The organism is Chitinimonas arctica (assembly GCF_007431345.1).
GTDB classification, from domain to species: Bacteria; Pseudomonadota; Gammaproteobacteria; order Burkholderiales; family Chitinimonadaceae; genus Chitinimonas; species Chitinimonas arctica.
Map to the genome: position 1 here is coordinate 57672 of NZ_CP041730.1, position 54260 is coordinate 111931.

Consider the following 54260-nt stretch of genomic DNA (forward strand, 5'->3'; position numbering starts at 1 on the left):
TTGGCGAGATTTGTCAAGATAACTGAAAAACTTCATCCCGCTGCCACCAACATAGGAGATAACAAGGCCACGATTGGCTACGGTTACACTCTTAATCGGAACAACAATGTCGAAATCTGGACGCGTGCGGGTTTGCAGCTGTCAGATGCACAATGGAAGTCTCTGAGAGATATTGATAGTGCCAAAATCGGGGCCAAGACAGCACTGGGTTTGAAATTTCCAGGAACTTTGAATGCCGCACAATCAAGCGCATTACTTGGTGCATCATTTTCAGAGTATGAAGCACTATCAAATAGATTAGGGATGCCGTTTTCCACAGAGAAAGCTGCCTTTGTTTCGCTTACGTATAATCGAGGCGTTACTAATGCAAATACCATGGTGGACTTTTTCACGGCAGTTGCTGACGGTAATCGTGCTGAAGCATGGTTTCAAATACGATACAACACGATGAGATTTACCCCTGGTGACTTTAAAAATGGCGTTGCCAAAAGGCGTTACGTAGAAGCTGAGGTGTTTAGTTTGTATGACGCTCCCTTAGCTAACCTGGCGACCATTGACGAAGCAAAAAAAGCGTACGCCATGCTGACTAAGCATAGAAATGAAATTCTCACGCATGAAAAAAAATATGGTGTCCCTGCGGACGGATCAAAATCCAAACGCAACATGATTGGAGAGGCGGCAAGTGATAGCTTATTGAGGACAATTTCCATACCACGGTCAATAGTAGATTCGCTTTTGCCGGCATATACAGAAATTGTTACATGGGCAAATAGCATTAAAGGTGCGAATGCGCCAGTCATTGACAAAGCTGTCATAACAAATACTGCTGCCATTTATTTTCATGGGGTTGGTAATAAGCCATCAAGCCTAGATGGAAAAATGGTTGATGCGCAAAGCGGCAAAGGATTGAACAACAATCTTATGATAGGAGGCGACGGTCCCGACAACATCGAGGGTGGCACCGGCCACGACTACCTCATAGGCGGCGCCGGTACGGACATCCTACAAGGCGGCAACGACAACGATACGTTGATTGGCGGCCTCGGCAATGATCAGCTTGAGGGCGGCAATGGTGTTGATACCTATGTGATCGAGGCCGACGGCGGTAGCGACACAATTACGGATACAGACGGCCAAGGTACGATCAAATTTGCCGGCACAACATTGTCCGGCGGTACACGTAACGGTATTTTTGGCACCTATCTAAGTACCGACGGCAAGTTCCGCTATGTCGCCAACAAGGGTGCCAGTCCAGGCACCGGTGTGCTCGTGGTGACTTGTATTGCCACTGGGCAAAAAATGGGCATCCGCAACTTCAGCAGCGGTCAATTCGGTATCAACTTGTCGGAGGGCACTGCGTCCAAACCGCCCGGCACCGTCGGTTTAGCCAGCAATGACTTGCTCGGTTACTTCGGCACTTCTCTCCCCACAGCAGCGGCTTTGCGCCACGGCGTCGCAGCCGATATGGCCGCGCCCCAGATGATCGGCATCTACGGCAAGGGCGGCAACGACTTTATCCTGGCACCTGACGGTAGCGGCACCCTGGAGGGTGACGAAGGCAATGACTACATCTATGCCGGTAATGGTCTCAAGTTGATTACTGGCGGGTCCGGCGACGACCATATCCAGGGCAATTGGCGGCTGCTGCCGCGCGTCAGCAGCAATCCCCGTGATATTTGGAACAACAGATACCAGGACTGGACCCTACGCTATACCGCATCTCGCAATCTCAAGCCCTTCTATGTGATTCCCGATGAGGGTATGGATATCCATCTGGATCTACCCTACCACTGGGAGCTGGATGGCACGCCGCAAAGCGGTAGCCAGCCACGCCTCGATATGAACAAAACCGAGCAAAAGGCCGCCAACACCAGCGGCTTCTTTGCCGACGGGGGCGAGGGCAAGGACTTTGTCGAAGGCGGCAATGGCGCTGATAGCCTGATGGGCAATATTGGTCAAGATACCGTAGTGGGCAACGGCGGCGATGACCAACTCTATGGCGATGCTGGCGAAGACTGCCTGGTGGGCGATGACGGTAACGATACGCTCGATGGCGGTGATGACAGCGATACCTTGGTTGGGGTGGTTGGCGATGACCTGCTATCCGGAGGCGGAGGCAACGACTATCTCTATGGGGGCAGCTTCGACGAGCGATTCAGTGGCAGTGACGATGACCGGCTATACGGCGGCGAGGGTAATGACACCCTCGACGGCAATGGTGGCTCGGACCAGCTATTCGGCGATGAAGGTAATGATTTGGTGGTCGAGAGCGGAGCGGGTGCGCTAGCCGATCGAAACCTGCTCGATGGCGGCGACGGCAACGACACCGTGTGGGCGGGCACTGGTAACAATAACTTGTTCGGTGGCAACGGCAATGATGTGTTGCTGGTCGGTTCCGCCACCTTGGCGCTTGAGTTGATCGGCGACAATTACCTCGATGGCGGTGACGGTGAGGACAAACTGCAGGGCGCCAAGGGCAACGATACGTTGGCCGGCGGCGAGGGCCTGGATAGCGTGCGCGGTGGCGCGGGTGAAGATCAGCTATTTGGCGAAGGCGGCAACGATCTGCTGACGGGCGAAGAGGGCAAGGACACCCTTACTGGCGGAGAAGGTAGCGACTCGCTGAATGGCGGCGACGGTGACGATACCCTGGACGGTGGCGAAGGCGATGACCGACTCGACGGTGGCGATGGCAATGACCTGCTGCAAGGTGGCGAAGGCACGGATGGTCTGTATGGCGACGCGGGCAATGACACTTTGAGCGGGGATGGCGAGGACTATCTCGACGGCGGCGAAGGGGATGACAGCATCAGTGGCAGTGACAGCGACATCCTGCAAGGCGGCAGCGGCAGCGATACCCTGCAGGCTCTGGGCAGCGGCCTCTCGCTGCAAGGTGGCGAGGGCGATGATCGCTATCTGATGGCCGACGCAATCGACGGAGAGGCACAGTCGGAGATTATCGATGCGGCCGGCAGCAATCGCATTGTGCTCGACGCGAGCTTGGACGAGATCGCGGTGGCGAATCGCAGCATCGACCTGACATTTAATGTCGGCGGCAGCAACTTCACCGTACGTGGCGGGCTGCGCAGCGGCAATTTCCGCTTTACCGCGTTGGCGGAGAGTTCGGGCACGCCGACCACTGCGCGCATTGCGGGTACACCGGTTGCAGCATTGGCAGCAGCGGGGGTGCTAGCCGATACGGAACCCACCGAACTGGATCTGTCGTTCAAAACCTTGATGAACAGTGCCTGCCGCACGGCGATCCTCCTCACATTCGAAGATCGGCAACAAGCCAGCGGCTTCTTCGGCGGCCAGGCAGATGACAACGTGACAGGCTCCCTGCTGGCCGATAATCTCGACGGCAACAGCGGTAACGACACGCTCAGCGGCCGAGCCGGTAACGATACTTTGATGGGCGACCTGGGCGACGACAGCCTCTATGGCGACGCGGGCAACGACCAATTGGATGGCGGGCTAGGCAATGACAGCTACGGCTATCTGCGCGGCGAGGGTCACGACCAGATAACCGATGCAGGTGGCGACGATACGCTAAATCTGTTCGATGTCGCGCTGTCTCAGGTCACCATTAGCGCCGATGGACGCGATCTCAACCTGCGCCTAAGTGAGCAAGATGATGTGCTGATCAAGGGCGGTATGGATGGCGCGATCAACCACTTTGCGTTCAACGGCGGCATGGTTTCCCTTGGCTATCTGCTCTCGCGCCTGCGCACCGGCCCACTGAACCTGACCGGTACCGCTGCTGCCGAAAGCCTGGATGGCAGCCTAGGCAATGACACGCTGAATGGCATGGCCGGCAACGACAGCCTGGCGGGTTACGATGGCACCGACACCTATCGCTTCGCCCTGGGCGATGGTCGCGACACCATCAACGACCAGGGCGCCATCGGCGAAAGCAATACCCTGCTATTCGCCGCGAATATCGTGCGGGCCGATATGCGCTTGAAGCAGGCCGGCAATGATTTGCTGGTGAGCTTCGCTAACAATGGTGACGCAATCAGCATCCAGAACTATTTCATCCCGGTCGGCACCGTCAGCGAATTCCGCTTTGCCGACGGCCAAGTCTGGAACCGTGCAGCGATTCAGCAAAAGCTATTGGCCGATTCCGCCACGGCGGGTAATGACACCCTGCTGGGTGGCGAAGGCGCCGACGTGCTAAACGGCCTGGCAGGCGACGACGTACTCAATGGAGGCGGCGGCAACGACAGCTTGAATGGCGGAAGCGGCAATGACACGCTCGATGGTGGCCTAGGCAGCAACCTCTACACCTTCGATGCCGGCTTTGGGCTGGATGTCGTCAACAATTCGATGTATCTGTCCCAAGGTGACCAAGATCGACTCCAGTTCGGCGCCGGCCTGCTATCCAGCCAACTGACCCTGACCCGCCCCAAGACAGCATCGATTTGATCCTTGGCTTCCAGGGCAAGAGCGACCAAGTCACCGTGGTGGGCTTCTTCGGCAGTGTGGTCAACTACAGCCAAATCGGCACGGTCAGCTTCGCGGACGGCACGACCCTGTCCAGCCAAGACCTGCACCGCCGCTACTTCGCCCAGCTGGCGACTGCCCAGCAGGACTTCATCAGCGGCACGGCGCTGAATGACACCCTGATCGGTTTGGACGGCAACGATTATTTGTCCGGGAAGGAAGGTAACGATCAGTTGCAGGGCGATGCCGGTGACGACAACCTATCCGGCGACGAGGGCAACGACACGCTGGTGGATGGAGCGGGCAATGATTGGTTAAGCGGCGGTGGCGGCCATGACTTGTTCAAGCTGGAGGGGGGCGGCATCGACAAGCTGAGCGACTTCACGGGCAGCGATACCGTGCAGCTCTGGCAAGGCACGACCCTGACAGGCCTCACCTTTCAGCGCAATTACTTCATGGACCAGCTCGATATCGGCCGCAAGGGCAGCAGCGACGTAGTCCAGTTGTCAGGCTATTGGCGTTACCCAGATTTCAATCAGATCCAGGGCGGCACCATTCTGCTGGGCGATGGCAGCACGATTACGCCCGAGATCTTCTATGCCCATGCCTTACGCAATAGTGCCGGCAATGACCAGATCACCAACTTCGCCTCCGACGACCGGCTGTTGCAAGGCCTGGCAGGCAATGACCGTATCGAAGGCGGACGCGGCAACGACACGCTGGAAGGTGGCGCTGGTGACGACACCGTGATCGGCTATGGCGGCGAGGATACCTTTGTGTTTGGTCGTGGCGACGGCCAGGACCAGTTGGTCAATTACGATAACAATGAAACACGCAGTCCCGATGGCTCGCCACTGCCCTTGCGCGGCACCCTCAAGCTCCGCGATCTGCGAGCCGCCGATATCAGCATCCGCAGCGGCGACCAGGGCAGTCTCATGCTGGAAGTACTGGGCAGCAACGATAAACTGACCATCGCTGGTTACTTCCGCTATATCGACAGCAGCAACGCCCATAACGTCGCGGTAGCCCGTATCCAGTTCGCCGATGGCGTGATCTGGGGCAAGGATGAGATCCAGGCCGCCAGGCTGAACTACCAGCTAGGCTACGAGCAGCTATTTGAAGGCGATGCCGGCAACAACCAACTGCAAGGCCAAGCTAGCCGCGACCTGCTACGCGGCTTCGCCGGCAACGACGCCCTATACGGCTTTCAAGGCGATGACCGGCTGGAAGGGGGCGATGGTGACGACCAGCTCGATGGTTCAGAGGGCAATGACAAACTCTTTGCCGGTACCGGTAACGACAAGTATGTGTTCCGCTCCAACTGGGGTCAGGATGTAATCGACAATACCGGTGGCGGCACCGACTGGTTGATCTTTACCGATGTGGAGCGAAACCAGTTCAGCTTCCGCCGCGAAGGCATGGACCTGATGATTGGTGTGGTCGGTGATGCCAGCCGCAGCGTGCGCGTGCTGAACCATTTCAACGGCGGCGAAGCAGCCATCGCCTATGTGCAGCCGAAGAGCGGCAACGGCATCTCGGCCGCCGAGATCGCGCGCTTGATTCCGCCCAATACGCCCACGGCCGGCAACGACAACTTGAACGGCACCTCTACTGCCGAGAGCCTGGCTGGTGGCATCGGCAACGACACCATCTATGGCCTGGGCGGCAACGACACCCTGGCCGGCGATGATGGCGACGACCGCCTCAACGGTGGCGAGGGCGACGACACTTTGCGCGGTGGCGCGGGGAATGACCAACTGTTCGGCGAAGCGGGCAACGATCTGCTTGATGGCGGTGGCAGCGGCAATGACACCCTTAACGGTGGACTGGGCCATGACTTTTATATCGTTACCAATGGCCGTGAGACGATCGTCGAAAATGCCGGCGAAGGGAGCGATACCGTCATGACCGGGACGACCTACACGCTCGGCGCCTATCTGGAAAACCTGACCCTGGTCGGTACCAGCGCCATCAACGGCACCGGCAACGCCCTGAACAATGTACTGACCGGTAACAATGGCGCCAACCGCTTGGATGGTGGCTTGGGCAGCGATACCTATGCGCTGGCCAAGGGCGGCGGCGCCGATGTGATCCGCGATTTCGACACGACCGCGAACAACGTCGATGCCATCCAGTTCAAGGATGTCAAATCGACCGAGATCAGCGCGGTGCAGAAAGTGGGCGTCAACTTGGTCCTGAAGTACGGCGCCACCGACCAAGTGACCGTCGAAAACTACTTCGACGCCACCAATGCGCTGGCCTATCGCATCGAACAGTTCAAGTTCAGCGATAGCGTGGTCTGGAACAACACCCAGATACAGGCCAAGGTGGTCACGGCCAAGCTGCAGGCGGATTTGGCGCAGGGGTCGGCGGATATTGTCTTGTCACGCCCACCTATGGTCGAGGCAGCTAGCCAGATTACTTCGGTCGAGCAGCAACTGGCCAGCCTGGTGAGCGCCATGTCAGCCTTTGCGCCAATGGACGCAGCCTTGTTACAACAGACGATACCGTCGCATGAACATTACATGCCGATGATAACGGCCAATCGCTTGATGTAACTTCACGACGCATCACAGCCGGGTCTAGATGGCCCGGCTTTTTCTTGGCCTATTCAACCAGTGATGCTACATTGCGAAACGGTGAACGTTCGTTCTCTTTGTGCTAGTGGTGCATGGTTTGATGTCCCGCCGGACCAGGTGATGCGCGAGGCGCTAGCCTGTTGGCGAGATGACGCAAGGGGCTACGTCCTCACGGAAAATCGCAACGACGGGTATTCCGATATCCTTGCTGGCCGAAGTTTTGTCGAGCAGGATCGGCTCGTGCCCAGTTGAATGACTGTAAGGCTCCGAGGAAATTAAGCCATGATAAAAATCAGTACGCTTGAAAGAGAAGTCATTTTCTCTATTCTAGCCCAGGCTGCTGGCAGCCCTGCCCAGGCACAAGCCATTGTGGATCAGCTTGTAATAGCAGATAGGACCATCAGTTCCGCCGCGGACGACCCGGACAGATGCTGCGGGTTTTACTTAAACTTCACTGAGAATAGCGCACTGACTGAGCTGGATCTTCTTCCCCACAATTTTAGCCTACAGGGGACTCATCCGGACCTGATTGCGGGAGGGGATTTCATCTTGTTCTTCGATTCAAAAAAGGGAATCAGCTTTCTTGAGGCCACCTTTTATGGTGAGACGTTGCCAACCGCTCGCCTGCTTTCTGAACAGCATGGTTTCACGTTCTAATATTGGCGAGCCGGTGTGACGACAATGCTACTTCTACTTGAGATCGGCACTGGCGCTTGATTGGCCCAGCAGCCAGCGCTGTAAATCCGCTAGCTGCCTGGCGTTGTCTTGGCAGGCTTGGTAATTGGTGGTGACGGTTTGGAGTGCGTCATCGCTTGTAAATTCGCCGGCGGCCGCATCAGCGCTGTCGGCGGGCTCGGGAACGATGGACAGGGCTGCGGCGTTGTGGAGGCGCAACCACTCATAATCCAAATGGCACACAGCATGCTGGGGGCTCGCCACATAGCGGATCACCTCCTTTTCGATGTTTCGATAGATGACCCGGTCACGGATTCGGCCGGCTTCGTGTTGCTCGGCAACGATCTGGCTGATCGCCGCTTGCTTGCGCTCGATGCGAATCACGCGAACCAGGGCGGCCCGTTCTGCATCGTGGCCTTGGACTTGTTCAGCCTGCTGGCCATGAATGCGTCCCAGCACGTAAAGACTGGCGGCCAGGGCTAACACCGCGCCCCAACGCCAGTACCAGGGCAGCAGACTAAGCAGCATGCCGACCCCTGCCTTCACACAGCGCCCGTTCCGCCGCCCGACGATTCGCCAAACCTTGCACGTAGACCTTCTTACCGGTCTTGGCGTCGGTCACATACGACCAGGCCGGCTGGCCGGCATCGTTGATCTGGATCGCGCGGCACGCCTTTCCCCAGTCACCCTGTCGAGCATAGCGAGCAGCAGCAGATTGGCAGGCCCCTGTAGAACCGACGTTGTATGCGAAAGCAGTCAGCGCGGCAGCCTGGTTGGGCGTCATCGGTACCGGCATGCAGCGGCTGACAGCGGCGTAGGTCTCGGTCAGCTCTTCGCGCAACCAAGCCTCGCAGGTGGCGTCGTTGTAAGTCGCACCGATTTTGACGCGCGTGCCGGTCTGGCCCATACAGGCGGTTGGAATGCCGGCCACATCGAGATAGGTCCGATTACGCTTGCCTTCCCACTGGATGACGAAGGGTGTCGCCAGGGCCAGTACGGCGGCGGTACTGGCGGTGAGGATACGCAGCCGGGTACTCATGGCTTATCCCCCGAGCCCAGCTGATGGATAAAGGCCAGTACGGCGGTCACCAGCATCACGATGGGCGTCACCCACTTGGCGATGGTGCCCAGCACTTCCAGCACCCGCATGCCGCCGCGCACGGTATCCAGTATCTCTCGCACCTCGCTGGTGATGGCGGTGTTTTGCTGCATTTGGGTCGATAGCTTGCCCAGCTTGTAATCCACCTGCTCGCGCCAGCGGTCGGGTGGAATGGGATTTTGCATAGGTACCTCCAAGGGCATCGGCAATAAAAAACCCCGCGCATGGCGGGGCACACTGTCTGGGGTTACGGGTTAAGGCAGCGGCGCGGGGATAGGTAGATCCGCTTGGCTGGTGCGGCCGACCTGGGCCTTGCCGGCATTGCCGGCGTTCAGCTGCACGGTGGTGATCCAGCCGCTATGCGAGAAGGCGTGTTCTACACTTTCGGCCAGAAAAACCCCATCCACCTGCGGTTTGAAGCCTTTCAAACGCACTTTACGCTCCGCGCATAAGCGGGCATCGCCGCGTGCCAGGACCAAGTGGCCGTTGGCAGTGGCACGATTGAGGGCACCCAGCCGGCTATCGGCCGCGTCGCGGGCAGCCTGCGGATTGGCGTAGGTATGGCGGTCGATATGGACCGCTGTCGCACCAGGGGGCGCGGATGGGTTAGGCAGGATCAGCGGGACCGGCTGGCCAACTTTCGGGTCGTGCCACTGGGTCCGAACCTTGGCGTGGGCTGGCCGATCCGGAAACACCATCGAATAGCTGTGACATTGCGCCGGTGAAATGGCCAGCTCGGCCATGCTCCCGCCGCTGGCTTGCTGCCCACTATCACGTGGCAGGACCAACAGCTTGCCGGCTTTAACCGTGGCTGTAGCGTTGTGCAGCCGTGCCAGCCTGGTGAGGAAATGCAGATCGCTTTCGCCCACCTGATCGGCGCGCACGATCTCCGCCTGCACCGCACACACTGGCTGCCAGCCATGCCGGCCAGCGATGTCGCCCACGATAGTGGAGAGAGTGGTGTCTTCCCAACTACCGCGCCGGTGAGTCTTGCTGTCCTCGCTGACATCGGCCGCTTTGCAACGGATCAAGATGGCGGCCGGTGGGCCTTTCACTTCGATCTCATCGACGCGGTAGCGACCCAGTCGATTCATGCCTTCGCCTACCCAACCCAGCGACACGGCCAGCACCGCGCCTTTGCGCGGAAAACGCAGCTTGCCGTCGCGGTCATCCAGTTCAATCTCGCAGCTATCGGAATCCAGGCCGGGCTTGTCGGTGATGCGGATCTCGATCAGGCGGTCGCGGATCAGGGCGGTGATGTCGTGCTCGTCGGCCAGCACTTGGAAGTCGGGCTTCATGCCTAAGCCCACAGCTGGATCGCGTCCTGCCGGCGGGCAGGCAGATCCGGGAAGGTGATCAGCAGGCCGGACGGATAAGGCTGCACCTGGGCGGCCAGGCCGGGGTTAGCGGCCAAGACGGTTTCCACCGTCCCCTCCAGATAGCCATAGATCAGTTGGCACAAGGTATCGAGGATATCGCCCTCAGCCGTTCGTATAGTCCTCGCCATAGCGCTGGAACTCCAAGGTAAAGGATTGTTTGCGGGGTGCGCCATTGCTGAGTAAGCCGGCTTGCTCTTCATCGATCTTGACCAGATACCAGCGTCCCAGTACTTCACCGAAACCGGTGGTGAGGGTGACCGGCTCCAGGGCGTAGCCGATCTTGCGCAGGCGAGTGAGCTGGCCGATACCCGGTGCGCCGGTACCGAAGTCGGCGGCGGTAAAGATGGCGCCGGACAAGGTGATGGTTTCCCCGCCTTGGCTGACCGCTTGCAACGCAGGACGGCGCGTCAGCCGGTCCTGGCTGGCGACGTTGTAGGCCGTCTGCCGCTTGAAGCTGTCGTGCGCGGCGGTGCTGAGGTTGAAATAGAAGGTACCGCTCGGCGCAGTGAGGATCAGCAGGTGCGAAGCGGGGCCGGTGGCGCCGGTGAAAGGCGACGTGGTTGCCGCGCGCTGGGTGGTCGGCGACGGTGTAGCGGTCGGTACCGGGCCGGCGGCCAAGGGATGCTGCTGTTGGGCGCGGGTATTGGCCTGCTTCAGGGCTTGGCCCGCTTCCGCCAGTTGCTTGGCGATCTGCTGGGTTGCGCTACCGGCCTGGGCGACCGCAGCAACAATACGGCCGGCTTTGTCCTGAATCGCCGCGACGGCGTTATCCAGGGCGCCATACGCGCGTCCCATTGCTGACCGATCGGTATCGGCTAGCCCTTGCCCGGTACCGCGTAGCTGAGACAAACCCGAGGCGGCTGCCTGGATATCGGCTACTGCATGCCCCCCGACCGACTGCAGGATGGCCGCACCCTGTCGCGGATCTTGCGCCAGCTTGGCCGCGACCAGGCTGACCCGGCCGGCGGCCGCTGCCGCGCGTGTTGCGGCTTGGCCGATTGCTTGAACGAGTGCCATGTGGTTTCCTTAAACGTGGGCGGCATCATGCAGTGCGCCGCGTGCGACCTGGGCGCGGTAGTCCTCTAACATCCGCTTCAGGTGCGGCATCAGCTCGGCAGCCAAAGCGCGAGGGTCTTTGACGTCGCCTTGGACGGTGATGGCGAGGTTGGGGGCGAAGGTGAGTTGCTGATTGGTGGTCGGTACCGACTTGGGCGCCGGTGCGGACTGCGCCGTGGACAGGCTGGTAACCGCTGGCTTGCCCTGCTTGGAGCGCAGTGCGTTGACCTCGGCTAGCGAAATGGGTGCGTTGAGTTGCCGCAGCTCCTCGCCATGCAACTGTTGAAACAGCCCGCCACCCGCCCAACCATCCCCGCCGCCGGTCACCTTGCCCACGCCCTTATTGATCAGGGTGCCGACGCCATAGCCCGCTGCGCCGGCACCCGCGACCATGCCGCCAGACGTGGCAATCAAACCCGCCGAGCCACTGCCGGCGATGGAACCCAGCGTGGGCGCCATGCTGGCAACACTGCCCAGCGAAGCCAGGGCCAGACCGGGGCGGCCGGCTTTGCCCAGCAGATTCAAACCCCCGCCGACGATGCGCTCGCCCGCACCGCGTACCGCTTGCCAGGCACGGCCCATTCGGCCAGCGGGCGGGGTGCCACCTGGCGTGCGACTGTTCGGTAGATCGATGCCGCCGCCAAAGCCGGTAGCCGGCCAGTTGGTGACATATACCGCCTGGGCGCTAGCCGCACCCACCGCATTACCCGCCCGTTCGGGCAGTTGCCCCAGCCGGCCAGGTAGGCGACCCCGACCAGCCAGCAGCCCGCCGCGCGCCAGATCGAAGGCACCGCGGCCGATCTGCGCGCCGGCCTTCATGCCCTTCCAGGCAATCAGCGAGGCGCCCAATACGGCCAAGGCGGCGGTCGCCTGTGGCACGGCACTGGCAAAGGTACCGATGCCCTGGCCGATTCCACGCAAGGCCTTGCCGACGGTATCGGATAGCGGTTGCAGCGCATCGCCCACTCGGCGCACGGCATCCTCCCAGGCTTGACCAACCTCGCTCCACAGCTGCTTGGCACTGGCACGACGGTCCGCGAGATCCTTCTCGATATCCTGGCTGGCCGCCTTCGATTCGCGCTTGAGATTGGCGTAGAGCGCACTGTTTTGCATATACGCCGTCAAGGCAGCCTTCACCTGCATATCGGCGAACAGGTCGCCGGTTTTCATGGTCTCGGCGAAGGCTTGCAGCATGGCCTGCTGCTTGGTCGGATCTTGCTGCGCGATCTGCTTGGCTGCCTCTGCCAGTTGCTTGGCTTTGCTTGGATCGATCCGCTCGACATAAGCGCGGGCCAACACGAAGGAGGCTTCGACGGTGTTCCAGCCCTTACCGATGGCCTCGCGCATCTTGGCTTCGTAGTCGATGCCGGCGTCTTTGTACTGCTTCTTGGTTTCCTCAGAACCGATCTTCGAAAACCAGTTCTTCAGATTGTTGGCGGCCTGGTCGGCGCTGCCGGCGGTCTTCATCTGGACTTGCAGCATGGCGCCCAGGCTGCTGACCGACTCTTGGCCCACGATACCGACCTTTTGCATCTCCGCCAGCAGCTCGGGGAACCAGCGGGCCATGTCGGCGGATTCGAACGAGCCCGCCTTGCCCAGGTAGGCGATGCTGTTCAATGCTTTGCGCATACCCTCCGGGTCGCCGATCTTGGCATTCTGCGCCAGTGCCTGGATCAACTTGGCGGTGTCGGTCCCCTCCGACGCCTGACCAACGGAAAACTTGGCCGCATCCGGAGCGAAGTCCAACGCTTGCTGCCGCGTCATCCCGCCACCTACCATCACATTGACCGCCTGGGCGACGTCGTTGCGAGCCATGCCGCTATCGGCCGAGGCACTGACAATGCCACGCGACAGCTCATCTTCCTCAGCGGTCCGGGCAATCCCGCCCTTGATCGCGATGTCGCGGACGATGGCGCGATAGTCTGCACTGACCATGACCGGGGCGGCCAGCCCCAGCGCGAACTTGCCGGCATCGGCCATGGCGGATTTACCCGCTTCCATGCCGGCGCCGATCCGCTGTCGGCCGGCGGTCTGAAGTTCCAAGCCACGCGCCGTGCGACCCAGCCGGCGATAGTGTTGCTCCAACCGGCCCACCTCGATGCCGGCCTGGCGCAGGGTGGCGATATTGCCATCCAGCTTGCGCCGTACTCCTTCGGCTGCCGCACTGCCGGTGCGATGCAGGGTATTGAATTCCTGCTGTAGCTGCCGCGTCTCGCCAATGACCTTGTGCCACAGCTTGGCATCCTGGGTGCGCCGTTGCAGATCCGCGACCTTGCCCTTGGTATCCGCGAATGCCTTACCCAACGAGGCGCCGACCGCGCCGCCGATGACCAGGCCGAGCGCGATTTCTCTCGCCATTTACCCTCCTTGTTCTACGTCTCACCCGCAAGCCACCACATCACCTCGTCGAGCGTGAGGCGATCAATCTCGGACGGCTGGAAATGCAACTCTTTAGCCAGCCGTTGCATGAGCTGGCGTATTTGGGGCATCGGCAGCATCGTCATCGGCTGCCAGGCGAAAATAGGCCTCCTGCAGGCGACGGTAATCGCGCCAGGTCATGCCCTCCAGATCGGCGACTGACACTTCGGCCAGGGAGGCGAACAATTGCATTTCGCGTTCGGTTTCGTCGCTCGCCAGACGCTGGGCCATGCGGATATCTCGGACCAGCGGTGCGCGTAGGGTCAGGCTGTCGCGCAGCACGCCGTTGAAGGTGGCGGCTTGGCGTAGGGGGACCGTGATGTGATCTTTTTGCTGATGAGCTGGATTCATTATGTAATTCCTAAAAGTGAAAATAGCTGAGGTTTTTAGTGGGTTTCTCTGCTACAAATAAAGGAGCAGGAAGTTTTTTTGACGGCATCAGCGCAGAAACAGCATGGATAATCGGGATGAATTGACGAAATCGCTTTTCAATAGCGACGTAAAGGTCGTGTATAGCGGTAGTGATGTATTTGAAGGGCTCTATTTCGACGCGCCCATTGTTGCACAAGTGACGGGGGCGATGGATGGCTCGGTGATTGATGTGCGCGTTACCGCCACTTCCACTGCATTTTCTATTTGCCACCCCTTCCTAGCCAGAAAAGCCCAGTGCCTTATCCGCTCTGAAAAAGGCCGAATTTGGATGGAAAATCGCGATCTCTGCCTGAATGTTGAAAATCAGAAGCACGGCCTGGGTGCTCGCATTTTTGCGCGACAGGTTTTAGGAGCAAAGGCATTGAACATAAAAAGAATTGTTATGCCTGCAGCAGGCAGCATTCAGACTCCCAGTCATATGGAAAGTGAATTAGCTTGGTTAAAATTCGGCTTTATTGCGAATTTACCATTTGATATACGTGCTGACCTGGGTGTAAAAGGTCACCCATTTAGCCATGTCAAAACCCTACAAGATTTGATCGCCGTTCCAGGGGGCACACAATGGTGGATAGAAAATGGCCATCCTTTTCGCATGGAATTCGATACCTCGGATAACTCCTTCAGCTGGTCGGTGCTCATGGCTTACTTGAACCGAAAAAATATCGCCCTTTGAACGGAACAAGCGGCCCGGCGGAGGATTTACATACCCAAAGCCTCTCGCACCTTTTCCAACTGGTCCACCCCATCGATCACACGTTTACACGCCAGGGGCTCGATCTCATACATGACCTTGCCATCCAGCTCCAGCTTGTAATAGCTGAGTGCAATGCCGAACTTATTCTCCGATTTTTCGCCAGGCTTCCAGTCGCCCATATCCAGCTCTTCCAGCATGCCGCGCATGCTGATAATGGCGGCGACCACGGCGCCTTTCTGATCCTTGAAGGCACCTCGGAAGCTGCCATTGAAGGCGGTCTGATCGGCCAGGCCAAAGAACTTCAGCGCGCCGGCATCCAGGCCAGATAGGGTAAAGCTACCCTCCGGCGTTTCCATGCCCATATCCATCTTGATGGCGGCATCCGAGCCACCGGGGCGGTGGTCGTCGGTCTTGAGTTTAAGCTTGGGCGGCGTCACCGACATCGCCAGGCCGGCGTAGCCCTTGCCGTCGATAAAGGCATTCATGTTGTACAAGGTTTGCGGAATCATCGCGACCTCCTTTATTTATTGGTATTGAGGACTTCGGTGATCCACTGATTGGTCACCTCGACCCGGAAGATCGGGTTTTCTGCCGGTGGGACGTCGGTAAAGCGGATATTCCAATAGACTCGGCCCTGCTCCAGTTGGCTGGCGGTATTCAGTTCCAGATCCGGATAGACCTCGAAATTGATAATCGCGCCCTGGGCCTTCAGGTCACGCATAAAGGCCTGCAGCCCTTCCGTGACGTCCTTGACGTAGGTTTTGGTGATGCTTCGGTCTACCGCCCATTTGTGGCCGTAGAGAATGGCGTCCATGACGATATCGAGCGTGCGGACCCTGGTCACAAAGGACCACTTGGGATCAGCCGACAAGGTACGGTTACCCCAAAGGCGGAAGCCACCGTCGCGGATGATGGTGGTGATATGGGCGGCATTGAGTAAATTCGCCCTACAGGTTTCGTCCCCGTCCAAGAACTCGACCGGGCGGCCGGTACCGGTGACCTCGACGAACTCCTTATTCGACGGACTGGCCCAAAAGCCGTATTCCTTGTCGGTACGAGCAAACAGACCTGCGGCATAGGGCGAAGCCGGCACGACTACCTCGGCGTTGATCGAGGTGTCCCAGATCTTCAGGCCGGGATCGACCGCGTAAATGCGCTTGCTCCCGAAGTTGGTGAAGTAGGCGATGGCGGCTTCGTCATCCGTATTCGGCCCGTCAACAATGGCGACCGCTTTCAACTTGGCTGCTAGGCTATCCATGGCAGACGCGACCGCCTGCTTGGCCGAATGGCCAGGACAAACGATCAGTCTCGGTTGGGCATTGTGGCGGCTTTTGCCATCCAATAGCGCTTGCATGCCGGTACGTTGGCCGGCCTGGGTGACCCCGCCAATGATGGCGCTGGTCAGCGCGGCGCCATCGGCCACGCTAGGTACGCCGACCGCCACAATGACGGCAGCGGCCTGGGCATAGATCCCGCGTGCGGCCTTCGCCAGATTACTGTTGGTACCGAACTTAAGCACCGCCTCCCGGTAACTGGTCAACAGGATGGGTTGATTCGGCGCGGCCAAGCCTTCGGCCGGGGTAAAAGTATCGACTAGGCCAATAATGGACGAGGAGGGAATGGCGATGGGGCGCGGCCCGGTATCGACCAGGGTCACGGTCACGCCGTGGAAGAAGCTCAAACTAGGCATGAAACTCCGATGCAAAAAGCCCGCACGCGGCGGGCTGGGGGGACAAAGGTCAGGAGAATTTTTTAAGGGTGCTCACCCAGGTGAGGGATGCGCGTACCAAGTCGGTTGTTTACAGTTTTGCTTAGATGATCGTCAGAGCCGCCACCATGAAAACCTTCGCTCCACCGGACAATATCGAGGACGCCATTGATGCCGTTCTCACCTACGGCGTCGCCGCCATCGAAGGCGATAAGACCCGCGTTCTTGCGTATGCCAGGCGGCTGCTTCAGTGCCTGGCGCCGTATCGTGACGTCGCGCCGATCATTTCCGCGCAAAACGTCTCGAACAAGGGCCACCTTTTTTATGTCGTTGATAACAATCGCTACGTCACCGGCAATGAAGAATTGAAGCAAGCTGTACTGAATCTCGACACGGTTTGTTTGAACGGCTTACCTACTTGATCCCCGCGCCAGGAGGGCGACTACCATGCTTCTCCTAGGCTTGATTGTGAAGTTGCCTCGTCGGGAAGCGACAGAGGCGCAGCTGTGAAAATCTTTGATCAATTGGACAATGTCAACGACGCGGCCGAGACCTTGATTAAAGACGGGATCGTCGCGATAGCAGCGCCTCGCTCCACTGCCGTGCCCTACCTTCAACGCATTCAAGCCTGCGTAGCACCTTACATCAAGGTCAATACGATTCTGGGTTTTCAGTCTGTACCGAACCACGGCTATCTGTATTACCTCCGCGACACAAGTCGCTACGCATTAGAGGATGAACGCTTAGCACAGCGGTTGTTGGATCTCGATGCGCATGACCGCCGTTATTGCGGATACACCCGAGTCGGCTAAGTCCGAAAGACACTGACCGTGATACCGGCAAAGCGCATATTCGCTGCTTCCGGTAATCCAGCATTGATGGCCGCTTCATTGACCATCCAAGTACCGTCATCACCCGGCACGGTAAACGGCGCTGACACCTTGACGATCCCATCCACCATGGTTGCCAGCAGCAGGCCATCGCGGCCACCCTGCTGGCGGATCGGCAATCGAAAGCTATCGCTCAGCGGTAGCACCGCACCGTCCTCGCTGCGTAGTTCCGCGGTAAAGCTCAGCGTGGCGCCCTGCGGGCAGATCACCTCATGGCGATCCAGGGCTACCGTGGTTTGAATGGGCTGGTCGCTCGTGACCTGGGTAATAACCAATAGCGGGCGGACAGCTGGCTTGGCTAGGCCATAGAGGGGCAGATCGAGGCTGCCGCTGTAGTCGGCGATGATATGGCCCGGCATGGCGGCCAAGTCGGCGTTGGCGAAGAATCGGATCTGGTCTGGATACACAATGAGTCCGGACGAGTCGTCGCTTCGTATAGGGAAATGCACACGTTTCATCATGGTTTTAGATCCCCGCCAAAGTAGCGACTTGGTTCAACCACGAGTCGAGTGCCAGCCGCGTATACACACCGCCCGTCAATCGCCGACCGCCTGCTGGACTAAACACCGTGTACTTGCCGCCTCCGATGTGGCGAAGCAAGGCTGTGGCGCCGTTGCTGGCCATGCTGACCGGGAAGCCGATCTGATTCGCCATGACGGCGGCTTGCCGACCGTTCCTTGCCAGGGGCAACACGATGGGATCAGTGTTGGTGGACCCCGACTGCACGCTCATGCTGGCGGACACCACCAGCGATTCGTCGGCACTGACATAGGCAAATCCGTTACCGGTGTTGTTCAAGGGCACGCCATTCGCCGAGGTCACAACGGTCGGACCGGTCACGATGGCCCCGGTAGTGGGATGGAACGTGGTGCGGTACACATTGCCGTTGACGCTGGACACACTGTAGAGCGATAAATTACCGGCACCCTCGACGGGCCGGGTCAACAAGTGGTTGTTATGGGCAAAGGCATTGTTGGTCTGCGCCGAAAAGCTACCGACGACGGTCAATGCACCACTCGCCAGCACAATCTTGTTAAGGTACATCGTGGCCGGTGTCGTGCCCGTGAAATAGGTCAGGCACCACAGCGCTTGATCGACCGCATCGAAATAGATCGATTCGCGCACCAGGGCCGTAATGGTGGGGAAATCGGTGAGCGCCTTGGTCCAGATCGGCATGCCTGCAGGATTGAGCAGGGCAAAGCCAGGTAGGGAAAACACCTGTAGTGCGCTGCCATCGGTCAGCCAGGACACGGGCAGATAGCCGGCCGACGCGCCGGTGTTATCGCCCTGGGCGGCGGGGCGAGGAATCGCGGCGGGCCACGGAAAGACCGAGCGGGCCGCCACATTGCCCGAGGTCGAAGAAAGGATACGGCGGCCCATCAGGTTGGGAATCCAAAGGCACGCGCATCGACCACGCCTACTGCACTGGCACGGACATAGACGGTTTCGCCGGGCGAGATGGCAATGCCGCTGCGCTCCAGCACATTGCTGATCATGCCTTCCGGATCGAGTGGGGTTTTCCATTCCAGCCGGTCGCCATTGACCACGCCACCGACGCCAATGGCTAGGCCCACATTCACGGTGTTCGCACTGCAATTGACCATATTGACGTTGATTGTCGGCTGCTCACCGGCCTGGGCGGTATAGAGCGGCTCCCAGGTGTCGGCGCGGGGAATACAGAGTCTGCCAAAGGTCGGCATCGGGGCTCCAAGGGGTAAATAGATAGGATGAAAGCGGCACCGCAGCGCCCGCTAAATCTGGCCGTGAAAGAACCGTTCCGAGCGGCTGAACAAGCTGCGCACATCGCGCCATTCGGCGTCGCCAGCGGCGGCGGTTTTCTTGACGAGGATTTGATTGGGCAAGCCGCCTAGCGGCAGCTGGGTCTGCTGGCCCATCACTTGCAGTACCCACTGGCGCGAAGCCAAGGTCTTGCTGGGATCAATGCTGAGATTGACCACGCTGGCATTGCCCAGGGCGACCACCATCTCCATGACCGTATCGACGCCCATACCCTGACTAAGGACAGGCTTGTAGCGGTCGGCGCAGTTGGCAACGGCGATGAGGGTGCCGGCCGAGTCGAACAGGCCAATTTCGCGGATGGTGAACCCGCCGACATCGATGGGAATCACAATATTGGCGGTGATCCAGCCGGCGTTTTGCGCATCGATGGCGACCAGGCTGATGGGGCCGCGCCAGGTTTCACGCACGAGGCGGGTTTGTTTTGCATCGGGGATGACCGGCACCCCGCCGCCATCGCCCACCGCCATCTGGGTCAATTCAATGGTCTGTTGCTTCGCCAGGGCTTGCGCGATCCTGGCCAGCCCGGCCTCGGTCGGCAAGGTGAACCAGTTTTGTACATCGGCCATAGGGTTCCTATCGGGATAAGGGAGCGCCGCGCGGCCGGATGCGCAGCACCTCTACGAGCGTGGTGGTGGCAGCCAGGTAGAGCAGCAGGGGTGGAGCCGATAGCCGGCGGAGTTGGTAAGGCATGACGCGGGACGTCTCCCCCAGGCAGGTGGCTGCCGCGACCTTCAAGGTGCCGGACACCTGCTGGATGGCCGCCAGGCGGCGCAAGTGCGAGCGCTCGGGCTTCCACAGCGCGATCACGTTCAGTGCATTGCCCACGGCGGCTTGATCCTCGGCGTTGCGCAGCATCAGCTGCACGTCGAACTCCGCCCAATGCGCACCGGGCGGATGCTCGATGAGGCGGGCTTCGGCGAAACCCAGAATCCCCAGCGCTCGCTGGATTGCCCAGGGCGTGCCCTTCTTCCTATGCAAGGCAAGCGATTCACGGATCAATTGCCGGCGCGGGGCATCGGTCAGGGCATAGGCCCAGCCATCGACCGACATGGCCCAAGCCAGGTAGGGCAACAGTGGCGCCGGACAATGGTCGGCCGACCACAGCGTGCGCAGTACGGACGGATCGAGCGGGGAAGCCGTGCTATCAGCGACGGCGCGCTCCAGGGCAGTTGCGTTACTAGGGAGTAACTTAGCGCTCATCGCTGTTCACCACCTGGATCGCCAGCTCGGTGCACAGCGCCACTTCGTTACCGGCCATCACCAGATCGAGGGCCGGCTCCGACAGATCCACTCGCACGATGCCGGGCACATGCAGCGCGGCGTACAAACCCGAGCGCGGGACATCGCGACCGATCTTGCGGCAGTCGGCCAGGTAAGCCGCCAAGGCAGCGCGGGCGGCCGCTTCAGCGGGATCGCCATCCGGACCAGGGCGACGGTACAGCGTGGCGCGGAGGGCAAAGGGTCGTAGTGAGGCGGCCCGTACCTGCACGGTATCGCTAAGCGGCCGGCGCTCTTCGGCAGACAGGTAGGCCGCCACGGTCCCAAGCAAGCCCGCACTGGGCGATCCATCGCCATCGACCGAAAGAACCGTCACCCGCACCGTGCCTGGTACCGGGCTGTCCACCGCCACGTCGGCCACATGGGCGTCAGCCGACAACGCATGAAAAACATAGCTATCGCGCGAACCGGCTACTGTCTCCCCCTCCAGCGCCATCTGGGCACGCAGCCGCAGTCGTTCGTCGTCTTCATAGGTGGCCGGTACCGGCGGCTGCGCGGTCGGATTGCCGGCATCAAGCAATAGCCGCGACACCCCCAGCAGCGCGGCCAGCTGCTCCAGATCGCTGCCTCGGGCAAAGGGCAGCAATACCGCCTGGGCGGCATCATTGATCCGCGCCCGAAGCGTCAGCTCGTCATAGGTCGCCAACTCCAGCAGCTTGATCACGGGGTCGGTTTCCAGCACGGCGCTGAACTGCGGATATAGGGTGCGGAACCGACCCAGCTTGCCCTGGAAAATCGTCTCGAAATCCAGCTCCTCGATCACCGCCGGTGGCGGTAGCCTGGCCAGGTCGATCAAGTTGTTCATAGCGCCACCTCGATCAACGCAGCCTCGCCATTGATCTCGGCATCAATCACGAAGTCGAAGCGACCATCGACGATAGATCGCAAGGTCACCCGCTTCACGCGCACCAGCGGTTCGGTCAGCAGCGGGCTCCAGTTATGCGGGGCGTTCAAGGCCTCGGCGATCTCCGCCTGCATGGCTGACTTGAGGCCACCGTTAAACGGCAGATCGACCATCTCGGGCAGGCGCGAGCCATAGCGGGGTCGCATGCGGCGGCTGCCGATGCGGGTGGTGAGAATGTCGTGGATGCCTTGCACGATGGCGTCCCGGCCCGAGATCGGCTGGCCGGTGTAGCGGTGCATGCCGATAAAGGGCTGGGCAATCGTCATTCGGCAGCCACGCTCTCGAAGTCGTCGTGTTGGTCCAAGTAGGCCACCAGCTCGGGGACGTCGGTGACGATGCGGGACTTTTCGACCATAAAGGCCCGGCCGTCTTCGAGGACCAGGGTGCGGGAATTAAAAGACTTGTCGCGGTAGGTACGCGGGGCGACGGGAATCGCATCGCTTGTCAGGGGTTTGGCCATAGGGCTCCAGAATGCAAAAGCCCCGCTCGAAGGCGGGGCGAAGGGAAGAAGTAAGGAAGAGACGGAAGAAAAGGCGCAGCTCAGTCAGGCAGCGTGAACCAGGGGCGGCCGCTGGAGCCATGCCCGCAGGAAGCAGCATGGCCGGCCCGACAGACCGGCTCGCCGTCGAGGGTCAGCCAGGAAGAACCCTGCACCATGCTGGGCGACGGGCTATGTGGCGGTAGACCATGGCCGGCGACGGCATCGCCAATCAGCACAGCCGGCTGACCGTCCACGCTGAACCAGCCTTGCCCGCCACCCAGCTGGCTGCCGCCAGCCGCATCCAGGCCAACCACGGCAATGCCATAGCTCATGCCTGCACCCCCTCGAACTTGGGCGTGCGCAGCGTCACGCCGTCGCTACGCAACTCCAGCTCGGTGGCGCCCACTCGCAGCACGATGCGGCCATTCGGGGGGGCTTCGACCAGATACTGATGCGCCTGCCAGTCGTATTCGACCTTGGCGCCATCTGGCATCTGCTCCACAGTGGCATGCGGGCGCTGATCGGGCTGGGCGTGCTGGTTGGTGTTGAAGCCAGGCAGGATAAAACCGCCCTCGGGCAAACCGCTGGGGTTCAGCATCAAGACTTGCTCGCCCTTGCTGGGCGGCCGCCATCTGCGCACCTGGCCGGCGGCGAACGACGTCCAGGGCAACCAGGCCGACACCCAGCCACCAATCCGGACCCTGGCGCGGGCCGGTGGGCTATGGCGGACTTCCTCTATCGTGCCGGCCGCCAGCAGCACAGCCAGGCGGCGGTCGATTTCGTTGATGGCGTAGTTATCGGACATGCGGGCTTTCTCCCCAGTCATCGGGGGGTGATTCACCAGCCGGCCAATAGCGATCTGCGCGGCCAGTACCGGTTTCGGGGTAGATGCCGAGCAGCAGGGACAGACCGGTTTCGTCGGGATAGGGCCAGGTAACTTGGCCGAGATGAATCTCGTGGGTCCATTCGACCAACCAGACCAGATAACTATCGAGTTCGGGCTTCATGGCGTCCTCGCCCGCTTGCAGCAAGGTTGCCAAGCCTATCGGCAGACCCCAGTTCTCGCTTTGAATGGCGACGGCGATACGGGCCGCCAGTTCGCGCACCAGCAGATAGGCTTGGCGCTGGTTGGGATCAACGATGGCACGTGCCTGCAGATGCACGACCAAGGCGGTTTCGCCGGTGCCGGGGTCGGTACCGGCCTCGAATTCGGACAGCTCCAGGAACACCGCCGGGATATCGATACGCCGGCCGATATCGGGATAGGCTTCCACGGTCTTGGCTGCCGGTCCCAACTTGGCGCGCAGGCCGGCTACGATAGCCTCATGCAACTGGCCTAGATTATCGAGTGCCATGGCGTCCTATCCGGCCGAGGGCCTTGTGCAGTTCGTAGTTCACTTCCTGGCGCAGCACGACCAGCAAGCGGGCTTCCACCTGGGCGGCGACTTTCCGGAAAGCCGCCTCGCCAGGGTCATCCCAGTCGAGCTTGACCTCGGTAATCGGGTAACGCGCTTTGCCGGTGCGCTGGAACACCGGCCCGGTCGGCGCGCGCTGCGCCATGGTCCAGGCACCGGCAAAGCGATGCCTGCCGACTGAGACACCGCGCCGGGTTTGGCGAGACTTGCCGAGGCGATGGGCTTGCAAGGGATTGAGCCCCAGCCAGACCTTGCCGCTGTCGCGGGAGTGCAGGAAGAAGTAGAGCCGCTGGCGTAGTACTTTCTGCGGCACCCGGGTGTCCTGGGCGACCGTCTTGGCAACTTGGGCTTTGACCCAGGTCGAGGTCTTGCGCAGGGTGCGGCGCCAGGCGGCTTGCATGGCGGACGGTGGCAGTGCGTGCAGCAGATCGAAGAACTGGTGCGTGTCAAGTTCGACCTTTAACAAGCCGCTCATCAGACAGGCCGCAGGATCAAGGGCGTCCAGCCGGTGCCATCCGGTTCGATGCCGACGACTTCGTAAGCCAGCCCATCGACCACCACCGCCGCGCCCTTGGCGACTCCTACCGCATCGGCATCGCGTATCGATAACTGCGGCTCGACAATAGCGGTCTTCAGCCGACCGAACTGCGGTTGCAACCAGGAGGCGGCGAACATGCCGCGCACCGACCGACCATCGACCAGCGCTTTATCCCCCAGCACATCAAGCAGCACGCCATCCATGGCGCCACTCAGCTCGCGGAAATCGTCCATAGGCTTACTTGGTCAGCTTGATGACGGCACGGGGCCGGGTGCACAGGTGCAGCGGATTGGACTGCGCTTCCATGGCGATACCCTTGCCGAAGTCCATGGCTTCCTGCTTGGCGTAGTACGGCAGACCGGTCGTGTTCACCGTCTCCATATAGTCGGCCGGGGCGAAGCGGGTGATAAACAAGTCAGATACGCCAATGGGAACGGCATAAGCCTCGTCATCGCCGACAAAGCCGATGCCACCCAGGCGGCCTCGGTAGCGCTCGAAGGTCACCCCGCCGAACTCGAAGGCTTCGCGCGGATCGCCGCGCAGACTGGCCGCCATCTCGGTAGCGAGAAAGGTCTCGCGGTAGGACTTGTGCGTGATCAGCACATTCCAGAAATTCTTGCCACACTGCACGCGCACGCCGGAGAAGGTCAGGTTGCCCAGCGTGTCCTCGATCAGATCCTGCACCAGGCCGCACTTGAGGCGCAGATCGGTATCGGCCTTGCCCAGCTCGAAGGGCAGCACTTGTTGCTCGATGCCAAAGCGGTCGTACAGATCCAGTAGCACCGAGCTGCCATCGGCATCGAGCACCTGGCCCTTGACCGCGCCAATGCGGTGGAACTCATGGGTGGCATCCAGTTGGCGGCGCATCTTCTTCAAGCGCTTCTCCACCACGGCGCCGATGGCGGCCAGCTCGGTCATGCTGCCGAAAGCGCGCACGCCCTGGACTTCATCCGCCGTGATGCTGGCGGTTTGCGGCAGGTGGATCACGTTGAACGGAATCAGCGTGCGCTTGCTGCCATGCACGACCAGGCCAGGCTGGCCGCGTTGACCGGCCGGGACCAGGGACAGCGTTTCGCCGTCCTTCTCGATCTGCACCGTGGTGGTATTGATGCCTTCTTCGTCGAACAGGCCCAGATCGCCCAGCTTGCTGGGGATGGGTACTTGGTCGTTGATGGTGGCGGTCAGGGACGACACCGAGAAGGCGTCGTCTTGGAAAATAGTGAGTTCGGCCATGTGGCTCCAGAAAAAGAAAAACCCAGCGCGGGGCTGGGTCGAGTTCAACTTGTCCTAATCGGACATGTGGAGTTAACTACGATTTATCAGTAAAATTTCACACGAAGGCTCAAGACACATGAAAAATCAAAAATTGGATGAATCGGAGAAGAAAGTTTTAGAGCACCTCGTTCAGCTGGGATATGCCGAAGCAGACATAATCCATGAGCCCGATGGTAATACCACACCAGATTTTCTTATAAATGGCGAAATCGCCATCGAAGTTCGTCGCCTGAGTCAGATAGATTTAAAGTTAAAAAAAGGTCTAGAAGAATTAACCATTCCCAGAGTGCAGTCGATTGAAAAAATTCTCGCCAAGTTGGGATGCCCAGTGAAGGGGGAAAGTTGGTTCGTGCACCTGAACTTCACAGGCCGAATTAAATCAATGAAAACACTAAGGCCGAAAATAAAATCAGTCCTTGAAATATTCTCAAAAAATCCGATCAGAAAGAATGAATGCATTTACCTCAAGGAGGGGCTTGAACTTGAGGTACTCCGTTCAAGTGAAGTGCACGAAACAATGTTCATAGTTGGAGGATATGACTGCATACGATCTGGCGGTTGGTTGCTGGCAGATATGGAAGCATATATCCGCTATTGTGTTGATGAAAAATCAAAAAAAACCGCTCATGTTCGTAACAAGTACCCTCATTGGTGGCTTGCACTGGTTGATCACGTTGGCTACACGCTTGACGACGCAAGCCGTACCACACTCAAAAAGCAAACAATTCCGAGGGAAGGTTTTGAGAAAATCATTCTTATCAACCCCTTGGACTCCACAAAAGGATTTGAAATATAAAACCAATAACCTGAAGTGACAATGGCTTATGAAGCGTACCCGCTGCCATATAAATGGACATAAATTCCTCGGCTTTGCAGGCGATGTTCTCGATAAAAATAAACAGCTTTCGGCCTGGCGTCGTTAAAATAATCGCCTTCATTTTCATTAGCCAGCATGTAATCATAAAGAAAGGAAACACTCTTTCTCGCGATTCTTAGTTTCGGTATTTCCATAGTCTCTTCCAAATCCAAGTGAGCGACGAATTTGTCTCGATATGACTGCATGCCCTTAATATAATCTTCGAATTCATTACTTGTCAGCCCAATAGCACATAGTAGCGCATCATGGAATGCGACAGGGTCTGTGATAATTCCATGCCTCCCCCAGTATTGTTTCCCTCTTTTGTCACCAAAGAGCTTGCACCATTCGAGCACGCAGGTGTCGAGAAAGTTGTTATTAGCAGCGACCCAAAATGGATCTTTGAGCCGATCCTTGAATATTGGCCTTCCATTTCGATAGCCCGATTTATAAAAAGCCAAATTCAGAAGAAAGTGACAGCATAGAATTGCAACTCGACGGAGGCGTTTTTCACGTGTCATTGTAGAAACTCTCAATTCTTTCAGAAAATAGGGGCCACCGGAACGAGATTTGACGCAGTCATTTGCTGCTTCGAGAAGCAATCAACGCATTTCGAAACCTACAGTAAGGCAAGCTGATATAGCAAAAGTTCTACCGGACTATCAAATGGCGCACCTTCAAATCGGCCCGACCCGCCGCATCCAATCCAATGAGCCGCTCCGCAGACACCTCACACAGCCGGATATGCGCCACGGCGCGACGGGCTACCGTCGATTCAGGCAGTGGCGCATACAGAATGCCTACCGCCACTTCGCTGCCATCATTGGCCGCATTGTTGTAGGGCACATACTCCCCGCCGACGGTCTTGATGCCCAGCATCTGGCCAGCAGGCAGGAACGGACCAGCCGCCACCACAATCGCCTCCCTGGAAATCTGCCCTTCGCCTTCCGACAGCAGGTATTCACCGGTATGGTTACCTTCGACTTTGATGTTTCTCATTTCGCTTTTCCTTTGCTGGCGTCAGCCTGGAGCTTGCCCTTGCGAGCAGCATAGATTTCAGTGGAATTGGGCGAGCGGGCCTGGGGTGCATCGCTGGGCGGGGGCTCGCGGTTGTCGATCTCGCCGACGTCGGCGGCGACCAGCTTGTCGAACAGCCGCGCCCGTACCGCCTCGGCGCCCAGGCCGGCTGCCAGATAGTCGCCGGCCAGTTCCGGAAGCTTGGCGGTCAGGCACAGGGCCGCGACGGCTTCGATGCGGCCGACTTCAGCGGCGACAGTGGCCTCGTCCTTGAGGGCAGTGGACACGATCACTTTCTCGGCAAGCTGGGGGAACCCAGCCTTGATGCAGGCTTGGGTCAGGCGGGCCGCCAGGGCGGCAATGTATGGGACAGATTCCTGCGGAGACTTGGGTGCTGGTTCGTTTACCGGAGCGGCTGGCTGATCTTTCTCTACCAGTGCCTTCGGACGATTGCGATACTTGGCCAGCGTGGGCGATAGCGCCCGTGCCTTGACCGGTACGGTGCCGCTGATTTCATCGGCCAGGCCCAGGGCCACCGCCTCGATGGGGGACAGCCAGGTTTCCGCGTCCAGCATGGTTTTCAGAGTGGCCGCGTCCATCTTGGGCGCCTTGGCCCGGTAGGTTGCCATCAAGCCACCGGTCACCTTGTCGAGGACATCGGCGGTCTTGCGCAACTCCTCTGCGTCACCCGATGCCCAGGTCCACGGATTGTGGATCATCATCATAGTGTTCTCGGCCATCACCACCCGATGCGCACCACAGGCGATCACGCTGGCGGCACTGGCGGCCAAGCCGTCGATCCGCACGGTGCAGCGATCACCCAGGCGAGCCAGGGCATTGGAAATGGCGAAGCCATCGAACACGTCGCCGCCGTCACTATCGATGGCCACGGTAATCGCCGACTTGCCGTCGTCCAGCGCCTTCAGGTCGCGGATAAAATCCGCCGCACGCAGACCCCAGCCACCGATATCGTCGTAGATCATCACTTCGATAGGCTGGCCGGTCGTGTCGGACTTGGCCATGTTGTACCAGGGCTGGCTACTTTCACCGGTGCCGGCCTTGGCATAGATGCGCGTGGCACGCGCCAGAATTGGACTCATGCAGTTTCTTTCGTCGTTTTAGGTTGAATCACCGGGTCGGTGCTGTAGACCAGGCCCAGGCCTTGCGCCCGCTTGAGCGCTGCGGCGTTCTCGGCATCAATGGTTTCGGCGTCGTAGCCCAGGCTCAAGGCCACCTCGTCGCGTGATTTGAAACCGGCCTTGACCTCTTCCTGGCGGGTCTGCACGTCCTGTAGCGGATGCAGGTACTTCCAGGCTTGCGGTACCCAGCGGGTACGCAGATAGGCACGGCGTTGTGCCGGGTAATTGGGTAGCGGTGCGGCACCGGCCAGCACCGCCGCATCGAGCCAGGCGGCCCGCACCGGGCGGCACAGCTGGTGGACGTAGAGACCGAACTGGATCTGCTCAATGCGGCGCTGAAACTCGTTGAGCACCACACGAATCACCCGGTCGCTGACCCCACGCAGATCGCCGGTCAGCAACTCATAGGGCAAGCCCCGACCAGCGGCTACCGCCTGTAATTGCTGGCGGATGTAGTCGCCATAGTTGTTGCCGGCATCGGGTGGGGTGCTGAATTCCACTTCCTCGCCCGGCAGCAGCTCCTGCATGGTGCCCGGCTCCAGCCCCACCATCGGGGCGAAGTCGCCCGGCTGATCGAGCGGCAGGCCATCGGCACCCAGCGGCGGATCGTCGGGCGCCGGTTTGCGAATAAAGCCGGCAAACAGGTTGGCGACTTCCTGGCGGAACAGCACGGCATCCTCGAATTCATCCAGATGCTTGAGCCGCACTAGCACCGAGGCCAGCCCCGGCACGCCGCGCAACTGGCCGGCCCGCTGTACATCGCGGATATGCAGGACTTGATCGGCGGGAATACGGACCAAATCGTTGTAAGCGCTGGTGGGCGTAGCGCCTTCGCCAGGGTGGGCGCGGTACATCCAGTAGGCTGCCCGCTGGCCGATGGCATTGAACTCGATGCCGGCGCGGATCACATTGCCGTTTGCAGTTAGCTCGTGCTTGGTATGTGGCACGAACTCGGGTTCCAGCACCTGCAACTGCAGCGGTACCGCCAGCCCATCGCTGAGCTTGCGCGGTCGTAGCCGTACAAAGCACTCGCCAGCCACCTCGACCGTGCGACAGACCAGCGCCTGCTGGCCGTAGAAGTCGGTGGCACCATCGGCGTCGGACTCCTCGACCCAGTCATCCCACAATTCTTGCAGTAGTGCGCGTATGGTCGGGTCGGCATGCTTGGGCTTGGGGGCAATGCCGGTGCCGATGGTGTTGCTGACAATGCGGTCCACGCTGGAGCAGGCGTAGGGATCGTTGCGGTAGGCAGCACGTGAGCGGCTCCGAAGGCTAGCCAGGTTGCCCAACACCGAACTGGTCGGGCCGGCTTCACCGGGCTGCCAGTTGCGTGCCCGACGTCCTTCGCCGCCGGCTTCATAGCTGGCCAGGGCTTGCAGGCGGCCCGGTAGCAGAAAGCCCTGGCGGGCCAATTGCGGGTAGCGCTTCATTCGATCCCTTTGCCGGCGTGATAGAACAACACCTGCTTGGCACGACCAGGATGTGCCTGCTTGGTTAGCTCGGCCTTGATGGCATCGCGGGCGGCCTGCAGTTCCTTGAAGCTGCCGTATTCGACCTTGCGGTCAGCGAACTGCACCACGCGCACGCCCTTGGCAATGGCCCGCTCCAGCGTGTCGATATCGGCTTGGGTAAAGGCCATGGATTTCCTTTCAACGTTTCAAATAGCCGGACCGCACCGTGCGTCGGACCGGCAAACGATTCGCCCCACTCGGTGGTGGGGCGCGAGGTGCTTGGGCGGTGATTTCGGCTGGTCGGGCGGGTGGCGGTGAGGGTTGCGCGGCGGGTTCCGGTGCTTCATAGGCTGGCACAATGGTTCGCTTTGCCAACACCAGGCGCCGTTCGATCTTCAAGCCCTGGAGCGCGGCATAGGCGTAGGCCCGGCAGTCCAGTGCTTCATTGCGTGCGCCGGCCGGCTTCTCCCAAATACGAATCTCTTGACCGCGCTTGTCGGTCTTGGTGAGGCGCTTTTCGACGGTGGCCTGGGTAAACCAGTCTTCGTCGTAAGCCAGGGAGAAGTGGCAATAGCCTGCCTTGCCCTGCTCGGCGATCTTGAAGCGGGCATAGATAGCATCCTTGGCGGTATCCACCCCGATCATGTGCAGGGTATGGCCGCGATACTTCTTCGACTTGCTGTGCCGCTTGGGCCACACCGGTCGGGCACCGCCCTGGCCCTTGATTGCCCAGATATTGCGGGCACTGCGCGGGGTACAGAATTCGTACACTTGCTGCACCGAATGGCCACCCGAGTCGATACAGGTTGCCATGACCCGCAGCGTGCGACCGTCTTCGGTTTGGCAACGCACGGTCGCCAGCAATTCATCCAGGCGTTGCCAGACATCCGGCTCGACGGTGGGGCCATGCAACACGATGGGCTCAATGCCCCAGGACTCTTCACCGATGCCCCAGCCGACCAGTTCGACTTCCAAGCGGTCGGGGTGGGTATCGACACCAGCCGTCACCACCAGCACGTCGGCTGGCAGGGTCTGGGCATCATAGCTTTCACGCCGCTTCGCCAGACCATCGGCATCGGCTTGCTCGCCCGCTTCCTCGTAGGGTTCGCCCATCGAGGTGTTCCACCACGTCTTCAGCTCCTCGGGATTGCCCTGGGCACTGAGGTATTCGGTGACGACTTCGGCGAACAAGCGCCAAGGCGAATACAGTTCGTTCAGGTGAAAGCCGGCAATACGGCTGGTCGGGTTGCCGGCGATCCACTGACCGCTTGCCAGCATGGCCGGCTTGTCAGCATCGGTGATGACGCAGCCGTTTTGCGGGCAGACCATGCACGCTAGCTCTGGCTGGGCCGGGTCGAACAGCACATTGGCCCAGCGAAGCGTGTGCATATGGCTGCATTGCGGGCAAGGCACGTGATAGCGGCGCTGGTCCGAGCGCAGCCAGGCCCGCTCGATACGGCTCCTGCCCTTGATGCCGGGCGTACTGAACATCCCGATCTTTTTGCGGGAGCGGAAAGTAATCGTGCGCTTGCGGCCCAGGTTGACCGGGTCGCCTTCGGTACCGGCCGAGTCCGGGTAGCGGTCCACTTCGTCGAACAGCACGATGCGGATGGGGCGGCTTGCCAGGCCGGCCGGCGCATTGGCGCCGATCAGCGTGATATGGCCGCCGGGGAAGTTCTTCTTGAGGATGGTATTGCCGCTGTCGCGGCTCTTCGCTTCCAGCACCTTGCCGCGCAGGGCCGGCGTGTCCCGGATCATTGGGGCCAAACGGTCCTTGGAAAATACCTCGGCCATTTCGACAGTCGGTTGCACGACCAGAATCGGCGACGGGTCTTCCGCGATAAAGCAGCCAATGACGGCTTTGAAAATCAGCGTCTTGCCGACTTGGGAGGAAGCCATTACGGCGACTTCTTCGATGCCCTCCGCATGAAAGGCATCCATGATGCCGCGCTGATAAGGAGCGCGGTCCGTGCGAAACTTGCCGGCCTCGGCGCTATCCTCGGGCGAGAGATACAGCGCTTCGTCAGCCCACTGGCTGACCGTGATCCGCCTCGGCGGCGCCCACACCTTCGAGGCTAGGCGCAAGGCTTGTTGCAGGTTCGGGATCATCGGCGGGCTTCCAGTCGGCTAGCTCGGCGAGGGCTTCGTCTACCGCTTCGGTGAGGATTCGCTCGGCTTCCTTGGCGGTTCGGGCTTTGAGTAAGGATGGTGCCAGCCGGCCTGGCAGATTGAGTAGCTGGGACTTGGCGGCGGAGATCATTTCCGTCCAGGCTTGCACTGCATCGGCAGCCCGAATCAGTACGCCATCAGCCAAGGCGTTCTCGCGCTCGACCTTGATGGCCTGGGCACGGGTTAAGCGGGTCTTCTCGCTATTGAGGTCGCCCACATCACCATTGAGCTGGCCGTTCACATGGCGGATGTAGCCGGTCACACAGGCGACGAGTTCGTATTGCCCACGCGCGGCGGGCTTGGGGAGGATGTGCTCTTTGACCAACTGCTGGACCCGACGCGGGGTCATATCCAGCAGCTTGGCGAGGGTATCGACGGAAACTGTGGGAATGGGACTCCAAACGCTTCAAAACGAAACGGTTTGATGGGTAAATTCGTTTGGGCTGAACGCCACTGGAGCGGCTAGCGCAACTGGGGAATCTGCTGAAAGCCTTATGCCACAAGGCTTTGTGCGGAGCCGTGGGAGAGGGTCTGCACAACTAGGCCGATAGGAAACGAAACCGACGAAAAACTTGGTAACTAGCTGGATCGCGCGGGTATGCCGACCCGCACTGGGGAGAGATTGCGAGGGACCCCGACGCATCTGCAATAAAGCGCATGTTCTTCGTGCTTATGCGGACTAGACATCTCTGTTGGGCTTCCGTCACCTGCTGTTGGGATGATCGCAATCTCTCCTCCGCAATCATCCTTAGCGTCTATGTAGAGTGACAGTTCGTCAACCAAAGCAGTTACATCCGACAGATCGGAAATCTTCTCCGCACTGTAAAATAGCCAATTATGAGCTATAAAACCAGGATAGCTCAAAACCCATTAGAGTACTTTAGGTTTAAAATTCAGCATCGACCACGCGGAATACTTGCTTTACACAAGCCTTAATTCGGCACAGCTACAGTATTATCAAGCAGGAGGCATTTTGAAAAACCACATAATAACCAATTTAAAAACCATAATCTCGTCTGTGGTCATGCTACTGCTTGGAATATTGCTTCTCGTAATTAGCGAAGTTATAATATTCCCCGCTGACTACACTTGGATTAAGCCCGTCGTATCAAATCTCGGAGGGCTTCTTGTGGCTACCTTATCTATAGCGCTAATGTGGGAGCTTTTCTCCAAAAGATCATTTCTCAACGAAATACTAGAAAAAACTGGGCTGGCAGATGAGATAAAACTTTCTGGCCTCATTGGAATTTCGACCAATCCGGTAAAAGGTCCAGATTTCTCTAAACTAATTAAAAGTGCGGAGCGACTGGATATCTTTGTTTGCTACGCCAACACATGGCGAGCAACACACGAAGAGGATCTGAAATTTCTGGCTAAGAAGAAAGGCTGTCGCATACGTCTAATTATTCCCAACCCAGACAATGCCGAAATAATGAAAGATCTTACCCGCAGGTTCGATGCGCCTAGTGAACAGCAAATGTCGGAAAGAATAAAAAGTGCAATAAGTGAATACAAATCACTCTTCGCCGCAGTAAATAACTCAACATTAGATTTTAGCATATGGATACATGATGAAAACCCTGTCACAAGTTTTTATAGATTTGATCGAATTGCAGTGCTAACCCTTTATAAACATGCAAGAGGACGCGGGAATGTACCAACCTTGATTTCGGACAGAGATGGCTCTCTGTATAATTATGTTGAGTCGGAGATTGATGCAATGATAAAGGGGGGAATGACAAACCGGCATTGGCAAAAAAAATATATCCATAGTTTTTCATCCAGCTGGCCAATCTTAGGCTATACATTTCGCTTTACTCTCGCCTTCGTGGACTCAGTCTATCAGATATTTGCAACATCCCTCCTTGGAAAACCTGCTCCCTAGGCCATCGTTGTTAAGCTCGGATCACCGGATAGGTCCAGCCCAACGTCGATGGATGGTTCACTATCCACAATATGACATGCGAACTAGGGAACCGACGCCAAAAGTTCTTGTGCCATACGGAAGATATCTCTGTCCTGCTCTATCCCGATAAAACTGCATCCTGCCTCCTGCGCAGCGACACCGGTTGAGCCCGAGCCCATAAACGCATCCAGTACCACATGGCCCGGCCGGGTCGAAGTGGTCATGATATGCCGCATCAAATCGAGCGGCTTCTCGCATGGGTGCTTGCCCTTACGCGGTTTCGCAGGCGGAAATTGCCACACATCGGTGTTCGGCACGTCTGGTGTGATGCGAAAGCTACGGCGCAGCGTCTCGTACTCCTGCTTAAGGGTTTCATACTCCTTCCGCAGAAATTGATAGTCGGCTTTCAGGTAGGCGTATTCCTTGGTCAAACTGGAGTAGGTACGGTCCAGCACACCTGTATGTTGTCGGTTGAATAGTTCCCGCAGCCACAGATAGGCCGCTTGGGTCGGTAGCGCCCATTGGGAACGACCGAACCAATGTGAACTCATGCCGCCCTTTGCTGTATTCCCTCGCTATTGCCGCCATTCGGCATCAATAGCGGCGGGCGACCAGCTAGCCTTTTGGCGTTCACCGTCCAGATAGGCACGTAGCGGCTCGAAAATGGTGCTGCGCAGCTGATTGCATTTTGCCGAGTAGCCATCGGGGCTGCGTGTGATCTGCTCAGCAGCATAATTTTCGGCAAAGATAATATGCTCGGTCTGCGGCATAAATGCGCGTTGTGTTGCGCGACATTGACGCAAAAAGATGCCGGTCGGTTTGGCCCAGACAATATGGTTGAGTACTCGAAGGCGCTGGGCGATCAGCAACTCCACGCGTGCAGCCATTTGCGGTGAGGCAAACAGGTAGAGCGAGCCATTCGGCTTAAGCAGGCGGGCGAACTGGTCTAATACTTGGCCCATCCACACGGCAAAGTCGTCGGCGGTTTTCCATTGTCGGTCCCAGCTGTCGGACTTGACCTTGTAGTAGGGTGGATCGGTGATGATGGCATCGACGCTGTTGTCGGGCATGGCGGCCATCACGGCCAAGCAGTCACCCTGATAGAGAGATAGCCTTGCGGATTCGCCTTGATCCGCCAGCCATTGGGCTATATCGCCAGTATTCGCATTGCCTTGCTGGTTAGTATGCAGTCCTTCCATGGGCTTGCGTCTCTTCGACGCTCGTCTGGCGTTCCTGCACGGTGCTCGGGGCACTCAAGTGATTGAGGGTATTGCAGCGGGGGCACTTGATGTTCAAGCGGATATAGCTGCCTTCGGCCAGCTTACGGTTGCACTGACCACATCGGTTTTCTTGCATTGCGCGTCCTATTTTTGTCGTGCTAGGCTCGCCACCCTTCGCGAGGGGGAGAGGCCTTGGCTAAGACCGCAGTAGGGTTGCGCTTTGAAGTGGTCGGCATCGTGTTACAGCACGGCGCCGCTCGCCTCTTCTCATACCCTGAGGACGGAAACGAAAAAGCCCGCGCAGCGTGAACTGAGCGGGCCTAGGCGCACCTTCCTTCGGAAAGTAGCAAAACTATACGCGTTTTGTACGGAATTGGAAAGTACCATTTAACATCACCACCCCCATCGTAAACGATCATAAAGAGCTGCAAGCTTTCTGAAGTTACTAGCATAAGGTGATGTTGCGTGATCCAGCTTCTCTTCGTTGTCCAAAAGAAATTTTTTAAGCTCATCTAAATCTATATCTACTTTTGAGAGAAAAGGAATAAAGCAAGCGGCTTGGGCTGCAGTACAGCTAGATATGATTTCAGCCATAGCCTGGTTACCTCTTTTCAAAAATGCACGCTTACACGATTTTATTTTAAAGTCGTCCAGTTCGCGATTTACCCATTTATCAAGTCCAAGCTGTTTTTGTTGATATTGACTTGCATCGCAAATGCCAATTTCACGCAAATACTTAAAGACGGGAATATTTTTCGTGTGTTTCCCTGCGCTTTTAATTACATTGGCAATTATCATTTCTGCATCATATTTTTTGTTTTCATGCAGCAAGTCGTCTATCAAATCTTTCGTTTCAATTACTTCGTAACCAACTTTTCCAATATCCGGCATGGTATACGAAGTTACGCCAACCCCCACCAGAAACTCAACATCTTCTTTTTGCTCTATTTCATCCAGATCCACGACGCTTAATTTTTTCTCAGGCTCAAGTGACTTTACAAGTTCATAGAGTTGCTCTTTACAATAACGAAGTATTCTGGCGGGAATTTTACGTTTTACGGCATTTAATGCCCTGTATACTTCCGAGAAATCATTGGTCGCCACCAAAATCAATGGAATCTGGACGCCATCAATTGTAATATAGGTGTCAGAAATTCCGCTTTCCGCACCTTCTTTAACTCTCTGGACAAATATTAAATTCTTCCGCAATTTCTCCAGATTATCCTTCCCAACGCAAAGGGAGATTGCTCGTAATAAATCCGATACATTCTCATCGGAAATTGAGTATCCAATAAAGACCACCGGATGCTCCACGAACACCGTAATTAGTTTAGCAGCTAGATATGGGTTTTTCTTGTTAAACTCCAGGTAGTCATCCGACGTTAGAACTAATGACTCAGGCTTGGTGGCGCACCCATGTATTTTATAAATCTCCCCAATTTCCTGTGGGGTTGAAAATAAAAGCTCATTTTGACCAACATACACCCTGTAATCTGGGAAAAGTTGCTCCAGAAATACATCCCAATTCGTGGTTATTACACCATCCACATTCAAACCGGAAAGCAACTCTATCTCTTCAATCCAACTGGATTTATTTACATCAAGATCACTAAGTGGCATTAAATAATTACATATTTCAATACGTAAGGCTGAAGTCGAGTGCGATATTCCCCCTTTGTACTGCTCGACACTTTTTTTGTATTCATTTGCACTCCACCAATAGTCATTGAATTCTTTGGTAAGTATTTTTGCTGCTTTCGGCAGGCTTCCATCAGCACTAGCCAAATAGTATTCGATTGGTTTTCCTGTCACGCAGAATCTTGAAAGAAGGTCTTTCCAATCTTCCAGACCAAGATAGCGCCTGGAAAAACCCGACCCTACAAATAAGAACGGGCCTGCTGCCCGCGTTTTTAAAATCTCTGTAAGCCTTGCCTCAACCATTGGTCATCCCTCAGTGTCCATAAAATTAATTAGTAGGTCTCTTACCTGGGCGCGACATAAGCATAGCAGCCGATTAGAAACAATCAAGTACGCACATCCCTTTGAATTTTTATTCACTTTTCAGCTGCATACAAAATCCACCTTACTCTGGAAAGGATAGGAGATGCCCTGCGCCCTGATCTCCCATCCTGCCATCTCCACAACAGCGTTTATGCCCTTTTTCGACAGCACGGCAGGGTATTTTTCCCCGCCTGTACTGTTAGGCTGAGCACTCGATTGTGTCTTCAACTATTTCCGGCGTAAATCGTTCGAGCAACTGCTCCATCGCTTTGTTCTCCAATTCCACTACTCGCCCACGTACCCGCTTGTAGATATCCGCAAAGGTTGTATGCGCCATCCCCAGCTTGGCGGCCACCTCGCGATAGCTGCCTTCCACTACCCGACGATCCGACACTCGCGCGACGATCAGGTCTATCGTGTCGCGGTTGTAGCGGCCGAACACCGGTGCCAGGTACTCCGATAGCGCCCGGATTGCCTCGTAGCGAACCGGCGAGAATAGGAAGCGGCGTTTGCCGTTTTCCTCGACGCGTTCGGCGGGCTCATAGCGGGCCACGATGGCGCAACGCTCTGCCCAGGGCAGATGATCGTCGACCATCTGGCGAATCATGGCGCATTGGGCGCGGACTTCAATGCGGTCCAGGCCACTGAAGTCCACCGAGGTATTCGTCGCACCGGGTTCTTCCCAGATACCCAGATCCATCATGATGCGTCGCAGTGCCTTGGTCATGGCGCTTTCGGCCCCGATCTCGTAGGCCTGGATGGTGTAGGCGAAATGGAGTGCTTGCGGCACGCTCTTAAAAATTGCCATTAGCGGCCCCCCTTACGTTGTCCATACAGTTCAGTAGCGATATTGCTCAGGTGCAGGCGATCCCAGTCGTCGCGGACGTCATCCAATCGCACCACCAGCACGCCTTGCTTGTGCCAGGCAGCAGCGCGCAGTTGCTTCAGCTCGGCATCGCCGGCCGGACCAGTCGCGGCATGGTTAGCCAGGCTGCTACGGACAGCCTTGTGTGGAGTCATCATGCTGCCTCCACTTCCAGCGCCTGGATGGAGACGGCCACACCGGGCAGTTCGCCATAGCGCTTCTGTTTGCACACGTCGACCACTTGCATGTCATCGCGCCAGGCCACACCGTTCAAGCCGTCAAAGATCGCCTTCTCGACATTGTCGATATCGGGCTTGGTGGTCGGCAGCACGCGACCAGCGAGGGCATGCTCGCGGCGGCGCTTGGACCAGGAACGCGGTACCGAGACGGTGATGCGCATAGTCACGGCGACGGCACCCTCAAGAGGCGCAGCACCTTCCATTGCTTGTGCGGCGCTATGCGCGACCAAGCCCTCGTAAGCGACGGTCTTCTCCGGCGTCTTGATGCCGGCCTTTTTGCCCCAGCGCACGATACGACCGCGGCCCTTGCCTTGCGGCTCGCCGGGCACGGTAAAACTCAGTGTCTTTAGTTCCATATTGCTTTCTGTAGTTATCGGGTTCATGCCCATTGCGGTCCCATTTTCGGGAGGCTGACCGCATAGCCAGTTTCAGTGAAGGCGCCGCACCGGGCTGCCCAGGCAGTCGGGTTGGGCGGGCCAGTGAGGGTGCCAGGCCTGTATGGCGTGCCATCCGCTTTGCGCACCCGGCCACGCAGGATGGCGCCGCAGTTGGCGAAGACCGATAGCTCGGCGCAGCGTCGGCAGTCCGGGCTCATCCGGCCACCTTGACCAGACCGAGCGCCACCCAACGGCGAAGGGTGCGGCTTTGCGCACGGCGCAGATACCAGTCCTTCTCGCCAGGTGCGAAGGCATGCCGTACCCGGCCGTCGATTGCGTCATGGCATTCCCAGCACCCGAACGCGGCGCTGATGTCGTCCGCCTTCAGCCCCATGCCATGGCTTTCATCCGGCAGATGGCACAACACCACGGTGTCGGTCCGCCCCTGGCAGACACCTGCAATCTGGAAGGTGCAGTCTTCGCCTTGGGCACTGCCGCGCAGCTTCTTGCTGTGGATGCTCATCGCTCGGATTCCTCCATCCAGGCCGGCGCGGACCAACGCACATTGCGTTCCGACCCGAAGGCGTACATCAACTCGAACATATCGCTGAACCAGCGCTTCGACTGCCTCCGCGTGGAGACGCCCAGGACGACAAAGCCGCCGCCCTCCAGGGCCGGCACGACGCGTTGTTTTTCCAGGGCCGCCGAAAAGACGTGCTTCCACTCCTCGGCAGTCAGCCACTGGCCGTACCACTCAACTTGGCGAGCAATATCGGCCAACATCGCCCACATCTTTTCGTTTTGCTCGCTGCTGCGGGCGTCACCGGCCTCTACCCGCAGGCGGGCCACCACGCCAGCATCGACCAGTCCCTTCACCTGTTGCCACACCCGCAGCATGATCGGGCGCAGGGCAGCTTCTGTCGGTACGCGGTATGCCATGCGATCGCTCATGCGAAGCCCCCCTTACGTGCGGCTGGCTTGGGTTGCGCCGGTGCGCTCCAGCCCGGCGCCAGATTGCGGAAGCGGCTGTAATGACCTTCGAACACCGCCCGCACCCACTTGCCCGACTCGCCCATGCGCTGCTTCGCGATACCGATTTCCGCCACTCCCTTGTAGGGCGAGTCCGGCTGGTAGTACTCATCGCGATAGGCGAACAGGATTGTGTCGGCGTCCTGCTCGATGGAACCGGACTCGCGCAGATCGGCCATCTGCGGATGCTTGTCCATGCGCTCTTCCACCTTGCGCGACAGCTGGGATAGCGCGATCACCGGGCATTGCATCTCCTTGGCCAGGGCCTTGAGGCCACCGCTGATCTTGGTGATTTCGTTGACGCGGTTTTCCGCGTTGGGGTGCTGCATCAATTGCAGGTAGTCCACCACGATCAGCCCTAGGCCGCCGTTCTTGCGACGCAACTTGCGGCACTTGGCGCGCACCTGGGCGACCGTCAACGCCGGCCGGAAATCGACCTCCAGCTTCAGCGTGTCGATCTTGCCCAGGGCGGCGACCATGCAGTGCTGCTCATCCTCGGTCAGGTCGGCACGCATCAAACCTCCCAGGTTCACGCTGCCGAGGCTGGCGATCTGACGCATGCCTAGTTGTTCGCGGCCCATCTCCATGCTGAAGACCACAACCGGGGCACGTTCGGCCAGGCGCTCCGCAATATTCATCGCCAGTACGGTCTTACCCATGCCCGGCCGACCCGCCAGGATCACCAGATCGCCAGCACGGAAGCCACCACCGAGCACGTCGTCCAGTTCGTTCAAACCGGTCTGCACGCCACGGGGTTTGTCGCCGGCCTCCAGAATTGCCTGGATTTCCATTACGGCACTGTGGGCGATCTGAGGGGCGGTCAGGGTGTCGGCATCGCTAGCGTCGGTATCCGCCAGCGATTCGATCTGTGCCGCCACGCTTTGCAGCACTTCGGTCGGCGAATGCTCCCAGTCGCCCGCTTCCAGCCGCTCAACCAGCGAGGACGCGGCCGAGATGCCACCGCGCATCATGGCCTTCTCGACGATGATCTCGGCGTAGCGCTTCACGTTGGCCGAGCCCACCGAGTTGCGCACCAGCGAGGAAAACCAGGCCAGGCCGCCCAGCTCATCCAGCTCGCCGCGCCGCTCCAACACTTCCGCTACGGTCACCACATCGATGGGGCGGTTGTCGTGGAACAGGCCCAGCATGACCGAGTAGACCAAGGCACATTCCGGCAGGAAGAAATGGCGTGGCAACAGCTGGTCGGCAATGCGGTCCAGGGCGTAGCTGTCGATCAGCAGACCAGCAATCAAGGCCTGTTCGCTGTGCTCGCTGTACAGCACCGGCAGTGGGGGAAAGGTCATGTCGCTCATTCGCCCACCCCATGCACCGCAGCCGCTTGCTTGCCGGCGGTTGTCAGGTACTTCTCGCCTAGCTGGTTTTCCGCCCACAGTCGGTACCAGTCGGAACGCACACACAGCCGGAAGGCGGCTCGCCAGTCCTTGTAGGTCTTCACGCCATCCATGTGGCGGTCACGGAACTCGCACCAGCACAGTCGCAGGTAGTCCACCGGGATCTGCGCTTTGCTGGCGTAGTCGAACACCGGGTCGCCCTCAGGGATCGGCATCTCACCGGCAGCCTTGGTCGCTTCCAGCCAGGCACGCATCGTCTGCTCGGTCCGCTTTTGCCGTGGCGCTTTTTTGGCCTGGGGGACTACAGGGGGTTCTTCTTGTCTTTTGGAGTTGTCTATTGTGGGGGGGAATTCACCACGAATAGACGTGGGAATTTCACACGAACGTGGGGATTTCTGGATAGAACGTGGCGATTCCCCACGAACGAGATTCCAGCCCGATATATCAAGGTTTGGCGCGATTTCGGTACCAATCGCACGACGTTGGCCGCGCACGATCAAACCCATGGATTCCAGGGTCATCAGAGCACGCCGAACGTCGCCTTCGTCCATGGCGACCATCTCGGCCAACTGGGTGGTGGCGATGAAATCCGAAGCCTTGTTGTAGCCCACGGTCTTGCGCAGGATGGCGCGGAATACCCGCTCCTGCTGCTTGCTCAAAGGCGAGCGCAACAGGGCATCCTCGACCGCAGTCGGGATGGCGACAAAGCTATGCTGAATGCGAGTCTCCTGCACCGGCACAACGGCCTGGGAAGCGCGGTAATCGACCAGACGAACGACGCTGCTCATCGTGCGATCCTTTCGGCCCAAAACGCAGCCATGCGCTGACGCTGTTCAGGCGAGCGCGCCCGGATTTCGCCCAGGAAGCAGCTTTGTACGCGGCGAGCGGCCACGATATCGCCAGCGGTGTAGGCGGCTGCCATCAAAGCCTGGAAGCGCTGGATACGACGTTCACGCAGCCAGTCGGCAATGCGCTGGTGCAATTTCTTCAGTTGTTTCATAATTCCCTTCGTTCTTTGCCTGAACACCAAGCCCCGCACCCGGCGCGCCAACGCCTGCGGGGCTTTTCACTTTGCCCCTGCTCATTCAGCGGGGATCGACTCTTGCTGTACTTTCCACCACGCTCTTAGGACATCTGGGCGGAGGCGAGCGATTCGGCCGATGGCTGCGTCCGGAAGGGCTTCCGGCCAGCTGTTCACAGTTGATTTCACCGTATCAAGAGCCCGTGCTACGGCGGTTTGCGTCCCAAATTGTGAAATGACAAATGATCGTTTCATGACTATCACCTTTGTGTTGTGAACATATAGTACATATTTGTGTACATATTCACAACACCAATCTTCGTACCACTTTGTACGAAAGATGCGTAATAATACGAATATGCGTACTCTCTCCGAACGATTGCTCTACGCCATTGAACAAGCTGGCGTTACTCAGGCCGACCTCGCACGCCATCTCGGCGTGCCTCGGTCGACGGTAAACCAATGGTTCAGTGGCCGATCCAAAAACCTGTCTGCAATGTATGGCGCTCGCGCAGCGGCGTACTTGGGGGTAGATCCGCTGTGGCTGGCATCTGGAGAAGAGCGCATATCACCTCCGGGCCCAGGGAACATCGTCACTGAGCTACGTCCCACCCGTGTGTACGACGAAGGTGACCCATTAGATGATGATGAAGTAGAAGTAGGGAGATTGACCTTGACGTTACACGCCGGTACGAGCCGGCTCCAATGGGAAATAGATACAAGCGAAACACTCCGATATAGTCGTAGTTGGTGCAGTCGGAAGGGTTTCGAGCCGAGCAAACTAGCCACTATCCTTGCGGACGGCGACAGCATGTCCCCCGAGGTAAAAGACGGGGCCACGGTCACCGTCAATACTGATGATGTCAAACCACGAAGCGGCTATGTCTACGCCGTCGATTACCAAGGCGCGTTCTACTTCAAACGGCTATTCGTCGAGCCGGATGGGGCGATTCGAGCCAGTTCCGACAATCCAGATAAAGTCCGACATCCGGATTGGGTGATAAAGCGAGAGAATGCAGACGCGCTATCGGTCATAGGTAGAGCCGTACAGGTACAAAACGACATGTAATTGAGCTTGACGGGCAGTGTCCAACATCCGGGACACGACAGGCTCTTTGACGAATTCTCCGGGGGCCATCTGTAAATGGCCTCGCATATTTACCCCGTCGTAGCAGTCTTCTCCCAGTCCTCCCGCATCCCTCCCGCATCCCTCCCGCATCCCTCCCGCAGTCCTCGCCGCAGTCCTCGCCGCAGTCCTCGCCGCAGCCTTCCCGCGACATCTCCCCCCTCCCAGAAGTTCACAATTTCTAACTCTCTGGCGTACATTTTTATTGACTGCGTAGTTCTCATTAACGTACAGTCTTGTTCACACCACGGCACATAAACCGTACAGCTCTTTACACAACTCAGCAGGAAACAACGCCACGGTCCTAAACCGATGCGATGCACAGCCGGAAGCGCCCGAGCGGGCCGGCTAGCAGATGGGTATCACGCCCTTAGCGCAGAAGAGGTAGCAGAGATGTGGAAAGCGCCAGCCGGTGGCGCGAGATCACCGGACGCGTTGCCCAGCCACCGAAAGGCTGAGGGTGCCGCGCTTCACACGATAAGCGCACAAGCGAGTCAATCAGCCCCTTGTGGACTGGTTGGCTGTCTTGTTTGATGGAAGTCCCTCCACCATGGCACATGGGGCGCCTCACCAGGCGGGAGTAACGCGATGCAGCCGCGAATGTGCTTAAGCTGCTGACCACCCGGAAAGTCGGGTGCCTTCAAGCCCAGGAACTGGGCTGCCAGGTCCGGTCGGAAGCCTTGTGTGGCAGTAAATGCTGGCCAGTTCCCGGCCTTGAGTGCAGGCGCAGGTGATTGTTGACCGCCGTGCCGACAGTACTTGACCGGAGCGATGGAGGCCGCCGACCGGTCGGAAGCGGACACCGTCCAGCTCGGCTTGACCGGCAGCCTTTGACCTAAAGCAGTCGGTCAGCACTGTTCACCGTGGTACCTGGTCTTCGGCCTCTGCTGACGTTACCCATAACCGCTTAGGCCGAGCACCAGTCACTCAGTGCAGCCGGGTTAAAGTGTCTGCTCTTGGCCGAATTCGGCTGTTCGCAGCACAGACCAAGTTCTAGAGTGTCGATGCTGATCGCAGCAACGCAAGAATCTTGGCTTCGTGCTCCGCATTGATCACTGACACTTGTTTGCGTGGCAAATCCTGTTCGGCACGAGCCCATTCGTAAGTCTCACGGATCGTCTCTGACAGCGGACGGAAGCGAAGGCCTGCACCGACCGCCCGTGCGTTGCTTGCACGCTGGAACCCACCGAAGTCAGGGTCAGCTCCCGGTAGCCAGAGCGGCAGGCCGATCCAAGGCTGCACGCCCGCATCTAGTAGGATGCGGTCATCGCACCAGTGGAAGTGAGCGGTCGAGCCTGTGACGCGGCGGCATTCCTTGAGCAACTGCTCCATTGATACAGTTGGGGCCACTGCATTGAATATCCCGCAGTGCCGTAGCTCGCACAAGCTCAATACCCACGCGGCGAGGTCACGCACATCGATGTACTGCATCCGACTCGACGGTTCGCCTGGTGCGAGAACCTCGCCGCCACGTGCGACCCGAAGCGGCCAGTAGGTGAAGCGCCCGGTGGGGTCGTGAGGCCCAACGATCAGCGCAGGTCGCACCACCGTTTGTTGAGTCAGAGGCCACGATGACATCAGCGCGTCTTCGGCGCGCGCCTTGTTGGCACCATAGCCAACCTCGCCCTGCTGGCTTGGCGCGGATTCGTCATAGTCTCGTCCAGAGGGAAACGATGCATACGCCGAAATGCTTGAGATGTAGACCCAGTGTGCCCCCGAAGAAGCTCTCCTTAGTACCGCAGCCGTGCGCTTCATCTGTGCTGCGTTGTAGCCGCTGGTATCCACCACGCCATCAAATACGTGTTCCGCGAGCGCAGATATGTCCGTATTGCGGTCGCCGCGCAGCCGCTCGATCTCAGGATGTGAGGCGAAAAGAGTGGGCTCGCACGCGCCACGGTCGAGTATCGTGGTGCAGTAGCCGCGAGCGAGTGCCTCTTGAATCACGTGTCGGCCGAGAAAGCCTGTGCCGCCCAATACCAATATGCGCATACTCATTACGTCTGTTCGCTCCAAAGATCACACAGCCTTTGATGCGGCAATGCTGTATGGATCAGCTGGTTTACTGAGGGCAGAATATCAACTTGAAGTGGTGACTACCAGCCCAGCTTGACCGAAGCGGTCCGCGCACACAGGCGCGGGTGTCAGTTACACCGGAATACCCACTTGAGGGCCAACCCTCACCCCTTCCACCTCGGACGCCTGGTAACGCAGGCGCTCTTCGCCGCTCGCTGCGTTTGCAGTGCGCGGCGATTTTTTTGGAGTCCCTCCTTGCTGTCATTTACCCGATTCGTCCTGTACCGGGGCGTTGAACTGGAAGTTACCTACGACTACACACCACCCGAAGCACGCAGTGCCTCTTATCCCGGCTGCGCCGAGGAATACATAGCCACGCGAGCCATGGCTGGCGACGTCAATGTCCTGCCGCTGCTGAATGAGGAACAGATCCTCGAAATTGAACAGGTGCTAGGCCAGCGCGAGGACGATTACTGCTGGCGGATGGCTGCATAAGCGCCAGGCCTGAACCAAGCTGGTACAGCCGTTGCACGGCTTGCAACAATATAGGCGATGCCCTGGGGCGCGGATATCTGGACTGCACCCATTGCGACAGCGCCTACATCACTGCGGGCTACCTGGCTCGCCAGAAAGCCCCTCAATGATCCCACCCTCTACCAGCCGCCCAGGGCTGGAACCTTCCCCTGCCGAGCCCCCACCGCAAGCCTGGCAAATCGCTGCCTGGGCCTGCCTATGGTTGGTCGGCTGGGTCGGCTTATCCGCCCTGGTCAGCTGGCTCGAACCGTGACTTTCTAAAAGGAGATGCATGACCGCTTTATACATACTAGCCAAGGAATACCGCACTGCGGCGGAGAAGCTCGCCGACCTAGATCTACCGCCCGAAATAGTCGCCGATACTCTCGAAGGGCTAGCCGGCGCCCTGGAGATCAAAGCGACCAATGTCGCGATGTTCATCCGCAACCTCGAAGCCAACGCTGAGGCCATCAAGGGCGCCGAGAAGCAAATGGCGGAGCGCCGCCGCGCGATGGAAAGCCGGGCCGAAAACCTGCGCGACTATCTCAAGGGCGCAATGCAGGCTACGCAGATCAAGGTCATCGACAGCCCATACTTCAAGATGGCCATTCGAGACAACCCACAAAGCGTGGTGATCGACACCGCCAGCCAGATCCCGGCGAAGTTTATGCGCCAACCCGATCCCCCACCGGCCCAGCCTGACAAGAAACTGATCGCCGCCGCCCTGAACGCCGGTGAAGAAGTCTCCGGCGCCCGCCTGGTGCGTGGCTCCCGTCTCGACATTCGATAAGGAAAGCCCATTGAGTATTGCCACCATCGTCCTGGGCGAATCCGGGACGGGTAAGACCTATAGCCTGCGCAACCTCGATCCCGCACAAACCCTGCTGATCCAGGCCGTGCGCAAGCCCTTGCCGTTCCGAGCGACGGGCTGGGCGCGCATGGACAGAGAGAAGAAACAACCCGGCAATATCTTCGTCAGCGACTTCAGCGCTCGCATCATCAACCTAATGCAGAAGACCAGCCGCAAGATCATCGTGCTGGATGACTTCCAATACGTGCTGGCGAACGAGTTCATGCGGCGATCCAACGAGAGGGGGTTCGACAAGTACACCGAGATCGGCCGGCACGCCTGGGACATTCTCACCGTCGCCAACAACCTGCCCGACGACGTCCGGGTCTACATCCTTGCTCATACGCAAAACGACGACTGCGGCCGGGTGAAGATGAAGACCATCGGCAAGCTGCTGGACGACAAAATCACCCTGGAAGGCTTGTTCACCATTGTGCTGCGCACTGTGGTGACGGATCGCCGCTTCCAATTCAGCACGATCAACAACGGTAGCGACACGGTCAAGGCGCCGCCCGACATGTTCCCCGACCAACTGATCGACAACGACCTGGCTGCCGTGGATGCCTGCCTATGCGACTACTACGGCATTTCGACCACGCAAGCACCCGCTGCCTAATACCCCAACAAGGAATCTGCATGACCCGTTCTTATAATCTCGACACCAAGGCCGCCGAAAAGGCCGATGCGAAATCCAGCCGCATCCAAACCACGGGCGAGTATATCGGCGCTTTCAAATACGCCATTGCGGTCAAATCCAGCCGCACCGGTACCGAAGGTATCGAACTGCATTTCGAGGATACCGATAAGCAAGAGGCACGCATTACGCTGTGGACGGCCAAGGCCAGCGGCGAAATGCTCACAGGCAACAACGTGCTGCACGCCATCATGACCTGCCTATCGCTGCGCAGCATCCAGGCCACGCGACAGACAATCGAGCTGTACGATCACAAGGCCGGCGCCAAGGTGCCGAAGGATGTGGACGCCTATGCCGACCTGGCCAGTAAGCGCATCGGCCTGCTGCTGCAACTGGCGCCCGAGGAGTACCTCGATAGCCAGCAAGCGATCAAGATCGCCAACAGGCTGGAGCTGTATAGCGTCTTCAATGCCGATACCCGCATGGTCGCCACCGAGATCCTGAGCCGCTCGGCTAGAGCCGATAAGCTGGAAAAACTGAAGGCATCGCTCAAGGACAAGGCGCTGAAAAAGCTGTCGGTGGGCAAAAGCAACGCTCCCCAGGCCGGTCCGGCTAGCGGCGGTGGCTTCGAGGATTTTGAAGACGACATCCCATTCTGACGCCCTATCAAAGACCGAAATCCGTCCGTAAATCGCCGCTCTGCCTGAAAAGGCCCTCGGCGTAGGCAGATCGGTCATCTCCCTTCACCAAGCCCCACAGCCCAAAAAGCTGGGGGCTTTTTCCTGCCCGGACGAGATGGCCGGTGTCGGAACCCTTTAGAAAGCTATCCCATGTTTTTAGACGCCAGCACCTTGTCCGGACAGATGTCGGAAGACGACGCATTGACCGAATTGCAGTACCACAACGCCAACCTGGCGGTACGCGCCGACATGGCCGAGATCCGATTGAAGGCGCTTCAGCGCGATACCTCTATTGCCATTGCAGCACTGCGTCGCATTGCCAAGGCAGATATGGCACCGGTGGCGGTCGTTGCCGCCGATGCGCTTAGCCAAATGGTGACGATTTGAGGGTGCAAGTGATGAGCGCGGAGAGCAACGCATTGAGCAGAACAAATACCAGGGCGCTTTTGATTATCGCACTTCAAGTCGCTAGCGGCGTGACCGCCAACGATTTGGCCCATGGGCTGCGCCTCGAAGCAACAGTCGTTCACGAAGCGCTGCAAGCTATGGCTGCAGAGGGAGCAGTTGTCGCTGAGGTATTACCTGGGCAGCAGGCGCGCTACAGCTTGCGTAAGGGTGTGGAGGATGCAGGTGCAGACGTACACGCTTGAGCAGGCAGCAGCACTGGCGCAATGCCACCCCGAGACCCTACGCAACAAGATCAAAGCGTCAGAAGCACCCGGTCGCAAGATCGGCCGCGCCTACGTCATTCTAGAGAACGACCTTGCAGCCTACCTCCGTGGCGAGTATGTTCGCCCCGGGCAGGCGGCGGCACCACAGGAAATTTCAGCATGCCCATCTACACACGCGAAACTGGCGGCCTTTGGTACGTCGATATTATCGGTCCAAGCGGGAAGAGAATTAGACGCTCTACTGGGACCAAAAACGAAAAGGCCGCGCAGGAGTACCATGATCGCCTCAAAGGCGACCTCTGGCGAGTAATAAAGCTTGAGGAACGAGTAGTACGAACCTTTGACGAAGCAGCCCTGCGCTGGTTAAAGGAACAGGACCACAAACGCAGCATCAAGGGCGACACGCTGAAAATTCGCCGGCTGCGACCGCTCTTTGAAAAAGTGAAGTTGCACCTCATTACCGCAGATCATTGTAAATCTGCGGTAGATCAGGCTGCACCAGATGCAGTAAACGCCACCAAGAACCGTTATCTGGCTCTGCTTCGCGCGATATTGCGCAAAGCGGAAAAAGAGTGGCTGTGGATTGAGAAAGCGCCACACTTGACGCTCTACCGCGAAGAAAAGCGCCGAATCCGGTGGATCAAGCCGGAAGAAGCGCAAACGCTGATACAGCATTTGCCGGAGCATCTAGTACCCATTGTGCGCCTTGCGCTAGCGACTGGCCTTCGCAAGTCGAATGTCTATGGAATGCGCTGGGACCAAATCGACATGAGAAGAAACGTCGCATGGATTCATCCCGACGAGGCCAAAGCCGGCCGGGCCATTGGGGTGCCTCTCAACCAGACGGCAATGGATGCGATCCGATCACAAGTAGGTAAACACAACGAAGTGGTGTTTACCTACAGGGGCAAGCCGATTGCCGGCGCCCACAACGATGGGTTCTACAAGGCTTGCGAGCAGGCGGGCATCAGTGACTTCCGATTCCATGATCTGCGTCACACCTGGGCAAGTTGGTTGATCCAGGCTGGTGTGGGATTGGCTGAATTGCAGGAGCTGGGAGGGTGGGAGTCGATAGAGATGGTCAGGCGATATGCTCACTTAGCGCCAGACCATTTGCATAAGCACAGCGTGCATATCGACAAGCTCATGACACACTTTTGACACACCCCGTGAAACGCAAAGCTTTGGAGAACAAAAAACGGAGTAGCGTGTCAGCGCTACTCCGTTGATCTTACAGCTTTTTATGTCTGGTGCCCGGGGTCGGACTCGAACCGACACGCCTTGCGGCGGGGGATTTTGAGTCCCCTACGTCTACCAATTTCATCACCCGGGCTGAGTGAGGACGCGGATTATGCCGACACTGCTCCTGCTGGTCAATACCCTATTTACCTCAGGCCCGCGCAATTTCTGCACGTGTTTTACGGCACTGGCGATACAAGAAAAAATCGCCAGTCAAATCAAATGCATAGCCGGCATGGCTGCCGTCGAGGATTGGTACTTATTGCCAGGTGGCGCACTGAAGTGTCACGTTTCCACCTTTTGCAGAGCTTCCTTAGCTTGGAAGGATTGGCCGGCCGGCCCCCTGCCTTCGCCACCTTGGCACAACCTTGGCGGACTTCTATATTGGTTACGCTCGCTGGTCCGTGTTGCCTTGGCATGGAGAGGCGACGTGCTTGCCATAACGACGACACCTAAATAAAACGCGATGTCTAGCGAAGGAACGGGGATATGAATCTCAAAAAGAAGCCCAGTAACGCGCCCAAGACCAAGGAGCAGAAGCGGATCGATCTGCTAAAGCGCCACGGTGTCGAGAGTCCGCAAACCCGCAATATGGCACGCAATGTGACCATGACGCGAATCGAAAATTTCGATCGTTCCAAGCTGAAGCCGCTACAACCGCAGCAGCGCTATATTTACTCGCCGCACGACGACATCGGCAATCTGTTCGACAATACCTTGTCGATGACTTCATGGGGGCACGAACGCAATTTGCCCGGTATCAGGCCCGTATTCAAGGACCAGAACCAGCGCAAGGCTTTTCTGAGCAAAATAGAGCAGGAACTAGCCAACCCAAGCCAATATACGCTTCTGGATCCGCACAGCACCAAGTCGTTGGCGCAATTGAAGAAGTGGTCAACCCAGGATGGGGGATTGACGGACTTCAAGTCCATCAGCACCAAGCGCGGTGCGCCGATCGTCTATACGCAAGGTCATGGTCAGCCTGGTGACCTGCGCATCAGGAGCAATGCGAACCAATATGTCAGCGCGACCGATGTAGCCCAGCAGCTGCACGACAAGGGCCTGACATCGACCAGCGAGGTGCGCGCGAACTCCTGCTATAGCGGTACGCAGCATAGGCTATTCAACGATGTACCCGATATCGGGAAGCATTTTGCCGAGCAATCAATAGATAATCGGCATGCGGGCACATGGACGAATACCTTTGCCGGTTCCATGCAGCAAAAGCTGCAATCGCTTGGGCACCACGGTCGGGTGACCGGCTACGTTGGCCCTACGGGGATCGACCCCGAAACGGTCAAGACGGTATCGCCCTTCAGCAAGGTCTCCAGCGTGAAGGGGATGAGCGTGGAACTCAAACCGTCTGTTTCGAAGCCTCAGTCCGAGTTCTACAAGCGGAGCCAGATGCGACGTTTCCAGCCGCTGCAGAACAAATGAAGCGATGCGCTTCCCGGCGCCCGGTGCCGACTGTGATGACGCGCTTAGCTTGGGAGGATTGCCACCCGTGCTACGCCAGCTTCGCGATCTCGCCAATAATCTCCAGCCGCCTACGTGCCAGAAACTGCTCGAATCCCAGCAACCACTTCTGGCAGTGAGTATTCGTCGCCGGCCAATCGGTAAACCGAAGCACGAGAGCCGGTCCATTGATCGACACTCGGCCGTCATTGCTCAGCAGTTCGGAGTCCAGCGCGATGCGGCCATGCTTGACCTTGAGATCCACCTTGATGGCCAGCGCGTTACCGCTTTCGCGATGGGTAAAAGACAAATTGGCTCGTAAGGACGATGTTTCCTTATAGGTCGCGGACTGCTCGGACCTCACACCTTCGCTTATCGGCATACCGCTCAGGAATTGGTCAAAAACACGGGTCAAACTCGGTAAAAAAAACGCTGACTCTTTCAACATGAACAATCTCACTCGTACTGCCAAATATTCAAAAAACTCCCGCAAATCCATCGCCAAGGGGAGCAAGGTCTACGGAGAAGGATGAGCCATGCCGGCTGGCCCAAGGTGCCGGGCACGCCGGTCGCATGCCGCTTCCACCACATTTGATCGGGAGGGATACCAACGAGGGCAAGCACAGGACGACTTCGCACCAGCAAGCGCTGCGGCGGTGGAGCGAAGATGGCAAGGGCGCGGATTATAGCGCAGCAACAAGCTCGTATGTACTTATTTATAAAGAACATTCCAAGCACCCGCCAAGCTGGCTGGCAAGCCATGGCCCCCCGGTTGATGCGGCAGCAAAGAGTTGGGTCAGGATCAGCCGCGCAAGCGAGCCCCCAGGCTGCTTAGCGTACCGGCAGCCCCGCGCCTTGGCGGCAAGGAACGGCGAACCGATAGCGGGGATTCGCATGAAGCAGCGTCCGATCCTGGCATTTATACCGGCCGGCATGGCTGCGCTCGAAGCAGTCTTTGGCGTCGCGAGGTGCTTAAACACCGTCAGTGGGCGCTTTGCGGCCCAGCTGGCCGGAGCGGCAGCCTTCACCGGCCGCAAGCCGCGCGGGCTCGAGGGTTCGCAATCATATTTTTGCCGCTCAACCTTAAGTTATCATGCGGAAAAATCGTCAAGCAGCGCGAAATCAGCCTAGTTCATGGTCGCGTTACCGGGTCGGCCCCATGTTTTCAATGGCCGAATGAATCACCTTTCATGGAATATATATGCGTCTGAGATTTGTTTCGGCATGTTTGATAGCTATCACAATGTTGGTCGGTTGCGGTGGAGAAGGCGACGCCAAGGCACCACCTGAGGCAGCCAGTCAGATAGCGATTTCTAGCCAGTCTTCCGTCGCGGTAGAACCAGAGAATGGTTGGTGGTGGAATCCGGCAGAGGGCGGACGCGGCTTCGCCATAGAGCGGCAAGGCAATCAGATTTTTCTCGCTGCTTTCCTTTACGAAACCAATGGATTGGCGACCTGGTATACGTCCACTCTGAATCGTCAGGCCGACGGCTCCTATGCAGGTGCGATGCTGCGTTATTCAGGCGGGCAAACATTGCTCGGCCCTTATAAGTCGCCTGCGGGAGCGACCACGCCTGCCAATATCACACTGACTTTCAATACAAGCAGCAAGGGTGCCTTGCTGGTCACATCAGCCGATAGCGGACTGAATCGCAATATTACGCTTGAGCGTTTTCCTATTTCCACGCCTGCTTTTACCGGTTCGAATGGTAATTTCGAAAGCGGCTGGTGGTGGAACGAAGCGGAAGGCGGGCGCGGCTACTTTATCGAAGTTCAAGGTGCCACTGCCTTTATCGGTAGTTTTATGTACGACGGTTCAGGCCAGCCGGTCTGGTATGTCAGCACCGCCAGTTTGCAAAACGCGCAGACCCTGAGCGGATCACTGCTTCAGTATGCCAATGGCCAGTCCTTGATGGGTGATTTCAAGGCGGCGGCACCGATCGCTGGCAGCATCGGCACTATGGGCTTTAGTTTTACCACACGCAATACGGCCAATCTGCTGCTCCCAAATGGTGCTAACGTTCCATTAAAGCGCTTCAATTTCAACCCCACCTCACCGACAGTGGAGGCCAGTCTTAGCAATTGCTTTAAAGTAAATAGCAACGTAGTTAAATATCACCTGGGCGCAGCCGGCCCCGATGGCAAAGCACATCCTACCCATCGCCTGGAGAATATTCCACTATCAGGGTTTGGCCAAACCGGAGCATACCGCATAAATATGTATGCCGCCGGCACGAGCGATCCCATGACGACAGGAGATCAAGAGCTGATGCTCAACGGTCTAAAGCCGTTGGTAATGATATCAGGCACTGCCGCGAGCCTTCAAACTACCGTAACAACCACCGCCGGCCATATGCCATTTGATTTGAGCTTGAACCAGGAGCGCACTTATACCCTGCAGCAACGCGCGAAAACCACCGTGGGTGGGCAGGCACTGCCGGAGTCGACAACGACGCAAATCATGAGTGCGACATTATTGGGAATCGGACCGCTGCAAACATTCGCGAAACATTTTCCGCTTACTTGCAAGATAAAAGAGCGCGTCATATCCCCTGACACTGGCGGAACCTATAACATCCTATGGTACGCCCAGGGTTATGGTGTAGTTCGCTGGGAAATCTATACCGCTCAAGCAGACGATGCTATGAGCCTTGAACTGGTTTCCGTAGAGGCCGCACCCAACTAACTTGTTCCGGCGTAGTTGACTACGCTCTGGATTCCTTCCGTCGCTGACAGCTCCGGCTGCCAGCGACCTTCAACCTTGGACAATGCTCACTGGAGCAACGATGACCACTGAGGCATACCAATACCTAAGGCAGCGAGGATTTCAGTTAGCGGGAGGCGTTAGTGACCTCAGCCAGCGGGCGAGTGTTTATCATCATATGTATGCGGACTCTGGAGGTAGAAATATCTTCCCACTTATCGCCGCACACGGAGCCCTTTGGGCTGCCGGATATTTTAAGAAGGGCTTGCTGGCTGGAAAAATTCTTTCATGCCGCCACATATTCAATAAAAAATTCCGGCAAGAACTACTGGAATCGCTCGATATATTTGCAAATAAATTCCGAGATATCAACAGAAGGGTTTGCGCCGAATCCTATGCAATATATTACTACACGAAAATTTATGGCCGGACTGAGGTGATTGAGTCGGCAATAGGAAAAGGCTTTGCGGATACCCTATGTCAAAGCCATGAATCATCCATGCTAGGAACAGCGTTCAACAAGCATAGCCGGTCAACGCTATTTTCTGCTTTCTTTAGCTGGGAACAAGAAAACATTGTGGCCCCATCGGTTACCGCAGCCTACAATGAATTCAATTGGAAAACAGTCAAGAAACTCGCCCTAAAGCCCAAAGTTGAGTTTTCTTACTT

General features: G+C 58.1%; 66 protein-coding genes, 1 tRNA gene and 1 pseudogene (1 of these 68 only partly in view). 21 read left to right on the forward strand and 47 right to left on the reverse strand.

Going from position 1 to position 54260, the window contains the following annotated elements:
- Positions 1-494: 494 nt before the first annotated feature.
- On the reverse strand, positions 495-833 hold the full coding sequence (locus tag FNU76_RS24240) for a hypothetical protein (protein ID WP_179958283.1): 339 nt from the start codon (positions 831-833) through the stop codon (positions 495-497).
- A gap of 46 nt (positions 834-879) precedes the next feature.
- Here FNU76_RS24240 and FNU76_RS00300 point away from each other — a divergent pair, with 46 nt between their 5' ends.
- The 3 genes from FNU76_RS00300 to FNU76_RS00310 all read left to right on the forward strand — a co-directional run bounded on the left by FNU76_RS00300 (position 880) and on the right by FNU76_RS00310 (position 7679).
- Positions 880-4425: a calcium-binding protein gene (locus tag FNU76_RS00300; protein WP_179958284.1), complete on the forward strand. Its 3546-nt coding sequence runs from the start codon at positions 880-882 to the stop codon at positions 4423-4425.
- Positions 4422-7001 (forward strand): calcium-binding protein, encoded by a 2580-nt coding sequence (locus FNU76_RS00305; protein ID WP_143855833.1) that lies wholly within the window; start codon positions 4422-4424, stop codon positions 6999-7001. Before FNU76_RS00300 ends, FNU76_RS00305 begins: the two co-directional genes overlap by 4 nt.
- A gap of 303 nt (positions 7002-7304) precedes the next feature.
- On the forward strand, positions 7305-7679 hold the full coding sequence (locus tag FNU76_RS00310) for a hypothetical protein (protein ID WP_143855834.1): 375 nt from the start codon (positions 7305-7307) through the stop codon (positions 7677-7679).
- A 33-nt stretch (positions 7680-7712) separates the two neighbouring features.
- On the opposite strand, the gene FNU76_RS00315 is transcribed toward FNU76_RS00310, so the two are convergent.
- From FNU76_RS00315 to FNU76_RS00350, 8 genes are all read right to left on the reverse strand, one after another.
- Positions 7713-8225: a hypothetical protein gene (locus FNU76_RS00315; RefSeq protein WP_143855835.1), complete on the reverse strand. Its 513-nt coding sequence runs from the start codon at positions 8223-8225 to the stop codon at positions 7713-7715.
- Positions 8215-8736, reverse strand: coding sequence for a lysozyme (locus FNU76_RS00320; protein ID WP_143855836.1), 522 nt, complete (start codon positions 8734-8736; stop codon positions 8215-8217). The genes FNU76_RS00315 and FNU76_RS00320 overlap by 11 nt, the downstream gene beginning before the upstream one ends.
- A complete protein-coding gene (locus FNU76_RS00325; protein WP_143855837.1) occupies positions 8733-8981 on the reverse strand; it encodes a hypothetical protein in 249 nt (82 codons plus the stop codon). Before FNU76_RS00325 ends, FNU76_RS00320 begins: the two co-directional genes overlap by 4 nt.
- A 69-nt stretch (positions 8982-9050) precedes the next feature.
- Entirely contained in the window at positions 9051-10094 is a 1044-nt protein-coding gene (locus tag FNU76_RS00330) for a phage late control D family protein (protein ID WP_143855838.1), read from the reverse strand.
- 2 nt (positions 10095-10096) lie between these two features.
- Positions 10097-10303 carry a tail protein X gene (locus FNU76_RS00335; protein WP_143855839.1) on the reverse strand — a complete coding sequence of 69 codons (207 nt, stop codon included), beginning with the start codon at positions 10301-10303 and terminating at the stop codon, positions 10097-10099.
- Complete coding sequence (locus FNU76_RS00340) at positions 10278-11192, reverse strand: phage tail protein (protein ID WP_143855840.1); 915 nt, start codon at positions 11190-11192, stop codon at positions 10278-10280. Before FNU76_RS00340 ends, FNU76_RS00335 begins: the two co-directional genes overlap by 26 nt.
- Positions 11193-11201: 9 nt before the next feature.
- Complete coding sequence (locus FNU76_RS00345) at positions 11202-13589, reverse strand: phage tail tape measure protein (RefSeq protein WP_143855841.1); 2388 nt, start codon at positions 13587-13589, stop codon at positions 11202-11204.
- 93 nt (positions 13590-13682) lie between these two features.
- Complete coding sequence (locus FNU76_RS00350; protein ID WP_143855842.1) at positions 13683-14000, reverse strand: phage tail assembly protein; 318 nt, start codon at positions 13998-14000, stop codon at positions 13683-13685.
- A gap of 103 nt (positions 14001-14103) precedes the next feature.
- On the opposite strand from FNU76_RS00350, the gene FNU76_RS00355 reads away from it, so the two are divergent.
- Complete coding sequence (locus tag FNU76_RS00355) at positions 14104-14754, forward strand: hypothetical protein (RefSeq protein WP_143855843.1); 651 nt, start codon at positions 14104-14106, stop codon at positions 14752-14754.
- Between the two features lie 26 nt (positions 14755-14780).
- On the opposite strand, the gene FNU76_RS00360 is transcribed toward FNU76_RS00355, so the two are convergent.
- Complete coding sequence (locus FNU76_RS00360; protein ID WP_143855844.1) at positions 14781-15284, reverse strand: phage major tail tube protein; 504 nt, start codon at positions 15282-15284, stop codon at positions 14781-14783.
- Positions 15285-15295: 11 nt separating this feature from the next.
- Positions 15296-16465, reverse strand: coding sequence for a phage tail sheath C-terminal domain-containing protein (locus tag FNU76_RS00365; RefSeq protein WP_143855845.1), 1170 nt, complete (start codon positions 16463-16465; stop codon positions 15296-15298).
- A gap of 146 nt (positions 16466-16611) precedes the next feature.
- Here FNU76_RS00365 and FNU76_RS00370 point away from each other — a divergent pair, with 146 nt between their 5' ends.
- Positions 16612-16905 carry a hypothetical protein gene (locus FNU76_RS00370; protein WP_143855846.1) on the forward strand — a complete coding sequence of 98 codons (294 nt, stop codon included), beginning with the start codon at positions 16612-16614 and terminating at the stop codon, positions 16903-16905.
- Positions 16906-16989: 84 nt separating this feature from the next.
- Positions 16990-17295, forward strand: a complete 306-nt coding sequence (locus FNU76_RS00375) for a hypothetical protein (protein ID WP_143855847.1) — start codon at positions 16990-16992, stop codon at positions 17293-17295.
- On the opposite strand, the gene FNU76_RS00380 is transcribed toward FNU76_RS00375, so the two are convergent.
- The 14 genes from FNU76_RS00380 to FNU76_RS00445 form a co-directional block, all read right to left on the reverse strand.
- Positions 17292-17834 carry a hypothetical protein gene (locus FNU76_RS00380; RefSeq protein ID WP_143855848.1) on the reverse strand — a complete coding sequence of 181 codons (543 nt, stop codon included), beginning with the start codon at positions 17832-17834 and terminating at the stop codon, positions 17292-17294. The two genes, FNU76_RS00375 and FNU76_RS00380, sit on opposite strands and share 4 nt — an antisense overlap.
- A 4-nt stretch (positions 17835-17838) precedes the next feature.
- The gene (locus tag FNU76_RS00385; protein WP_143855849.1) at positions 17839-18753 is read right to left on the reverse strand and encodes a hypothetical protein; all 915 of its coding nucleotides are present in this window, start codon (positions 18751-18753) and stop codon (positions 17839-17841) included.
- On the reverse strand, positions 18753-19073 hold the full coding sequence (locus FNU76_RS00390) for a hypothetical protein (protein ID WP_143855850.1): 321 nt from the start codon (positions 19071-19073) through the stop codon (positions 18753-18755). The genes FNU76_RS00385 and FNU76_RS00390 overlap by 1 nt, the downstream gene beginning before the upstream one ends.
- 51 nt (positions 19074-19124) lie before the next feature.
- Positions 19125-19739, reverse strand: a complete 615-nt coding sequence (locus tag FNU76_RS00395) for a phage tail protein (RefSeq protein ID WP_143855851.1) — start codon at positions 19737-19739, stop codon at positions 19125-19127.
- A 7-nt stretch (positions 19740-19746) separates the two neighbouring features.
- On the reverse strand, positions 19747-20373 hold the full coding sequence (locus FNU76_RS00400; RefSeq protein WP_143855852.1) for a phage tail protein I: 627 nt from the start codon (positions 20371-20373) through the stop codon (positions 19747-19749).
- Positions 20363-21256: a baseplate assembly protein gene (locus tag FNU76_RS00405; protein WP_223879172.1), complete on the reverse strand. Its 894-nt coding sequence runs from the start codon at positions 21254-21256 to the stop codon at positions 20363-20365. The genes FNU76_RS00400 and FNU76_RS00405 overlap by 11 nt, the downstream gene beginning before the upstream one ends.
- On the reverse strand, positions 21253-21621 hold the full coding sequence (locus FNU76_RS00410; RefSeq protein ID WP_143855853.1) for a GPW/gp25 family protein: 369 nt from the start codon (positions 21619-21621) through the stop codon (positions 21253-21255). The genes FNU76_RS00405 and FNU76_RS00410 overlap by 4 nt, the downstream gene beginning before the upstream one ends.
- Positions 21618-21815: a hypothetical protein gene (locus tag FNU76_RS00415; protein WP_143855854.1), complete on the reverse strand. Its 198-nt coding sequence runs from the start codon at positions 21813-21815 to the stop codon at positions 21618-21620. Before FNU76_RS00415 ends, FNU76_RS00410 begins: the two co-directional genes overlap by 4 nt.
- 80 nt (positions 21816-21895) lie before the next feature.
- Entirely contained in the window at positions 21896-22168 is a 273-nt protein-coding gene (locus FNU76_RS00420) for a PAAR domain-containing protein (protein WP_143855855.1), read from the reverse strand.
- Complete coding sequence (locus tag FNU76_RS00425) at positions 22165-22641, reverse strand: phage baseplate assembly protein V (RefSeq protein WP_179958285.1); 477 nt, start codon at positions 22639-22641, stop codon at positions 22165-22167. The genes FNU76_RS00420 and FNU76_RS00425 overlap by 4 nt, the downstream gene beginning before the upstream one ends.
- On the reverse strand, positions 22631-23191 hold the full coding sequence (locus FNU76_RS00430; RefSeq protein WP_143855857.1) for a hypothetical protein: 561 nt from the start codon (positions 23189-23191) through the stop codon (positions 22631-22633). Before FNU76_RS00430 ends, FNU76_RS00425 begins: the two co-directional genes overlap by 11 nt.
- Complete coding sequence (locus FNU76_RS00435) at positions 23178-23726, reverse strand: phage tail protein (RefSeq protein ID WP_143855858.1); 549 nt, start codon at positions 23724-23726, stop codon at positions 23178-23180. The genes FNU76_RS00430 and FNU76_RS00435 overlap by 14 nt, the downstream gene beginning before the upstream one ends.
- On the reverse strand, positions 23726-24022 hold the full coding sequence (locus FNU76_RS00440; protein WP_143855859.1) for a head-tail joining protein: 297 nt from the start codon (positions 24020-24022) through the stop codon (positions 23726-23728). Before FNU76_RS00440 ends, FNU76_RS00435 begins: the two co-directional genes overlap by 1 nt.
- Positions 24023-24026: 4 nt before the next feature.
- Positions 24027-25022, reverse strand: coding sequence for a major capsid protein (locus tag FNU76_RS00445; protein WP_143855860.1), 996 nt, complete (start codon positions 25020-25022; stop codon positions 24027-24029).
- A gap of 118 nt (positions 25023-25140) precedes the next feature.
- Between FNU76_RS00445 and FNU76_RS00450 the strand changes: the two genes are divergently transcribed.
- Entirely contained in the window at positions 25141-25860 is a 720-nt protein-coding gene (locus FNU76_RS00450) for a hypothetical protein (RefSeq protein WP_143855861.1), read from the forward strand.
- Positions 25861-25886: 26 nt separating this feature from the next.
- On the opposite strand, the gene FNU76_RS00455 is transcribed toward FNU76_RS00450, so the two are convergent.
- Genes FNU76_RS00455 through FNU76_RS00485 form a run of 7 tightly spaced genes read right to left on the reverse strand, consistent with a single transcriptional unit; the run spans position 25887 to position 32045 of the window.
- The gene (locus tag FNU76_RS00455; protein ID WP_143855862.1) at positions 25887-26522 is read right to left on the reverse strand and encodes a hypothetical protein; all 636 of its coding nucleotides are present in this window, start codon (positions 26520-26522) and stop codon (positions 25887-25889) included.
- Between the two features lie 49 nt (positions 26523-26571).
- The gene (locus FNU76_RS00460) at positions 26572-26919 is read right to left on the reverse strand and encodes a head decoration protein (RefSeq protein WP_143855863.1); all 348 of its coding nucleotides are present in this window, start codon (positions 26917-26919) and stop codon (positions 26572-26574) included.
- On the reverse strand, positions 26916-28037 hold the full coding sequence (locus FNU76_RS00465; protein WP_143855864.1) for a head maturation protease, ClpP-related: 1122 nt from the start codon (positions 28035-28037) through the stop codon (positions 26916-26918). The genes FNU76_RS00460 and FNU76_RS00465 overlap by 4 nt, the downstream gene beginning before the upstream one ends.
- Positions 28034-29506, reverse strand: coding sequence for a phage portal protein (locus FNU76_RS00470; RefSeq protein WP_143855865.1), 1473 nt, complete (start codon positions 29504-29506; stop codon positions 28034-28036). Before FNU76_RS00470 ends, FNU76_RS00465 begins: the two co-directional genes overlap by 4 nt.
- The gene (locus FNU76_RS00475) at positions 29503-29715 is read right to left on the reverse strand and encodes a phage head-tail joining protein (protein ID WP_143855866.1); all 213 of its coding nucleotides are present in this window, start codon (positions 29713-29715) and stop codon (positions 29503-29505) included. Before FNU76_RS00475 ends, FNU76_RS00470 begins: the two co-directional genes overlap by 4 nt.
- Before the next feature lie 10 nt (positions 29716-29725).
- Entirely contained in the window at positions 29726-31636 is a 1911-nt protein-coding gene (locus tag FNU76_RS00480) for a phage terminase large subunit family protein (RefSeq protein ID WP_143855867.1), read from the reverse strand.
- Positions 31551-32045, reverse strand: coding sequence for a hypothetical protein (locus tag FNU76_RS00485; RefSeq protein ID WP_143855868.1), 495 nt, complete (start codon positions 32043-32045; stop codon positions 31551-31553). The genes FNU76_RS00480 and FNU76_RS00485 overlap by 86 nt, the downstream gene beginning before the upstream one ends.
- A gap of 624 nt (positions 32046-32669) precedes the next feature.
- On the opposite strand from FNU76_RS00485, the gene FNU76_RS00490 reads away from it, so the two are divergent.
- The gene (locus tag FNU76_RS00490) at positions 32670-33581 is read left to right on the forward strand and encodes a hypothetical protein (protein ID WP_143855869.1); all 912 of its coding nucleotides are present in this window, start codon (positions 32670-32672) and stop codon (positions 33579-33581) included.
- 83 nt (positions 33582-33664) lie between these two features.
- On the opposite strand, the gene FNU76_RS00495 is transcribed toward FNU76_RS00490, so the two are convergent.
- From FNU76_RS00495 to FNU76_RS00550, 12 genes are all read right to left on the reverse strand, one after another.
- Positions 33665-34153, reverse strand: coding sequence for a DNA methyltransferase (locus FNU76_RS00495; protein WP_143855870.1), 489 nt, complete (start codon positions 34151-34153; stop codon positions 33665-33667).
- Between the two features lie 24 nt (positions 34154-34177).
- Positions 34178-34801 carry a DNA-methyltransferase gene (locus FNU76_RS00500; protein ID WP_143855871.1) on the reverse strand — a complete coding sequence of 208 codons (624 nt, stop codon included), beginning with the start codon at positions 34799-34801 and terminating at the stop codon, positions 34178-34180.
- Complete coding sequence (locus FNU76_RS00505; protein ID WP_143855872.1) at positions 34782-34958, reverse strand: Com family DNA-binding transcriptional regulator; 177 nt, start codon at positions 34956-34958, stop codon at positions 34782-34784. The genes FNU76_RS00500 and FNU76_RS00505 overlap by 20 nt, the downstream gene beginning before the upstream one ends.
- Positions 34959-35215: 257 nt before the next feature.
- Positions 35216-36763 carry an SIR2 family protein gene (locus tag FNU76_RS00510; RefSeq protein WP_143855873.1) on the reverse strand — a complete coding sequence of 516 codons (1548 nt, stop codon included), beginning with the start codon at positions 36761-36763 and terminating at the stop codon, positions 35216-35218.
- Positions 36764-37022: 259 nt separating this feature from the next.
- Positions 37023-37631 (reverse strand): hypothetical protein, encoded by a 609-nt coding sequence (locus tag FNU76_RS00515; RefSeq protein ID WP_143855874.1) that lies wholly within the window; start codon positions 37629-37631, stop codon positions 37023-37025.
- Positions 37631-37846 carry a hypothetical protein gene (locus FNU76_RS00520; RefSeq protein WP_143855875.1) on the reverse strand — a complete coding sequence of 72 codons (216 nt, stop codon included), beginning with the start codon at positions 37844-37846 and terminating at the stop codon, positions 37631-37633. The genes FNU76_RS00515 and FNU76_RS00520 overlap by 1 nt, the downstream gene beginning before the upstream one ends.
- On the reverse strand, positions 37843-38283 hold the full coding sequence (locus FNU76_RS00525) for a RusA family crossover junction endodeoxyribonuclease (protein ID WP_143855876.1): 441 nt from the start codon (positions 38281-38283) through the stop codon (positions 37843-37845). The genes FNU76_RS00520 and FNU76_RS00525 overlap by 4 nt, the downstream gene beginning before the upstream one ends.
- A 235-nt stretch (positions 38284-38518) precedes the next feature.
- Complete coding sequence (locus FNU76_RS00530; protein WP_143855877.1) at positions 38519-38827, reverse strand: nuclease domain-containing protein; 309 nt, start codon at positions 38825-38827, stop codon at positions 38519-38521.
- Positions 38824-39255 (reverse strand): recombination protein NinB, encoded by a 432-nt coding sequence (locus FNU76_RS00535; protein WP_223879173.1) that lies wholly within the window; start codon positions 39253-39255, stop codon positions 38824-38826. Before FNU76_RS00535 ends, FNU76_RS00530 begins: the two co-directional genes overlap by 4 nt.
- On the reverse strand, positions 39252-40637 hold the full coding sequence (dnaB, locus tag FNU76_RS00540) for a replicative DNA helicase (protein WP_179958286.1): 1386 nt from the start codon (positions 40635-40637) through the stop codon (positions 39252-39254). Before dnaB ends, FNU76_RS00535 begins: the two co-directional genes overlap by 4 nt.
- A gap of 5 nt (positions 40638-40642) precedes the next feature.
- A complete protein-coding gene (locus FNU76_RS00545) occupies positions 40643-41473 on the reverse strand; it encodes a replication protein (RefSeq protein WP_143855879.1) in 831 nt (276 codons plus the stop codon).
- On the reverse strand, positions 41470-41685 hold the full coding sequence (locus tag FNU76_RS00550; protein WP_143855880.1) for a hypothetical protein: 216 nt from the start codon (positions 41683-41685) through the stop codon (positions 41470-41472). Before FNU76_RS00550 ends, FNU76_RS00545 begins: the two co-directional genes overlap by 4 nt.
- Before the next feature lie 379 nt (positions 41686-42064).
- Between FNU76_RS00550 and FNU76_RS00555 the strand changes: the two genes are divergently transcribed.
- Complete coding sequence (locus FNU76_RS00555; protein WP_179958287.1) at positions 42065-42775, forward strand: LexA family transcriptional regulator; 711 nt, start codon at positions 42065-42067, stop codon at positions 42773-42775.
- Positions 42776-43825: 1050 nt separating this feature from the next.
- Here FNU76_RS00555 and FNU76_RS00560 read toward each other — a convergent pair.
- Positions 43826-44827, reverse strand: coding sequence for an NAD-dependent epimerase/dehydratase family protein (locus tag FNU76_RS00560; protein WP_143855882.1), 1002 nt, complete (start codon positions 44825-44827; stop codon positions 43826-43828).
- Positions 44828-45100: 273 nt separating this feature from the next.
- Here FNU76_RS00560 and FNU76_RS00565 point away from each other — a divergent pair, with 273 nt between their 5' ends.
- The 8 genes and pseudogenes from FNU76_RS00565 (at position 45101) to FNU76_RS00595 (ending at position 49354) form a co-directional block, all read left to right on the forward strand.
- Positions 45101-45340: a hypothetical protein gene (locus FNU76_RS00565; RefSeq protein WP_143855883.1), complete on the forward strand. Its 240-nt coding sequence runs from the start codon at positions 45101-45103 to the stop codon at positions 45338-45340.
- 145 nt (positions 45341-45485) lie between these two features.
- Positions 45486-45632, forward strand: coding sequence for a hypothetical protein (locus tag FNU76_RS23995; protein ID WP_179958193.1), 147 nt, complete (start codon positions 45486-45488; stop codon positions 45630-45632).
- An 18-nt stretch (positions 45633-45650) separates the two neighbouring features.
- Complete coding sequence (locus FNU76_RS00570; protein WP_143855884.1) at positions 45651-46148, forward strand: siphovirus Gp157 family protein; 498 nt, start codon at positions 45651-45653, stop codon at positions 46146-46148.
- A 10-nt stretch (positions 46149-46158) separates the two neighbouring features.
- Positions 46159-46824, forward strand: a complete 666-nt coding sequence (locus FNU76_RS00575; RefSeq protein ID WP_143855885.1) for an AAA family ATPase — start codon at positions 46159-46161, stop codon at positions 46822-46824.
- 20 nt (positions 46825-46844) lie between these two features.
- A complete protein-coding gene (locus FNU76_RS00580; protein ID WP_143855886.1) occupies positions 46845-47501 on the forward strand; it encodes a hypothetical protein in 657 nt (218 codons plus the stop codon).
- 171 nt (positions 47502-47672) lie between these two features.
- Entirely contained in the window at positions 47673-47909 is a 237-nt protein-coding gene (locus tag FNU76_RS00585) for a hypothetical protein (protein ID WP_143855887.1), read from the forward strand.
- A 237-nt stretch (positions 47910-48146) separates the two neighbouring features.
- Positions 48147-48293 (forward strand): annotated as a pseudogene (locus FNU76_RS25420) (helix-turn-helix domain-containing protein); the annotation flags it as partial.
- Between the two features lie 59 nt (positions 48294-48352).
- On the forward strand, positions 48353-49354 hold the full coding sequence (locus tag FNU76_RS00595; protein WP_143855889.1) for a tyrosine-type recombinase/integrase: 1002 nt from the start codon (positions 48353-48355) through the stop codon (positions 49352-49354).
- 87 nt (positions 49355-49441) lie between these two features.
- Here the strand turns inward: FNU76_RS00595 and FNU76_RS00600 are convergent.
- A tRNA-Leu gene (locus FNU76_RS00600) sits at positions 49442-49526 on the reverse strand.
- A gap of 395 nt (positions 49527-49921) precedes the next feature.
- On the opposite strand from FNU76_RS00600, the gene FNU76_RS00605 reads away from it, so the two are divergent.
- The gene (locus FNU76_RS00605; protein WP_143855890.1) at positions 49922-50869 is read left to right on the forward strand and encodes a hypothetical protein; all 948 of its coding nucleotides are present in this window, start codon (positions 49922-49924) and stop codon (positions 50867-50869) included.
- Between the two features lie 70 nt (positions 50870-50939).
- Here FNU76_RS00605 and FNU76_RS00610 read toward each other — a convergent pair whose 3' ends face one another.
- Positions 50940-51335, reverse strand: a complete 396-nt coding sequence (locus tag FNU76_RS00610) for a hypothetical protein (RefSeq protein ID WP_143855891.1) — start codon at positions 51333-51335, stop codon at positions 50940-50942.
- A 446-nt stretch (positions 51336-51781) separates the two neighbouring features.
- Here FNU76_RS00610 and FNU76_RS00615 point away from each other — a divergent pair, with 446 nt between their 5' ends.
- The 3 genes from FNU76_RS00615 to FNU76_RS00625 form a co-directional block, all read left to right on the forward strand.
- Entirely contained in the window at positions 51782-52018 is a 237-nt protein-coding gene (locus FNU76_RS00615; protein WP_143855892.1) for a hypothetical protein, read from the forward strand.
- Positions 52019-52088: 70 nt separating this feature from the next.
- Positions 52089-53573, forward strand: a complete 1485-nt coding sequence (locus FNU76_RS00620; protein WP_143855893.1) for a hypothetical protein — start codon at positions 52089-52091, stop codon at positions 53571-53573.
- A gap of 100 nt (positions 53574-53673) precedes the next feature.
- Positions 53674-54260, forward strand: the 5' portion of a protein-coding gene (locus FNU76_RS00625) for a hypothetical protein (RefSeq protein ID WP_143855894.1). Its footprint extends 202 nt past the window's final position; 587 of the gene's 789 nt are visible here — the first part of the coding sequence; its start codon is at positions 53674-53676; its stop codon lies off the right edge, out of view.

What these genes read in the sequence shown, in the direction of transcription:
- FNU76_RS00550 (WP_143855880.1), bottom strand. Translation starts at nt 41,685, where the DNA reads ATGAAACAACTGAAGAAATTGCACCAGCGCATTGCCGACTGGCTGCGT.
- FNU76_RS00620 (WP_143855893.1), top strand. Translation starts at nt 52,089, where the DNA reads ATGCGTCTGAGATTTGTTTCGGCATGTTTGATAGCTATCACAATGTTG.
- FNU76_RS00425 (WP_179958285.1), bottom strand. Translation starts at nt 22,641, where the DNA reads ATGTCCGATAACTACGCCATCAACGAAATCGACCGCCGCCTGGCTGTG.
- FNU76_RS00300 (WP_179958284.1), top strand. Translation starts at nt 880, where the DNA reads ATGGTTGATGCGCAAAGCGGCAAAGGATTGAACAACAATCTTATGATA.
- FNU76_RS00430 (WP_143855857.1), bottom strand. Translation starts at nt 23,191, where the DNA reads ATGGCACTCGATAATCTAGGCCAGTTGCATGAGGCTATCGTAGCCGGC.
- FNU76_RS00440 (WP_143855859.1), bottom strand. Translation starts at nt 24,022, where the DNA reads ATGGACGATTTCCGCGAGCTGAGTGGCGCCATGGATGGCGTGCTGCTT.
- FNU76_RS00390 (WP_143855850.1), bottom strand. Translation starts at nt 19,073, where the DNA reads ATGCCGACCTTTGGCAGACTCTGTATTCCCCGCGCCGACACCTGGGAG.
- FNU76_RS00510 (WP_143855873.1), bottom strand. Translation starts at nt 36,763, where the DNA reads ATGGTTGAGGCAAGGCTTACAGAGATTTTAAAAACGCGGGCAGCAGGC.
- FNU76_RS00385 (WP_143855849.1), bottom strand. Translation starts at nt 18,753, where the DNA reads ATGGGCCGCCGTATCCTTTCTTCGACCTCGGGCAATGTGGCGGCCCGC.
- FNU76_RS00485 (WP_143855868.1), bottom strand. Translation starts at nt 32,045, where the DNA reads ATGACCCCGCGTCGGGTCCAGCAGTTGGTCAAAGAGCACATCCTCCCC.
- FNU76_RS00525 (WP_143855876.1), bottom strand. Translation starts at nt 38,283, where the DNA reads ATGGAACTAAAGACACTGAGTTTTACCGTGCCCGGCGAGCCGCAAGGC.
- FNU76_RS00480 (WP_143855867.1), bottom strand. Translation starts at nt 31,636, where the DNA reads ATGATCCCGAACCTGCAACAAGCCTTGCGCCTAGCCTCGAAGGTGTGG.
- FNU76_RS00555 (WP_179958287.1), top strand. Translation starts at nt 42,065, where the DNA reads ATGCGTACTCTCTCCGAACGATTGCTCTACGCCATTGAACAAGCTGGC.
- FNU76_RS00320 (WP_143855836.1), bottom strand. Translation starts at nt 8,736, where the DNA reads ATGAGTACCCGGCTGCGTATCCTCACCGCCAGTACCGCCGCCGTACTG.
- FNU76_RS00315 (WP_143855835.1), bottom strand. Translation starts at nt 8,225, where the DNA reads ATGCTGCTTAGTCTGCTGCCCTGGTACTGGCGTTGGGGCGCGGTGTTA.
- FNU76_RS00605 (WP_143855890.1), top strand. Translation starts at nt 49,922, where the DNA reads ATGAATCTCAAAAAGAAGCCCAGTAACGCGCCCAAGACCAAGGAGCAG.
- FNU76_RS00350 (WP_143855842.1), bottom strand. Translation starts at nt 14,000, where the DNA reads ATGAATCCAGCTCATCAGCAAAAAGATCACATCACGGTCCCCCTACGC.
- FNU76_RS00545 (WP_143855879.1), bottom strand. Translation starts at nt 41,473, where the DNA reads ATGAGCAGCGTCGTTCGTCTGGTCGATTACCGCGCTTCCCAGGCCGTT.
- FNU76_RS00380 (WP_143855848.1), bottom strand. Translation starts at nt 17,834, where the DNA reads ATGATGAAACGTGTGCATTTCCCTATACGAAGCGACGACTCGTCCGGA.
- FNU76_RS00520 (WP_143855875.1), bottom strand. Translation starts at nt 37,846, where the DNA reads ATGATGACTCCACACAAGGCTGTCCGTAGCAGCCTGGCTAACCATGCC.
- FNU76_RS00570 (WP_143855884.1), top strand. Translation starts at nt 45,651, where the DNA reads ATGACCGCTTTATACATACTAGCCAAGGAATACCGCACTGCGGCGGAG.
- dnaB (WP_179958286.1), bottom strand. Translation starts at nt 40,637, where the DNA reads ATGACCTTTCCCCCACTGCCGGTGCTGTACAGCGAGCACAGCGAACAG.
- FNU76_RS00365 (WP_143855845.1), bottom strand. Translation starts at nt 16,465, where the DNA reads ATGCCTAGTTTGAGCTTCTTCCACGGCGTGACCGTGACCCTGGTCGAT.
- FNU76_RS00335 (WP_143855839.1), bottom strand. Translation starts at nt 10,303, where the DNA reads ATGGCGAGGACTATACGAACGGCTGAGGGCGATATCCTCGATACCTTG.
- FNU76_RS00355 (WP_143855843.1), top strand. Translation starts at nt 14,104, where the DNA reads ATGGATAATCGGGATGAATTGACGAAATCGCTTTTCAATAGCGACGTA.
- FNU76_RS00560 (WP_143855882.1), bottom strand. Translation starts at nt 44,827, where the DNA reads ATGAGTATGCGCATATTGGTATTGGGCGGCACAGGCTTTCTCGGCCGA.
- FNU76_RS00325 (WP_143855837.1), bottom strand. Translation starts at nt 8,981, where the DNA reads ATGCAAAATCCCATTCCACCCGACCGCTGGCGCGAGCAGGTGGATTAC.
- FNU76_RS00515 (WP_143855874.1), bottom strand. Translation starts at nt 37,631, where the DNA reads ATGGCAATTTTTAAGAGCGTGCCGCAAGCACTCCATTTCGCCTACACC.
- FNU76_RS24240 (WP_179958283.1), bottom strand. Translation starts at nt 833, where the DNA reads ATGGCAGCAGTATTTGTTATGACAGCTTTGTCAATGACTGGCGCATTC.
- FNU76_RS00410 (WP_143855853.1), bottom strand. Translation starts at nt 21,621, where the DNA reads ATGACGATTGCCCAGCCCTTTATCGGCATGCACCGCTACACCGGCCAG.
- FNU76_RS00475 (WP_143855866.1), bottom strand. Translation starts at nt 29,715, where the DNA reads ATGGCCTTTACCCAAGCCGATATCGACACGCTGGAGCGGGCCATTGCC.
- FNU76_RS00610 (WP_143855891.1), bottom strand. Translation starts at nt 51,335, where the DNA reads ATGTTGAAAGAGTCAGCGTTTTTTTTACCGAGTTTGACCCGTGTTTTT.
- FNU76_RS00370 (WP_143855846.1), top strand. Translation starts at nt 16,612, where the DNA reads ATGAAAACCTTCGCTCCACCGGACAATATCGAGGACGCCATTGATGCC.
- FNU76_RS00420 (WP_143855855.1), bottom strand. Translation starts at nt 22,168, where the DNA reads ATGAGCTATGGCATTGCCGTGGTTGGCCTGGATGCGGCTGGCGGCAGC.
- FNU76_RS00585 (WP_143855887.1), top strand. Translation starts at nt 47,673, where the DNA reads ATGTTTTTAGACGCCAGCACCTTGTCCGGACAGATGTCGGAAGACGAC.
- FNU76_RS00310 (WP_143855834.1), top strand. Translation starts at nt 7,305, where the DNA reads ATGATAAAAATCAGTACGCTTGAAAGAGAAGTCATTTTCTCTATTCTA.
- FNU76_RS00340 (WP_143855840.1), bottom strand. Translation starts at nt 11,192, where the DNA reads ATGGCACTCGTTCAAGCAATCGGCCAAGCCGCAACACGCGCGGCAGCG.
- FNU76_RS00345 (WP_143855841.1), bottom strand. Translation starts at nt 13,589, where the DNA reads ATGGCGAGAGAAATCGCGCTCGGCCTGGTCATCGGCGGCGCGGTCGGC.
- FNU76_RS23995 (WP_179958193.1), top strand. Translation starts at nt 45,486, where the DNA reads ATGATCCCACCCTCTACCAGCCGCCCAGGGCTGGAACCTTCCCCTGCC.
- FNU76_RS00450 (WP_143855861.1), top strand. Translation starts at nt 25,141, where the DNA reads ATGAAAAATCAAAAATTGGATGAATCGGAGAAGAAAGTTTTAGAGCAC.
- FNU76_RS00400 (WP_143855852.1), bottom strand. Translation starts at nt 20,373, where the DNA reads ATGAGCGCTAAGTTACTCCCTAGTAACGCAACTGCCCTGGAGCGCGCC.
- FNU76_RS00470 (WP_143855865.1), bottom strand. Translation starts at nt 29,506, where the DNA reads ATGAAGCGCTACCCGCAATTGGCCCGCCAGGGCTTTCTGCTACCGGGC.
- FNU76_RS00535 (WP_223879173.1), bottom strand. Translation starts at nt 39,255, where the DNA reads ATGAGCGATCGCATGGCATACCGCGTACCGACAGAAGCTGCCCTGCGC.
- FNU76_RS00580 (WP_143855886.1), top strand. Translation starts at nt 46,845, where the DNA reads ATGACCCGTTCTTATAATCTCGACACCAAGGCCGCCGAAAAGGCCGAT.
- FNU76_RS00330 (WP_143855838.1), bottom strand. Translation starts at nt 10,094, where the DNA reads ATGAAGCCCGACTTCCAAGTGCTGGCCGACGAGCACGACATCACCGCC.
- FNU76_RS00500 (WP_143855871.1), bottom strand. Translation starts at nt 34,801, where the DNA reads ATGGAAGGACTGCATACTAACCAGCAAGGCAATGCGAATACTGGCGAT.
- FNU76_RS00405 (WP_223879172.1), bottom strand. Translation starts at nt 21,256, where the DNA reads ATGAACAACTTGATCGACCTGGCCAGGCTACCGCCACCGGCGGTGATC.
- FNU76_RS00435 (WP_143855858.1), bottom strand. Translation starts at nt 23,726, where the DNA reads ATGAGCGGCTTGTTAAAGGTCGAACTTGACACGCACCAGTTCTTCGAT.
- FNU76_RS00360 (WP_143855844.1), bottom strand. Translation starts at nt 15,284, where the DNA reads ATGATTCCGCAAACCTTGTACAACATGAATGCCTTTATCGACGGCAAG.
- FNU76_RS00615 (WP_143855892.1), top strand. Translation starts at nt 51,782, where the DNA reads ATGAAGCAGCGTCCGATCCTGGCATTTATACCGGCCGGCATGGCTGCG.
- FNU76_RS00595 (WP_143855889.1), top strand. Translation starts at nt 48,353, where the DNA reads ATGCCCATCTACACACGCGAAACTGGCGGCCTTTGGTACGTCGATATT.
- FNU76_RS00445 (WP_143855860.1), bottom strand. Translation starts at nt 25,022, where the DNA reads ATGGCCGAACTCACTATTTTCCAAGACGACGCCTTCTCGGTGTCGTCC.
- FNU76_RS00460 (WP_143855863.1), bottom strand. Translation starts at nt 26,919, where the DNA reads ATGAGAAACATCAAAGTCGAAGGTAACCATACCGGTGAATACCTGCTG.
- FNU76_RS00415 (WP_143855854.1), bottom strand. Translation starts at nt 21,815, where the DNA reads ATGGCCAAACCCCTGACAAGCGATGCGATTCCCGTCGCCCCGCGTACC.
- FNU76_RS00465 (WP_143855864.1), bottom strand. Translation starts at nt 28,037, where the DNA reads ATGAGTCCAATTCTGGCGCGTGCCACGCGCATCTATGCCAAGGCCGGC.
- FNU76_RS00395 (WP_143855851.1), bottom strand. Translation starts at nt 19,739, where the DNA reads ATGGCCGATGTACAAAACTGGTTCACCTTGCCGACCGAGGCCGGGCTG.
- FNU76_RS00495 (WP_143855870.1), bottom strand. Translation starts at nt 34,153, where the DNA reads ATGAGTTCACATTGGTTCGGTCGTTCCCAATGGGCGCTACCGACCCAA.
- FNU76_RS00530 (WP_143855877.1), bottom strand. Translation starts at nt 38,827, where the DNA reads ATGAGCATCCACAGCAAGAAGCTGCGCGGCAGTGCCCAAGGCGAAGAC.
- FNU76_RS00505 (WP_143855872.1), bottom strand. Translation starts at nt 34,958, where the DNA reads ATGCAAGAAAACCGATGTGGTCAGTGCAACCGTAAGCTGGCCGAAGGC.